Source organism: Luteimonas sp. 9C (genome assembly GCF_902506295.1).
Classification (GTDB): Bacteria; Pseudomonadota; Gammaproteobacteria; order Xanthomonadales; family Xanthomonadaceae; genus Luteimonas.
The window spans coordinates 944,845-1,000,815 of the sequence record NZ_LR733312.1 but is presented as its reverse complement, the minus strand read 5'-3'; the positions used below and the strand labels follow the sequence as shown (position 1 = coordinate 1,000,815).

At 69.6% G+C, this 55,971-nt stretch carries 53 protein-coding genes (2 of these 53 cut by a window edge); 13 read left to right on the top strand and 40 right to left on the bottom strand.

Annotation, left to right across the window (positions count from 1 at the left end):
* From btuB to CURTO8I2_RS04290, 7 genes are all read left to right on the top strand, one after another.
* A protein-coding gene (gene btuB / locus CURTO8I2_RS04320) for a TonB-dependent vitamin B12 receptor (protein WP_159678964.1) crosses the window boundary here: on the top strand, positions 1-225 show its 3' portion. Its footprint begins 1,647 nt before the window's first position; 225 of the gene's 1,872 nt are visible here — the last part of the coding sequence; its start codon lies beyond the left edge, outside the window; it ends in the stop codon at positions 223-225.
* Between the two features lie 186 nt (positions 226-411).
* On the top strand, positions 412-1,119 hold the full coding sequence (locus CURTO8I2_RS04315) for a TorF family putative porin (protein ID WP_159678962.1): 708 nt from the start codon (positions 412-414) through the stop codon (positions 1,117-1,119).
* 41 nt (positions 1,120-1,160) lie between these two features.
* Entirely contained in the window at positions 1,161-2,870 is a 1,710-nt protein-coding gene (kdpA, locus tag CURTO8I2_RS04310; protein ID WP_159678960.1) for a potassium-transporting ATPase subunit KdpA, read from the top strand.
* Between the two features lie 5 nt (positions 2,871-2,875).
* Entirely contained in the window at positions 2,876-4,942 is a 2,067-nt protein-coding gene (gene kdpB / locus CURTO8I2_RS04305) for a potassium-transporting ATPase subunit KdpB (protein ID WP_159678958.1), read from the top strand.
* 10 nt (positions 4,943-4,952) lie between these two features.
* Positions 4,953-5,570: a potassium-transporting ATPase subunit KdpC gene (gene kdpC, locus CURTO8I2_RS04300; protein ID WP_159678957.1), complete on the top strand. Its 618-nt coding sequence runs from the start codon at positions 4,953-4,955 to the stop codon at positions 5,568-5,570.
* A gap of 4 nt (positions 5,571-5,574) precedes the next feature.
* A complete protein-coding gene (locus CURTO8I2_RS04295) occupies positions 5,575-8,256 on the top strand; it encodes a sensor histidine kinase KdpD (protein WP_159678955.1) in 2,682 nt (893 codons plus the stop codon).
* Entirely contained in the window at positions 8,249-8,965 is a 717-nt protein-coding gene (locus CURTO8I2_RS04290) for a response regulator transcription factor (protein WP_159678953.1), read from the top strand. Before CURTO8I2_RS04295 ends, CURTO8I2_RS04290 begins: the two co-directional genes overlap by 8 nt.
* 52 nt (positions 8,966-9,017) lie before the next feature.
* Here the strand turns inward: CURTO8I2_RS04290 and CURTO8I2_RS04285 are convergent, their stop codons facing one another.
* The 7 genes from CURTO8I2_RS04285 to CURTO8I2_RS04255 form a co-directional block, all read right to left on the bottom strand.
* Entirely contained in the window at positions 9,018-9,779 is a 762-nt protein-coding gene (locus CURTO8I2_RS04285) for an S-methyl-5'-thioinosine phosphorylase (RefSeq protein ID WP_201295528.1), read from the bottom strand.
* Positions 9,780-9,976: 197 nt separating this feature from the next.
* On the bottom strand, positions 9,977-10,537 hold the full coding sequence (locus CURTO8I2_RS04280) for a hypoxanthine-guanine phosphoribosyltransferase (protein WP_159678950.1): 561 nt from the start codon (positions 10,535-10,537) through the stop codon (positions 9,977-9,979).
* Positions 10,534-11,520 (bottom strand): beta-N-acetylhexosaminidase, encoded by a 987-nt coding sequence (gene nagZ / locus CURTO8I2_RS04275; RefSeq protein ID WP_159681546.1) that lies wholly within the window; start codon positions 11,518-11,520, stop codon positions 10,534-10,536. The genes CURTO8I2_RS04280 and nagZ overlap by 4 nt, the downstream gene beginning before the upstream one ends.
* Before the next feature lie 190 nt (positions 11,521-11,710).
* Positions 11,711-12,214, bottom strand: a complete 504-nt coding sequence (locus tag CURTO8I2_RS04270) for a CYTH domain-containing protein (protein ID WP_159678948.1) — start codon at positions 12,212-12,214, stop codon at positions 11,711-11,713.
* 7 nt (positions 12,215-12,221) lie between these two features.
* Positions 12,222-13,559: a 23S rRNA (uracil(1939)-C(5))-methyltransferase RlmD gene (gene rlmD, locus CURTO8I2_RS04265; protein ID WP_236550997.1), complete on the bottom strand. Its 1,338-nt coding sequence runs from the start codon at positions 13,557-13,559 to the stop codon at positions 12,222-12,224.
* A gap of 117 nt (positions 13,560-13,676) precedes the next feature.
* Positions 13,677-14,276: a YdbL family protein gene (locus CURTO8I2_RS04260; protein WP_159678945.1), complete on the bottom strand. Its 600-nt coding sequence runs from the start codon at positions 14,274-14,276 to the stop codon at positions 13,677-13,679.
* Positions 14,277-14,309: 33 nt separating this feature from the next.
* Complete coding sequence (locus tag CURTO8I2_RS04255; RefSeq protein WP_159678944.1) at positions 14,310-16,337, bottom strand: hypothetical protein; 2,028 nt, start codon at positions 16,335-16,337, stop codon at positions 14,310-14,312.
* Positions 16,338-16,369: 32 nt separating this feature from the next.
* On the opposite strand from CURTO8I2_RS04255, the gene CURTO8I2_RS04250 reads away from it, so the two are divergent.
* Positions 16,370-17,107, top strand: coding sequence for a response regulator (locus CURTO8I2_RS04250; RefSeq protein WP_159678942.1), 738 nt, complete (start codon positions 16,370-16,372; stop codon positions 17,105-17,107).
* Between the two features lie 3 nt (positions 17,108-17,110).
* On the opposite strand, the gene recO is transcribed toward CURTO8I2_RS04250, so the two are convergent.
* From recO to rpoE, 10 genes are all read right to left on the bottom strand, one after another.
* The gene (recO, locus tag CURTO8I2_RS04245; RefSeq protein ID WP_159678941.1) at positions 17,111-17,827 is read right to left on the bottom strand and encodes a DNA repair protein RecO; all 717 of its coding nucleotides are present in this window, start codon (positions 17,825-17,827) and stop codon (positions 17,111-17,113) included.
* A gap of 15 nt (positions 17,828-17,842) precedes the next feature.
* Positions 17,843-18,280 carry a GFA family protein gene (locus CURTO8I2_RS04240; RefSeq protein ID WP_159678939.1) on the bottom strand — a complete coding sequence of 146 codons (438 nt, stop codon included), beginning with the start codon at positions 18,278-18,280 and terminating at the stop codon, positions 17,843-17,845.
* Positions 18,281-18,292: 12 nt separating this feature from the next.
* Positions 18,293-19,198 (bottom strand): GTPase Era, encoded by a 906-nt coding sequence (gene era / locus CURTO8I2_RS04235; RefSeq protein WP_159678938.1) that lies wholly within the window; start codon positions 19,196-19,198, stop codon positions 18,293-18,295.
* A gap of 66 nt (positions 19,199-19,264) precedes the next feature.
* Entirely contained in the window at positions 19,265-19,948 is a 684-nt protein-coding gene (gene rnc / locus CURTO8I2_RS04230; protein WP_159678937.1) for a ribonuclease III, read from the bottom strand.
* Complete coding sequence (locus CURTO8I2_RS04225) at positions 19,932-20,312, bottom strand: DUF4845 domain-containing protein (RefSeq protein WP_159678936.1); 381 nt, start codon at positions 20,310-20,312, stop codon at positions 19,932-19,934. Before CURTO8I2_RS04225 ends, rnc begins: the two co-directional genes overlap by 17 nt.
* 28 nt (positions 20,313-20,340) lie before the next feature.
* On the bottom strand, positions 20,341-21,135 hold the full coding sequence (gene lepB / locus CURTO8I2_RS04220; protein ID WP_159678934.1) for a signal peptidase I: 795 nt from the start codon (positions 21,133-21,135) through the stop codon (positions 20,341-20,343).
* A 61-nt stretch (positions 21,136-21,196) separates the two neighbouring features.
* The gene (gene lepA, locus CURTO8I2_RS04215) at positions 21,197-22,993 is read right to left on the bottom strand and encodes a translation elongation factor 4 (RefSeq protein ID WP_201295527.1); all 1,797 of its coding nucleotides are present in this window, start codon (positions 22,991-22,993) and stop codon (positions 21,197-21,199) included.
* A 191-nt stretch (positions 22,994-23,184) separates the two neighbouring features.
* A complete protein-coding gene (locus CURTO8I2_RS04210) occupies positions 23,185-24,738 on the bottom strand; it encodes a Do family serine endopeptidase (RefSeq protein ID WP_343161349.1) in 1,554 nt (517 codons plus the stop codon).
* 87 nt (positions 24,739-24,825) lie between these two features.
* Positions 24,826-25,779 carry a sigma-E factor negative regulatory protein gene (locus tag CURTO8I2_RS04205; RefSeq protein ID WP_159678930.1) on the bottom strand — a complete coding sequence of 318 codons (954 nt, stop codon included), beginning with the start codon at positions 25,777-25,779 and terminating at the stop codon, positions 24,826-24,828.
* The gene (gene rpoE / locus CURTO8I2_RS04200) at positions 25,776-26,402 is read right to left on the bottom strand and encodes an RNA polymerase sigma factor RpoE (protein ID WP_159678929.1); all 627 of its coding nucleotides are present in this window, start codon (positions 26,400-26,402) and stop codon (positions 25,776-25,778) included. The genes CURTO8I2_RS04205 and rpoE overlap by 4 nt, the downstream gene beginning before the upstream one ends.
* Positions 26,403-26,678: 276 nt before the next feature.
* On the opposite strand from rpoE, the gene CURTO8I2_RS04195 reads away from it, so the two are divergent.
* On the top strand, positions 26,679-28,760 hold the full coding sequence (locus CURTO8I2_RS04195) for a 3-hydroxyacyl-CoA dehydrogenase NAD-binding domain-containing protein (protein ID WP_159678927.1): 2,082 nt from the start codon (positions 26,679-26,681) through the stop codon (positions 28,758-28,760).
* A 42-nt stretch (positions 28,761-28,802) separates the two neighbouring features.
* On the opposite strand, the gene CURTO8I2_RS04190 is transcribed toward CURTO8I2_RS04195, so the two are convergent.
* The gene (locus CURTO8I2_RS04190) at positions 28,803-29,384 is read right to left on the bottom strand and encodes a TetR/AcrR family transcriptional regulator (RefSeq protein WP_159678926.1); all 582 of its coding nucleotides are present in this window, start codon (positions 29,382-29,384) and stop codon (positions 28,803-28,805) included.
* A 77-nt stretch (positions 29,385-29,461) separates the two neighbouring features.
* Between CURTO8I2_RS04190 and CURTO8I2_RS04185 the strand changes: the two genes are divergently transcribed.
* Positions 29,462-29,725, top strand: coding sequence for a hypothetical protein (locus CURTO8I2_RS04185; protein ID WP_159678924.1), 264 nt, complete (start codon positions 29,462-29,464; stop codon positions 29,723-29,725).
* A gap of 45 nt (positions 29,726-29,770) precedes the next feature.
* Here CURTO8I2_RS04185 and CURTO8I2_RS04180 read toward each other — a convergent pair whose 3' ends face one another.
* The 4 genes from CURTO8I2_RS04180 to mltG are packed head-to-tail and all read right to left on the bottom strand — an operon-like array spanning position 29,771 to position 32,898.
* Positions 29,771-30,130: a PilZ domain-containing protein gene (locus tag CURTO8I2_RS04180; RefSeq protein WP_159678923.1), complete on the bottom strand. Its 360-nt coding sequence runs from the start codon at positions 30,128-30,130 to the stop codon at positions 29,771-29,773.
* A 22-nt stretch (positions 30,131-30,152) separates the two neighbouring features.
* Positions 30,153-31,085 carry a DNA polymerase III subunit delta' gene (locus CURTO8I2_RS04175; RefSeq protein WP_159678921.1) on the bottom strand — a complete coding sequence of 311 codons (933 nt, stop codon included), beginning with the start codon at positions 31,083-31,085 and terminating at the stop codon, positions 30,153-30,155.
* Positions 31,082-31,723 (bottom strand): dTMP kinase, encoded by a 642-nt coding sequence (gene tmk / locus CURTO8I2_RS04170; RefSeq protein WP_159678919.1) that lies wholly within the window; start codon positions 31,721-31,723, stop codon positions 31,082-31,084. The genes CURTO8I2_RS04175 and tmk overlap by 4 nt, the downstream gene beginning before the upstream one ends.
* Positions 31,720-32,898, bottom strand: coding sequence for an endolytic transglycosylase MltG (gene mltG, locus CURTO8I2_RS04165; RefSeq protein WP_159678917.1), 1,179 nt, complete (start codon positions 32,896-32,898; stop codon positions 31,720-31,722). The genes tmk and mltG overlap by 4 nt, the downstream gene beginning before the upstream one ends.
* Before the next feature lie 131 nt (positions 32,899-33,029).
* Here mltG and CURTO8I2_RS04160 point away from each other — a divergent pair, with 131 nt between their 5' ends.
* Complete coding sequence (locus CURTO8I2_RS04160) at positions 33,030-33,365, top strand: hypothetical protein (RefSeq protein ID WP_159678915.1); 336 nt, start codon at positions 33,030-33,032, stop codon at positions 33,363-33,365.
* A 15-nt stretch (positions 33,366-33,380) separates the two neighbouring features.
* Here the strand turns inward: CURTO8I2_RS04160 and CURTO8I2_RS04155 are convergent, their stop codons facing one another.
* The 4 genes from CURTO8I2_RS04155 to CURTO8I2_RS04140 form a co-directional block, all read right to left on the bottom strand.
* On the bottom strand, positions 33,381-34,730 hold the full coding sequence (locus tag CURTO8I2_RS04155) for an aminodeoxychorismate synthase component I (RefSeq protein ID WP_159678913.1): 1,350 nt from the start codon (positions 34,728-34,730) through the stop codon (positions 33,381-33,383).
* 39 nt (positions 34,731-34,769) lie between these two features.
* Complete coding sequence (locus CURTO8I2_RS04150; protein WP_159678912.1) at positions 34,770-36,656, bottom strand: ATP-binding cassette domain-containing protein; 1,887 nt, start codon at positions 36,654-36,656, stop codon at positions 34,770-34,772.
* 234 nt (positions 36,657-36,890) lie between these two features.
* Positions 36,891-38,483 carry a YdiU family protein gene (locus tag CURTO8I2_RS04145; RefSeq protein ID WP_159678910.1) on the bottom strand — a complete coding sequence of 531 codons (1,593 nt, stop codon included), beginning with the start codon at positions 38,481-38,483 and terminating at the stop codon, positions 36,891-36,893.
* A complete protein-coding gene (locus CURTO8I2_RS04140) occupies positions 38,480-39,154 on the bottom strand; it encodes a glutathione S-transferase (protein WP_159678908.1) in 675 nt (224 codons plus the stop codon). The genes CURTO8I2_RS04145 and CURTO8I2_RS04140 overlap by 4 nt, the downstream gene beginning before the upstream one ends.
* A 209-nt stretch (positions 39,155-39,363) precedes the next feature.
* Between CURTO8I2_RS04140 and CURTO8I2_RS04135 the strand changes: the two genes are divergently transcribed.
* Positions 39,364-41,208, top strand: coding sequence for a DEAD/DEAH box helicase (locus CURTO8I2_RS04135; protein WP_159678906.1), 1,845 nt, complete (start codon positions 39,364-39,366; stop codon positions 41,206-41,208).
* Positions 41,209-41,517: 309 nt separating this feature from the next.
* On the top strand, positions 41,518-42,273 hold the full coding sequence (locus CURTO8I2_RS04130; RefSeq protein ID WP_159678904.1) for a glutamine amidotransferase: 756 nt from the start codon (positions 41,518-41,520) through the stop codon (positions 42,271-42,273).
* 15 nt (positions 42,274-42,288) lie between these two features.
* Here the strand turns inward: CURTO8I2_RS04130 and CURTO8I2_RS04125 are convergent, their stop codons facing one another.
* The 14 genes from CURTO8I2_RS04125 to CURTO8I2_RS04060 all read right to left on the bottom strand — a co-directional run.
* Positions 42,289-42,510 carry a hypothetical protein gene (locus CURTO8I2_RS04125; protein ID WP_159678902.1) on the bottom strand — a complete coding sequence of 74 codons (222 nt, stop codon included), beginning with the start codon at positions 42,508-42,510 and terminating at the stop codon, positions 42,289-42,291.
* On the bottom strand, positions 42,507-43,256 hold the full coding sequence (locus tag CURTO8I2_RS04120; protein ID WP_159678900.1) for a sulfurtransferase: 750 nt from the start codon (positions 43,254-43,256) through the stop codon (positions 42,507-42,509). The genes CURTO8I2_RS04125 and CURTO8I2_RS04120 overlap by 4 nt, the downstream gene beginning before the upstream one ends.
* A gap of 212 nt (positions 43,257-43,468) precedes the next feature.
* Positions 43,469-45,043 carry a leucyl aminopeptidase gene (locus tag CURTO8I2_RS04115; RefSeq protein WP_159678898.1) on the bottom strand — a complete coding sequence of 525 codons (1,575 nt, stop codon included), beginning with the start codon at positions 45,041-45,043 and terminating at the stop codon, positions 43,469-43,471.
* 241 nt (positions 45,044-45,284) lie between these two features.
* A complete protein-coding gene (locus CURTO8I2_RS04110; protein ID WP_159678896.1) occupies positions 45,285-45,500 on the bottom strand; it encodes a hypothetical protein in 216 nt (71 codons plus the stop codon).
* Positions 45,501-45,626: 126 nt separating this feature from the next.
* The gene (locus CURTO8I2_RS04105; protein WP_159678894.1) at positions 45,627-45,992 is read right to left on the bottom strand and encodes a DUF6164 family protein; all 366 of its coding nucleotides are present in this window, start codon (positions 45,990-45,992) and stop codon (positions 45,627-45,629) included.
* An 86-nt stretch (positions 45,993-46,078) separates the two neighbouring features.
* Complete coding sequence (locus CURTO8I2_RS04100; protein WP_159678892.1) at positions 46,079-46,708, bottom strand: hypothetical protein; 630 nt, start codon at positions 46,706-46,708, stop codon at positions 46,079-46,081.
* Between the two features lie 3 nt (positions 46,709-46,711).
* Entirely contained in the window at positions 46,712-47,173 is a 462-nt protein-coding gene (locus CURTO8I2_RS04095; protein WP_159678890.1) for a DMT family transporter, read from the bottom strand.
* 30 nt (positions 47,174-47,203) lie between these two features.
* A complete protein-coding gene (locus CURTO8I2_RS04090; RefSeq protein WP_159678888.1) occupies positions 47,204-48,499 on the bottom strand; it encodes an MFS transporter in 1,296 nt (431 codons plus the stop codon).
* A 221-nt stretch (positions 48,500-48,720) separates the two neighbouring features.
* Entirely contained in the window at positions 48,721-49,170 is a 450-nt protein-coding gene (locus tag CURTO8I2_RS04085) for a PA2169 family four-helix-bundle protein (protein WP_159678886.1), read from the bottom strand.
* A 327-nt stretch (positions 49,171-49,497) separates the two neighbouring features.
* Positions 49,498-51,546, bottom strand: a complete 2,049-nt coding sequence (locus CURTO8I2_RS04080; RefSeq protein ID WP_159678884.1) for a S9 family peptidase — start codon at positions 51,544-51,546, stop codon at positions 49,498-49,500.
* A gap of 91 nt (positions 51,547-51,637) precedes the next feature.
* A complete protein-coding gene (locus CURTO8I2_RS04075; protein ID WP_159678882.1) occupies positions 51,638-52,435 on the bottom strand; it encodes a transferase in 798 nt (265 codons plus the stop codon).
* A 5-nt stretch (positions 52,436-52,440) separates the two neighbouring features.
* A complete protein-coding gene (locus CURTO8I2_RS04070; protein ID WP_159678880.1) occupies positions 52,441-53,346 on the bottom strand; it encodes a 5'-nucleotidase in 906 nt (301 codons plus the stop codon).
* A 106-nt stretch (positions 53,347-53,452) separates the two neighbouring features.
* Entirely contained in the window at positions 53,453-54,241 is a 789-nt protein-coding gene (locus CURTO8I2_RS04065; protein WP_159678878.1) for an NAD kinase, read from the bottom strand.
* 208 nt (positions 54,242-54,449) lie between these two features.
* A protein-coding gene (locus tag CURTO8I2_RS04060; protein ID WP_159678876.1) for an NAD-glutamate dehydrogenase domain-containing protein crosses the window boundary here: on the bottom strand, positions 54,450-55,971 show its end. Its footprint extends 3,494 nt past the window's final position; 1,522 of the gene's 5,016 nt are visible here — the last part of the coding sequence; its start codon lies off the right edge, out of view; it ends in the stop codon at positions 54,450-54,452.

Sequence of the window (55,971 nt, the reverse complement as noted above, 5' to 3'; positions counted from 1 at the left end):
ACACTGCGCGCCAGCAGCAGCCGTTTCGACAACGCCACCAATACGGTGCGCGTCGCCGGCCACGGCACGCTGGACCTGCGTGCGGCGTGGGCATTCAACCCGGACTGGACGCTGGAAGCCCGCGCGACCAACGTGCTCGACAAGGATTACGAGACCATCGCGTGGTACTACCAGCCCGGCCGCGAGTACGGCCTCGCGCTGCGCTGGTCGCCGACCGCGCGCTGACACAGGCGCGACGCACGCCGCATTCCAGGTGATTCCACACGGCCGTCGCATGACGGCCGTGTGCGTTTACGGCCGCAGGTTTTACGGCGAATTTATGCCGCAAGCCGGCGCGCCGCATGGAGACTTTATGCGGCGCGGGCGGACCATGCGCGGCATCGGCGGAACGGTTCCGCCCGGGATACCCGCATGTCCACCCGTTCGTCCCTGCGAGACGCCTCCGGCCTCGCCCTCTTTGCGCTGGTGCTGTCGACTGCCCCACTCGTGCAGGCCAACGACTTCAGCGGCACTGCCGCCCTCACCAGCGATTACGTCTGGCGCGGCACGTCGCAGAGCAACGAAGATCCCGCCGTCCAGGCAGGCTTCAAGGTCGCCGGCGCTTCGGGCGTCTATGCCCAGGTCTGGGGATCCAGCGTCGAGTTCGCGCCGGAGACCCGCGCGTCGACCGAGTTCGATCTCGTCGCCGGCTGGTCGGGCGCGCTGTCCGATGCCTGGGCACTCGACGTCAATCTGACCCACTACGTCTATCCATCGGCGACCGTCGATCTCGACTGGACCGAAGCCAACGCGACGGTGACCCTGCACGAACGCTACTGGCTGCAGGTCGGGCATTCGCGCGACGCACTCGCCAGCGACACGGCCGGCACCTACGCCCAGCTCGGCGCGCGCTGGCCGCTGACGGACGCACTCCGCATCGAGGCCGCAGCGGGGCACTACCGGCTGGCGCGCGACAGTGGCTACGACGACTACACGCACGCGCAGCTGGGCGCGGTGTGGACGTTCGCGTCGCCGGTCGAACTGCGCGTCACCCTGCACGACACCGGTTCGAGTGCCGAGCGCGCGTTTCCCGGTCTCGCCGGCACGCGCGTCGAAGCCGCGCTGCAGGCGTCGTTCTGAGCGCCGCGGCGCTTCTTCCTTCCCGCTGACGGATCACCGCCATGATCGAATTCTTCACCGTCCTCGGCCTTGCGCTCGCGCTCGGCTGGCCGCTGGGCCGCTATCTCGCCGCCGTGATGCGTGGCGGCCCGCTGCCGGGCGACCGCGTCTTCGGCCTGGTCGAACGCCCGATCTACCGCCTGCTGGGCATCGACCCGTCGCGCGGCATGGACTGGAAGCACTACGCGCTGGCGTTCCTCGCCAGCAACGCGGTGCTCGGCGTACTGGTCTGGGTCCTGCTGATAACCCAGGCCTGGCTGCCGCTGAATCCCAACGCGGCGCCCAACATGTCGTGGGACCTCGCGCTGCACACCGCGGTGTCGTTCCTGACCAACACCAACCAGCAGCATTACTCGGGCCAGGCGCAACTGTCCTACCTCGCGCACATGGCCGGCATCGTCGGTCTGCAGGTGGTCACGCCGATGATGGGCCTCGCGCTGGTCGCAGCGACGCTGCGTGCGTTCTTCGGCGGCCGCGACGCGGACGATGCCGGCGTCGCACGGGGCGGTGTTGCCGATGTGGGCAACTACTGGGCCGATGTCGTGCGGCCCTCCGTACGCGTGCTGCTGCCGCTGGCCGTGCTGTGGAGCGTGCTGCTGACCGGCCAGGGCGTGCCGGCGACGCTGTCGGGCGGACCCGAGGCGACGCCGCTCGATGCGAGCGCCGGCATGGAAACGCAGAAGATTCCGTTGGGTCCGGTCGCGGCGATGGTCGCGGTCAAGCAGCTCGGTACCAACGGCGGCGGCTGGTACGGCCCCAACAGCAGCGTGCCGCTGGAGAACCCGACGCCGTTCTCCAACTGGCTGGAAACGCTGGCGCTGATCCTGCTGCCGGTGGCCGTAGCCTGCTTCATCGGTCCGTTCACCCGCCGCCGCAAACTGACGCCGCTGGTGCTCGGCACGATGCTGGCGATGTCGCTGGCGTCCGCAGGCTTGGCGGTGTGGTCGGAGTCGGCATCGCCGACGTCGACCGACGTCGCACTGATGGAAGGCAAGGAGGTCCGCACCGGCGCCGTGCCTTCCGCGCTGTGGGCGGCGCTGACCACGCAGACCTCGAACGGCTCGGTCAACGCGATGCACGACTCGCTGGCGCCGCTGACCGGCCTCGTCACCCTGTCGAACATGCTGATCAACGCGATCTGGGGCGGCATCGGCTGCGGACTGCAGCAGTTCCTGGTCTATCTGCTGCTCGCGGTCTTCGTGGCGGGATTGATGACCGGACGCACGCCGGAACTGTTCGGTCGCAAGATCGAGGCGCCCGAGGTGCGGCTGCTCGCCGCGCTGGTGCTGCTGCAGCCGGTGGTGCTGCTGGGACTCACCGCGCTGACGCTGGCGGTGCCGGCGTGGACCGGCAACAGCAACCCCGGCTTCCACGGCATCAGCCAGGTGTTCTACGAATACGTGTCGGCGTTCGCCAACAACGGCTCGGGCTTCGAGGGCCTGGGCGACGCGACCCGGTGGTGGAACCTGTCGACGAGCGTCGTCCTCGCACTCGGACGCTATCCCGCGCTGCTGGTACCGCTGGCGATCGCCGCGATGCTCGGCGCCAAACGCGCCGCGCCGGAAGGCGCCGGCAGCCTGCGGATCGAGACGCCGACCTTCGCGCTGACCCTGATCGCCCTCGTCGTGATCCTCACCCTCCTCCAGTTCATGCCGGTCCTGGTGCTCGGCCCCGTCGCCGACCACCTCGCCCTGGCGACTCTCGCCGGATGATGCCGATGCCTCCTGTCGCTGACACCGCCGCGCCGACGCGCGGCACCAATCCCCGCCTGTTCGAACCGGCGATCCTGCGCGCCGCCGCGCGCGACGCGTTCCGCAAGCTGTCGCCGCGCCACGCGCTCGGCAATCCGGTGATGGCCGTGGTCTGGCTCGGCACCGCGCTCACCGGCGCGCTGACCGTCTTCGGCCGTGCGACACCCGCGCTGGGCGGCAGCATCACCGCGGTGCTCGCGCTGACGGTGCTGTTCGCGAACTTCGCCGAAGCGATGGCCGAGGCCCGCGGCCGCGGCCAGGCGGCGTCGCTGCGGCGGGCACGCCAGGACCTCGTCGCACGCCGTCTGGCCGGCGAAGCGGACGACGCTGCCGAAACCCGGGTGCCTGCCGCGGAGCTGAAGCCCGGCGATCTGGTCGCTGTCTCCGCGGGCGAACTCATTCCCGCCGACGGCGAGATCCTGCGCGGGCTGGCGACGATCAACGAAGCCGCGGTCACCGGCGAATCCGCGCCGGTGCTGCGCGAGGCCGGCACCGACCGTTCGGGCGTGATCGGTGGCACCAAGGTGCTGTCGGACGCGATCGTCGTGCGCGTGACCGTCGAGCCCGGCCACAGCTTCCTCGACCGCATGATCGCGCTGGTCGAGGGCGCCAACCGCCAGAAGACCCCGAACGAGATCGCGCTCGGCCTGCTGCTGACGACGATGACGCTGACCTTTCTCGTCGTGGTGCTCACCTTGCCGGCGATCGCGGGCTTCGTCGGCGTGCGGCTGGACCCGGTGCTGCTGGTCGCGCTGCTGGTCTGCCTGATTCCGACGACGATCGGCGCGCTGCTCCCGGCGATCGGCATCGCCGGCATGAACCGTGCGCTCTCGGCGAACGTGCTGGCGAAATCCGGCAAGGCCGTCGAACTGGCCGGCGACGTCGACGTGCTGCTGCTCGACAAGACCGGCACCATCACCTATGGCGACCGCCAGGCGACCGCGTTCCATGCGCTGGCCGGCATCGATCCCGACGCACTGCGCGAGGCCGCGCTGCTGTCGTCGCTGGCCGATCCGACGCCGGAGGGCAAATCGATCGTCACGCTCGCTCGCCGGCCCGGCGAGGCGATCGAGGCGCCCGCCGATGCACGCTTCGTCGCGTTCACCGCGCAGACGCGCATGTCGGGCGTCGACCTCGGCGATACAGCCACGCCGCGACGCATCCGCAAGGGCGCGCTCGACGCGATCCTCGCGCATGTGCAGTCGCTCGGTGGCCAGCCGTCGCACGAACTGCGCGCACGCGTCGAACAGGTCGCGCGCGGCGGCGCCACACCGCTGGTCGTCGCCGATGGCGCGCACGTGCTCGGCGTGGTGGAACTTTCGGACGTGGTCAAGACCGGCATCCGCGAGAAGTTCGCGCAGCTGCGGTCGATGGGCATCCGCACGGTGATGATCACCGGCGACAACCCGCTCACCGCCGCGGCCATCGCCGCGGAGGCCGGCGTCGACGACTACATCGCCGAGGCACGGCCCGAGGACAAGCTCGCCCGCATCCGCAGCGAGCAGGCAGCCGGGCGCCTGGTGGCGATGGTCGGCGACGGCACCAACGATGCGCCGGCGCTCGCGCAGGCCGATGTCGGCCTGGCCATGAACTCCGGCACTCAGGCGGCGAAGGAAGCCGGCAACATGGTCGACCTCGACTCCGACCCGGCCAAGCTGCTGCGCGTCGTCGAGGTCGGCAAGCAGCAGCTGATCACCCGCGGCGCGCTGACGACGTTCTCGCTGGCCAACGACGTGTCGAAGTATTTCGCCATCCTGCCGGCGCTGTTCGCCGCGGCGATCCCGCAGATGGCCGCGCTGGATGTGATGCGCCTGTCCAGTCCGTCGAACGCGGTACTTGCGGCCCTGGTCTTCAATGCGCTGGTGATCCCGATGCTCATTCCCCTCGCCCTGCGCGGCGTGCGCTTCCGCGCCGGCAGCGCCACCGCCCTGCTGCGCCGGAACATGCTGGTCTTCGGCCTCGGCGGCGTGCTGCTGCCGTTCGCCGCGATCAAGCTCATCGACCTGGCGCTCGCCGCCGTCTTCGGTTCCTGAGGAGCCCGTCATGTCCACCCCGTCTTCTTCCCGCTCCCTGTCGACGCCGCGCGGCCTGCTCCGCGCCGCCTCCGGGCTCGCCGCGGTCGCCCTGCTCGGCTTCGGCCTGCTGTATTCGCTGGCTGCCACCGCGCTCGGCGGTGCGCTGTTTCCCGCGCAGTCGCGCGGCAGTCTGGTCGAACGCGAGGGCCGCATCGTCGGCTCGGCGCTGGTCGCGCAGCCCTTCGTCGATGCCCGCTATTTCAGGTCGCGGCCGTCCGCCGCCGGCTACGATCCGATGGCGCTGGCCGGCAGCAACCAGGCGCGCAGCAACCCTGCGCTGCGCGCGACCATCGCCGCGGACATCGATGCGTGCGCCGCCCGCGAGGGCATCGAGGCGCGCGACGTGCCCGGCGATCTCGTGACCCGCTCGGGCAGCGGCATCGATCCGCACATCAGTCCGGACGCCGCGCGCGTGCAGATCGCGCGCATCGCGCGGACCCGCGGTCTCGCGATCGCCGACGTCGAACGCCTGGTCGAGGCGCACACCGCCGCGCCCCAGTTCGGTCTGCTGGGTGCCCCGCGTGTCGACGTGCTGGCCCTGAACCTCGCACTCGACGCGCAGGCCGGCGGCCGCGGCGCAGAATAGGGCGATGGTCGACAACCGCGACGCCCGCGCCGATGCCCTGCTGGCCGACACCCGACGCCGCGAGGCGAGCGGCCGGCTGACCGTCTTCCTCGGCGCCGCGCCCGGCGTCGGCAAGACCTACGCGATGCTCGCCCGCGCCCGCGAACTGCAGGCGGCAGGTCTGGACGTCGTCATCGGCCTGGTGGAAACCCACGGGCGCGCCGAGACCGCCGCGCTGCTCGACGGTCTCGAGCAGCTGCCGCGGCGCCAGACCGGCTACCAGGGCCGCACACTCGATGATCTGGATGTCGACGCGGTGCTCGCCCGTCGTCCGGCGCTGGTGCTGGTCGACGAACTCGCGCATCGCAACGTGCCCGGCAGCCGCCACGAGCGCCGCTGGCAGGATGTCGTCGACCTGCTCGACGCCGGCATCGATGTCTGCACGACGGTCAACATCCAGCATCTCGAAAGTCTCAACGATGTCGTCCACCGCATCACCGGTGTGCGCGTCACCGAAACCGTGCCGGATGCGCTGTTCGACCGGCTGCGCGACATCCGCCTGGTCGACCTGCCGCCGGCGGACCTGATCGAGCGGCTCAAGGCCGGCAAGGTCTACCTGCCCGACCAGGCGACGCGCGCCCTGCAGGCGTTCTTCTCGCCGTCCAACCTCGCCGCGCTGCGCGAACTCGCGATGCAGGCCGCGGCCGATCATGTCGATGCCGAGCTGCGCGGCACCCAGGCCGCGCGCGGTCTGCCGGGTTTCGCCCTGCGGCGCACGGTACTGGTCGCCGTCGATGGCCTGGGGACTTCGGAGTACCTGGTACGCGCCGGGCGCCGCATCGCCGAACGTCGCGATGCGCCCTGGCGCGTGGTCACCGTCGATGCCGGCGGGCGCAGCGACGTGCAGCGCCAACAGGAACTGGACCAGGCATTCGCACTCGCCCGCAGCCTCGGCGCCGGGACCGACGTGCTGCACGGCAGCCGCATCGCCGATGCGCTGCTCGAACATGCCGAGCGGATCGGTGCCTCGACGATCGTCGTCGGCCGCACCCGCGAGCGGCCGTTCGCGCGCATGGTCAACCGCACGCTGACCCAGCGCCTGCTGCAGCAGGGCGCGCGCCACGAGCTGGTGATCATCGGTACGCCGGACGCGCGCGCCCGGGCGCGGCGCAGGCGACGCGCCGATGCCGCGCCCGGACCGCGCGACGTCGTCCTGCCGGTCGTCGCCACCGCGCTGGCCATCGTTCTGGGCTGGCTGGCGCAGCGCCTCGCCGGTCTCGACGACCTGTCGATGGTGTTCATCGTCGCGGTGGTCGTCGTCGCCGCGCAGGCGCGCATGGCCGCGGCGATGACCACGGCCGTGCTGTGCTTCGTCGCCTACAACTTCTTCTTCATCGAGCCGCGCTTCACCCTGCAGATCAGCGCCCACCGCGGCGTGGTGACCGTGCTGCTGTTCCTCGCCGCCGCCCTGGTGGCCGGGCGTCTCGCCGCGCGACTGCGCGAGCAGGTGCTGGCCCTGCGCGCGGCCAATACGCACGCCAACGGCCTGCAGGCGCTGGGGCGGCAACTCGCGGGCGCCGCCGATCTCGGCGAGGTGGTGGCGGCCGGACGCAATGCGCTCGCCCGCGCGCTCGACGCGGACGCATGGCTGCGCATCGGCGACGCCGACGGTGCGGCCGGATGGCCGGACGGCCTCGATCCCGCGGCAGTGGACTGGACACTGCGGCATGGTCAGGCCGCCGGCCGGTTCACCGACACCCTGTCCGCCTCGCCCTGGTGGCTGCTGCCGCTGCGCGCGGGTCACGAGACGCTCGGCGTCGCCGCACTGCGGTTCGCGGAATCGCGCTCCCGGCTCGGCCTCGAACAGCACCGGCTGGCGCAGGCGATGGCCGACGACATCGCGCAGGCGGCGCTGCGCACGCGACTGGTCGCCGACCTCGAAGGGGCGCGCGTGTCCAACGAGACCGAACGCCTGCGTTCGGCGCTGCTCTCGTCGGTGTCGCACGATCTGCGCTCGCCGCTAGCGTCGATGATCGGCTCGGCCAGCAGCCTCGTGGCGTTCGGCGAAGCCATGGATACCGGCGACCGCCGCGCCCTGCTCGACACCATCGTGCTGGAAGGCGAACGGCTCGACCGCTACATCCAGAACCTGCTCGACATGACCCGCCTCGGCCACGAGGGCCTGACGCTCAACCGCGACTGGATCGGCGTCGACGAGCTCGTTGGCGCTGCCATCGGCCGCCTGCGTCGTTACCAGCCCGACATCGTGGTGCAGAGCGATGTCCCCGCGCGCCTCGCGCCGCTGTGGGTGCATCCGGCGCTGCTCGAGCAGGCCCTGTTCAACGTGCTGGAGAACGCGGCGAAGTTCTCGCCGCCCGGCGCGCCGGTGCGGATCGAGGCACGTCGCATCGCAGCGCCGGAACCGGGCGATGCCCGCGGCTGGCTGCGCATCGACGTCGTCGACGCGGGGCCGGGCATTCCCGAAGACGAGCGCAGCCGGATCTTCGACATGTTCTACAGCGTCGAACGCGGCGATCGCGGCCGCAAGGGCACGGGCCTGGGCCTGACGATCTGCCAGGGCATGGTGGGCGCCCACGGCGGCGCGGTCTCGGCGCTGCGCGGCCCCGGCGGCGCGGGTACGCTGATCCGCATCGAGCTGCCGATGCAGCACCCGGACGGACTGGAGCGCGACGACACCGATGACTGACCCGACGCCTGCCAGCGCCGCGCGCATTCTCGTCGTCGACGACGAGCCACAGATCCGCCGCTTCCTCGACATCAGCCTGCGCGCGCAGGGGTGGCACGTCGCGCTGGCCGAGACCGGCGCGCAGGCGCTCGAGACGCTGGCACGCGACGGCGCGGACCTCGTGGTGCTCGACATCGGCCTGCCCGACCTGGACGGCCATGCCGTGCTGCGCTCGATCCGCGAGTGGTCGCAGGTGCCGGTCGTGATGCTGTCGGTGCGCAGCGACGAAGGCGGCAAGGTCGCCGCACTCGATGCCGGCGCCAACGACTACGTGACCAAGCCCTTCGGCACCCAGGAGCTGATGGCCCGGCTGCGCGCGTTGTTGCGGCTGCAGGCGCACGCCCCCGACGCGTCACCGGTCTTCGACGATGGTCATCTGCGGATCGATCTCGCGCGCCGCGAGGTCGCGCTCGACGGCGTGCCGCTCGTGCTCGCACGCAAGGAGTTCGCCCTGCTGTCGATGCTGCTGCGCAACGGCGGGCGCGTGGTGACGCAGCCGCAGCTGCTGCGCGAGATCTGGGGACCGACCCATACCGGCGACGTGCACTACGTGCGCATCCTGGTCGGCAAGCTGCGGCAGAAGCTGGGCGACGACGCCGCGCAGCCGCGTTACATCGCCACCGAGCCCGGTGTGGGCCTGCGCTTCATCGACGCCGAACGGCGGCCATGAAAAAGCCCCGCTCGCGCGGGGCTGCTCCGATGAAGCGTGCAGACCGGCGGGTTCAGCCCGCGAGCATCGCGCGCAGCAACGGCGGAATGCCGGACGAAGCCGCTGCGACGTTGTCGAGCACATCCTCGAACGTGATCACCTCGTCCACCTGCGGGCCCGCGCCGGCCGCCCAGTTGGCGACGATCGCCAGACACGCATAGTCGAGGCCGAGTTCACGCGCGAGACCGGCCTCCGGCATGCCGGTCATGCCGACCAGATCGCAGCCGTCGCGACGCATGCGCGCGATCTCGGCGCGCGTTTCCAGTCGCGGGCCCTGGGTCGCGCCGTAACACCCACCGTCGACCAGCGTCACACCGGCCGACGCTGCCGCATCGAGCACGCGCCTGCGCAGCACCGGCGTATACGGATCGCCGAAATCGACGTGCAGCACCTCGGTGCCCTCTTCCTCGCAATAGGTCGACACCCGGCCGCAGGTGTAGTCGACCAACTGGTCCGGACACGCCAGCACGCGGGGGCCGAAGCGCTCGGTGATGCCGCCCACGGTATTGAGCGCCAGCACCCGCGTCGCGCCCAGCGCCTGCAACGCCGACAGGTTGGCCCGGTAGTTCACCCGGTGCGGCGGCACCGAGTGCCCCTCCCCGTGCCGCGCCAGGAACGCCACGCGCTTGCCGTCGAGCGTGCCCACCCGCACCGGCCCCGACAACGCGCCGTAGCGCGTGACCGGCTGATGCGGCTCCACGTCCTGCAGGTCGGCCAACTGGTAGAGCCCGGTGCCGCCGATGACGGCCAGATCGATGTCGAGGTGCATGGAGATTCTCTGGTGGATGACAGGCGCGCGATGGCCCGATCACAGGGTCTACAACGGCGACGGTCGCGTCCGGGCGGACACACCCGGCGTGCGCTGGTGGCTGGGCGCATGGCGACCCCACCCGGCGAGGTCGCACCGAACGGCGCCCAGGACACCGGCCCCGGCACGTCTGCGCGACAACAGCCGAGCGCTGCGCCGGCGCGTCACTCCGCCAGCGCGTAGATCCCCGGCAGGTTGCGTCCCTGCTCGTGGAAATCCATGCCGTAGCCGAACACATAGCGGTCGGGCACTTCGACGCCGACGTAATCGGCTTCCACGCCGTCCACGCCGCGGTCGTGCACCTTGACCGCGAGCACGGCGACGCGGACGTCGGTCGCGCCCTGGTCTTCGACCCACTGGCGCACGGCCTTGAGGGTGTGCCCTTCGTCGAGGATGTCGTCGACCAGCAGCACGCGCCGGCCCTGCAGCGGCGTCGCGGGACGATGCAGCCAGGCGAGGCCCGAACCTGTGGTGTTGCCGCGGTAACGCGTGGCATGCAGATAGTCGAATTCGAGGTCGACCTCGTTCTCGCCGATCGCGAACGCGAGCTGCGCGGCGAACGGCATGCCGCCGTGCATGATCGTGATGTAGACCGGCGGCACGTCGTCGTCGCCGTACTCGTCGGCGATCTCCTCGGCCATCGCTTCGATGGCGTCTTCGAGCGCATCGCGGTCGAACAGCAGGTCGGCGGTGTCGATCACGTCGTCGAGGCGTGGAATGTTCATGCGAGATCTCCCGTACGGGGGGCGGCTGCGTCACCGGCGAGCGCGCCGTCCCAGCCGAGCGGACCGCGTCCGATCAGGCCGGTCAGCGCCATGGTGTTGAGGGTGCGGCCTTCGACCGCGGCCAGCGATTCGGCGACGAGTTCCGGATGGCAGACGAGGACGACGTCACAGCCGGCGTCGAGGTGCGCGTCGACGCGCGACTGGATGCCGCCGGCGGAGAACGCCGCGGCCATGCCGATGTCGTCGGAAAACACGACGCCGCGAAAGCCCATCTGTTCGCGCAGGATCGTGTTGATCCACAGCGGCGAATAGCCGGCCGGTTCCGGCGCGACCTGCGGGTAGACCACGTGCGCGAGCATCACTGCATCGGCGCCGGCATCGATGCCGGCCACGAACGGCACCAGATCGTGCGCGCGGATCGCATCGAGACTCCGGTTGTCGACGGCGTCGTGGAAATGCGTGTCCTCGCGCACCGAGCCGTGGCCGGGAAAGTGCTTGAGCGTGGCGGCCATGCCGGCCTCGTGCATGCCTTCGACGTAGGCGCGCGTGAGCGCGGCGACGATTCGGGGATCTTCGGAAAACGACCGGTCGCCGATCGCGAGATTGCCGTGGCCGACGTCGACCACCGGCGCGAAGCTCAGGTCCACGCCGCTGGCGCGCACTTCCTGCGCCATCAGGCGCGCATGCGCGCGTGAGGCATCCATCGCGGCACCGGGATCGGCCAGGTATTGCGCGCCGAATCCGGCCAGCGACGGCAGTTCGGAATAGCCGTCCTGGAAGCGCTGGACGCGCCCGCCCTCCTGGTCCACGCAGACCAGCTGCGGACGCGGCGCGGCGTCGCGGATCGCGGCCGACAGTTCGGCGATCTGCGCGCGCGAGGCGAAGTTGCGCTTGAACAGGATCACGCCGGCGCACGCGTCATGCTGCAGCCAGTCGCGCTCCTGCGCGGTGAGTTCGGTGCCGGCGACGCCGATCACGAGCATTGCGGACTTCTCCATCGAACACGCCCCATGGCGCGGACGGGCATTGTCGCAGATGCGGACGCGCGTGCCGCCGGGACTGGCAACGTGTTCAGTCGCAGTCAGCGCGCCGGGAAGGGAGACACGTCGCGGGCAACGCAACGCCCGTCGTGCCCGTCCTGCCGCGTCCGCGGCCGCTGCGCCACGGACGCGTTCAGTCGCGCTCTGCCGCGTCCCAGCGCGAGAACGGACGTGCGGCCAGCGCGAGGTTGAAATAGCGCGGATGCGCGGTGACCTCGGCGCCGAGCCAGTCCGGACGATCGAAGGCTTCATCGGCATCGTCGAGTTCGATCTCCGCCACGACGAGACCGGCGTTGTCGCCGAGGAATTCGTCGACTTCCCACAGGTGCGCCCCGTGGCGGACCAGGTGCCGGCACTTCTCCACCAGCCCGCCGACGCACAGCTTCAGCAGCGCGTGCGCGTCGTCGACCGGCAGCGGCAGTTCGAACTCCTGCCGAGTGGTGCCGGCCTCGCGCGACTTGATGTTGAGGAAGGCGACATCGCCCTCGATGCGCACCCGCACCGAGGCATGCTGCGCGCCGCTGGTGATCGACGCGGCGTCGTTGAGATAGCCCTGCGCCATCGGCACCACCGCATGCGCGGCCGCGCGCCAGGCGTCGGACGCGACGCGGAACTTGCGTTCGATCTCGATGCCCATGCGGTGCTCAGCGCTTCTCGAACAGGGCGATGGATTCGACGTGCGCGGTCTGCGGAAACATGTCCATGACCCCGGCATCGGCCAGCGTCCAACCGCGTTCGTTGACCAGATAGCCGGCGTCGCGCGCCAGCGATGCCGGGTGGCAGCTGACATAGACGATGCGCTTGAAGCGCTCCAGCGGCAGCTGGCGCAACACGTCGATCGCGCCCGAGCGCGGCGGATCGAGCAGCAGTTTGTCGAAGCCCTGACGCATCCACGAGGCGCTGCGCTGGTCCTGGGTCAGATCGGCGGCGTGGAACTGGGCGTTGCCCAGTCCGTTGTGCGCGGCGTTTTCCTTCGCCCGCGCCACCAGCCCGGCCTCGCCTTCCACGCCGACCACCTCGCGCACGCGACGCGCCAGCGGCAGGGTGAAATTGCCCAGACCGCAGAACAGATCGAGCACGCGGTCCTCGGGCTGAACATCGAGCAGCTCGAGCGTGCGCGCGATCATCGTGCGGTTGAGGCCGGCGTTGACCTGGATGAAATCCAGCGGCCGGAACTTCAGTTCAATGTCCCAGTCCTCGAGCCGGAACGACAGCGCCGGCGCTTCGGGCCACAGCGCATGCACGCTGTCGTTGCCGCCGGGCTGCAGGAAGATCGCCATGCGGTGCTGCTCGCCGAACGCGCGCAGCGCCGCCACATCGGATTCGACCAGCGGCTGCAGATGGCGGAACACCAGCGCGATGCCGTCGAACTCGGGGCGCGGATCGCCGGCGATGAATTCGATCTGCGGCAGGGTGCTGCGCGCGTCCATGCCGTCGATCAGCTGTGCCAGCGCGGGGATGATCGCGGCGATCGGCGCGATCACCGTGTGGCATTCCTGCAACTCGGCCACGAAGCGTGGATCGCGCTCGCGGAAGCCCACCAGCGTCTTGTCCTTCTTCTCCACCCGCTTCACCGAGAACCGGCCCTTGCGGCGGTAGCCCCAGGCGTGATCGACCAGCGGCGCCATCCAGCGCTTCGGCGTGACGTGGCCGATGCGCTCGAAGTTCTCGCGCAGCACGCGGTCCTTGGCGATGATCTGCTGCTCGGCATCGAGGTGCTGCAGCACGCAGCCCCCGCAGGTGCCGAAATGCGGGCAGCGCGGGGTGATGCGGTGTTCGGAGGCGCGCAACACCTCGAGCGTCACCGCCTCGTCGAAGCTGCGCGAACGCGCGAAACGCTGGGCGACGACACGCTCATCCGGCAGCGCGCCGGTGACGAACAGCGCCTTGCCATCGGGCAGGCGCGCAACGCCGCGGCCGTCGTGGGTGAGGTTGAGGACATCGACCTCGAAAGGGGTCTGATCGAGACGTTTGCGGGCCACGTGGCGAAGGCTGCGGGCAGAAGGGCCGCGTATTGTCGCAGAAGCGGCGCGCGGGCTGCCCGGCCGGAACGCAGAAGGCCGCCCGCAGGCGGCCTTCGTACGCATCGCTGGTGCGCCCTACTTCTGCGTCCAGCGCCCACCCTGCTGGTACCACCAGCCGGGACGCGCACTCGCGATCCACTGCCGTGCGAACACGTCGCGGATCTGCGACTCCCACTCGGGATGGCCGTTGGCGACCGCGATCTCGCGGTAGACCGCCTGCCGGTCTCTGTTGTCGTCGGCGACGGCCGAGTTCACCGCAACGCGGTCCTTGATCGGCAGCTGCGAGGCGTCGCGCACCACGATCGTGCCGTTGCCGCCAAAACCCAGCGCACCGGAGTCGAAATGCGCACGCAGCGTGCCGTTGAAGCGCTGCTCCATGCGGGCCTGGATCGCCTGGATGGCCGGCGTGCGGATACTGATGTCGGGCGTCTGCGCCTGGGCGCTGCCGATGCCGATCAGCATCCAGGGGTCGAACCGCGTCGAGGTGTGCGCCATGCCGCCACCGGGCACGGTCGCAGGTGGCGTTTCGGTGGCGGGCGCTTGGTCGCCGATCACGTTCTCGACGAACTCGCGCGCCGCTTCCTTGGCTTCTGCAGCCGGGAAATAGACATTGATCGTCACGCAGGCGGTCAACGCCAGTGCGGCCACGACCGGTAACCCCATCCAACGCGCCATCGACACTCTCCTGTCAGAAATTCGTAGACACGGTCATTCGATGACCGGTGCGACGTCGCCGCCCGCGGCGGCTGCGAGACGCTCGACCAGCGTAGGCCAGTCGACGTCGCGGTTGAAACCCACGACGTCCAGCCGTGGCAGTCCTGCACCCTGGACGATAGTAAAGGCGTTGCCCTCTGAACGCAGGCCGCCCATCCGGCAGACGGCGTTGCGCAGACGGCACGAAATACCGATGCCGCGGTAGCCGAAGTCGTCGAACAGTGCGATCGCCCTGCCCTGCAGCGTGGTGACGAACGACGCGTCGCCGACGCTGGAGATGTCCTGCACGGCCCGCTGGCTGATGCGCTGGCGCACGCCCGGCACGCGCTCGGTGTGCAGCTCGGCGTCGAACGCGGTCGCATTCCAGTCGACCAGACGCAGCTCGTCGATGCGCCCGTGCAGGCGCCCCTCGATGCTGCCGAAACCGAACACGCCGGTCAGCGCCTGCAGGTCGAGCGCCGACAGCGCGAGATCTCCGGTGACCGTCGGCAACACCCCGAACGGCCGTTCGATCGCCAGCGACGCCACGTCGACGCGACCGTCGAACAGCGTCATCGACAGGCCATCGCCGAAATCGATGCGGTTGTCGGCGTAGCGCACGGTCGGAATCTCGCCGCCCAGCGTGCCTTCGAATGCAGGCCAGTCGAGGGACCGCGCGAGCACGCCGATGTCGAGTGCATCGAGTCGCAGCGCGGTCTGCAGGCGCAGACCCGCATCGTCGGCGGGCGGCTGCAGTTGCAGCGATTCGAAGCCGATCTCTCCGCCCAGGAACGAGAACGCGACCGGCTCGCGCAGCCGCAGCATTCCACCACCGCTTTCCAGGCTCCAGGCCGCTGCGTCGAACGGCATGCCGTAGAGCGCGCCACCACGCCAGGCGAACGCGCTGCGCACGGGCGATGCGGCCGAATACCGGACCGCGCCGTCGAGCCTGTCGAGCTGGAACCGGCCATCCGCGTCGGCGATGTCGAGCCGGTGGAAGGCCACTTCGCCACTGCGCAGGGTCGCTGCCTCGATCACCAGTCCGGCGCGGAACCCGCCGGCCAGCGACAACCCCGCGACGCCGGCGGGCCCGAGCCAGCCGGCGAGATACCGGCCCGGCATTGCCGTCGCATCGTCGCTGGACACCGTGAGCGCGAGTGCGGAAATTCCGAACGCGGGGGTCAGGCGTGCCTCACCATCGGCGCGCAGCGTGTCGCCGTCGCGCCATTCCAGACGCGACAGGTGCCAGTCGCCCTCGCCTGCGCGCGCCACGTCGAGACCGATGCCCACCGGCGCATCCGGCAAGTCGACATACGCGTTGCCGGCGAGCAGTTCGCCACCGTGCAGTTGTCCATCGATACGCGCATCGAGGGCATCGTCGGGCAGCAGCAGGCGCACGCCGACTTCCGCGTCGACATCGCCGGCCGCGATGCTGCCGTCCTCGGTTTCCAGGGCGAGTCCCGCGATCTCGAGATCCGCGTCCACGCGCAGCGGGCTGGCGGCCGGCGTGTGGATCCGGACGGTGCCGTCCAGCGTGCCGCCGGTCAGGCGCGCCGTCGTCCAGCCTGCGCGGACCAGCGCATCGACCCACGCGGCCGGCACGCGCCGCAGATCGATCCGGGTGGCGTCGGGCGTCGCGGCGTTGCGTGACAGGCCGACCCGCGCCCCGCCGCCCGACAACGCCGCCGTGGTGGTCGCCGCGTCCAGCGACAGCGCCAGATGCAACGGCGCCCCCCGGCCGGTACGCAGTGGTCCGTCGCAGCGCCACCGGGCATCGTCGCCGGTGGTCTCGCGCCGCAACGGGCACCGCCAGTCCAGATCGCGGAAATGCCAGCCCAGCCCGCCCGCGTCGAGTTCGCCGGCCTGCAGGCGCAGCCGGCCTTCGGGCGCATCGGCCGGCCAGTCCAGCGCCAGGCGCACATCCCGCAACTGCGTGCCGGCCACATCGACCCGGGCGATCCGCATCTGCATCGACTGCGCCTGCACCGCGAGCGGCACACAGGCGAGAAACAGCGTTAGGATCGTCACAACGGGGCGCGGCATGGCCGCAGGATACCCGCCACATCGAGGACGCGATGAATCGATTGCTGCTGGTCGAGGACGACCCTACAAGCCGCAGTTTCCTGCAAGCCGCCAGTGCCGCACTGCCCGCCGACGTCGATGTCGCCGATTCGGTCGAGGCCGCCTACGCACTGGCGAGCGTGAACGCCTACGACGCCTGGCTGATCGATGCCAACCTGCCCGACGGCACCGGCGGTGGTCTGCTGGCGCGCCTGCGCGCCGACGGCCGCGCGACGCCTGCGATCGCCCACACCGCGGCACGTGAGCGTCGTGAACTCGACGCGCTGCGGGCCGCAGGGTTCGCCCTCGCGATCAGCAAACCCGTGGCGCCTGATGCCTGGCTCGACGCGATCCGCGGCGTGCTGGTGCAGCGCCCGCACGCGCGGTCGCCCTCCCAGGCTGCGCCGCTCCCCGACGCGCGTCGCAGCGGCGTCGCGCCGCTGTGGAACGGCGACACCGCGCTGGCGGCGGTCGGCGGCGACGGTCGCAACGTGCGCGGATTGCGCGAACTCTTCCTCGGCGAGCTCGATGGCACCCGCTCGCGGATCACCGCCGCGGCCACGGCGGGGGATGCGAGTGCCATCCGGGGCGACCTGCACCGCCTGCGCGCAGGCTGCGGCTTCGTCGGCGCCGAACGTCTCGGGCTCGCGGCGCGTGTCCTGCACGTCGATCCCACGTCGACGAGCGCGCTGCAGGCGTTCCTGGAGACGCTCGACGCCACCCGCACGAGCGCACACGCACCGCCCGCCTGACGCTCAGCGTCGCGGGAGGGTCGCGGCCAGCTCCCACGATTTCAGCCCGCGCGGTCCCAGGTGATGCGACAGCACCGCGCGCAGGGCGCGCCGCAGGCTGGCCATGTCGGCCACGTCCGGCGCGGTGTCGGCCGCCAGCGCCAGCAACGCATGGCCCGTCGCCGCAGCGCTGCGGTCGGCAGCCTCGCCGTCCCGCTGCAGGCGACGTGGGCCATGCTCGGGATCCAGCCGGTAGCGCGCGGCCGGTTCGATCGCGTTCCCGTCGCCGTCGGTGTCCAGGGCGAACCCGAGGCCGATCGCCTCGAGCAGATCGCGCTCGAACCGGCGCAGCGTCCAGGCCAGTCCATCGCCCGTCAACCGTTGCCGTACGGTCGCGAGTGCCTCGAAGAGTTCCGGCGCGGGGTCCTGTCGCGGCGCGAGGCGCAGCACCAGCTCGTTGATGTAGAACCCGGCCAGCATCGCATCGCCGAAGAGACGCGGCGCCGCGTCGAGCGCTTCGGCCGACTGCAGCTGGGCGAGCTCGCCGCGCAGTACTGCGGTCAGGCGGATGTACTGCAGTGGCTGCAGCGCAGCGCGCAGCACGTGCTTCTTCGGGCCCTGCACACCGCGCGCGACCAGCCCCAGCCGGCCGTGGTCCAGCGTCAGCACCTCGACGAGCAGGCTGGTCTCGCGCCACGGGCGCGCATGCAGCACGAACGCCGGCTGGTCCTCGATGCGCATGGCCCGCGGTTCGCGTCAGCCGGCGCCGATGCGGGCCAGGAACGCCTCGCCCGTCAGGTGCTCGGCGGCGCCTTCGAGCGCGTACCAGTCGGGCTTGGCCTCGATGAAGATTTCGCTCTCGAACCGCGCACCGGCAATCGCATCGAACAGGCCGGCGGACAGATAGTGCTGGCCGTCGCCGGTACTGTGGAAGAACAGGCTGCTGCCGCAGGCGCCGCAGAACGCGCGCTCGGCCCATTGCGAGGACGCGAACCGGCGGACGAGCGTGTCGCCGGTCTCGATGCGCAGGTCGTCAACGGCCTGCAGGACCAGCGCAGGGCCCCCGTGCCAACGTCGGCATGCGCCGCAGTGGCAGGCGTGGATCGCGTGCGCACCGGCCGGCACGCTGAGGGTGATCCCGCCGCACAGGCAGCGGCCGCGCAGGCGCTCGTCGCTGTCTGCAATGCCGCTCATGCGTGCGGGGCCTCAGTCACCGTAGCCCAGCGCCTTGAGCGCGGCCTCGTCGTCCGACCAGCCCTCGCGCACGCGGACCCAGGTTTCCAGGAAGACCTTGGCATCGAACAATCGTTCCATGCCCATGCGCGCTTTCGTGCTGATGTCCTTAAGCCGGGTGCCGGCCTTGCCGATGACGATCGCCTTCTGGCCCTCGCGCTCGACCCAGATCACCGCGCCGATCCGCAGCATCGCGCCATCGAGGGAGAAGCTCTCGATCTCGACGGTGGTCGCATACGGAAGCTCGTTGCCCAGCTGACGCATCAGCTGCTCGCGCACCAGTTCGCCGGCCAGGAAGCGCTGGCTCTTGTCGGTGATCTCGTCCTCGCCGAAGAGCGCGTCCTGCGCCGGCACCAGCGGCAGCACGGTCGATTTGAGCTGTTCCAGGCCCTTGCGCTTGAGCGCGGACAACGGCACGACGCCTGCGAAATCGCGGCCTTCGGTGACCTTCTGCAGATACGGCAGCAGCGTCGTCTTGTCCTTGATCCGGTCGACCTGGTTGACCACCAGCACCACCGGCACGCCGGCCTCGTGCAGAGCGTCGAACGCGAGGCTGTCCTCGTCGTCCCAGCGCCCGGCCACGACGACCAGCATCGCCGCATCGACGCCTTCCAGCGCACCGCGCGCCGCGCGGTTCATGATCCGGTTCATGGCGCGCTTCTGTTCGCGATGGATGCCGGGCGTATCGACCAGCAGCAGCTGGCCCTCCGGGAACGTCGCGATGCCGAGCAGGCGGTGGCGCGTGGTCTGCGGCCGGTTGGAGACGATGCTCACCTTGGCGCCGACGAGCGCGTTGACCAGGGTGGACTTGCCGACATTGGGTCGGCCGATGACGGCGACGTAGCCGGCGTGGTGGGACGGGGTGTGGGGTTCGGTCATGCCGGCATTCTACGGAAATGCCGGAGGCGCGACGCGACCGGGGTTCGCCGCGGGCAGTGCCGGAGGTCAGCGCGGGGTTTCGAGCAGCCCCATCACCGCTTCTGCCGCCTGCTGCTCGGCCGCGCGCCGGGAACTGCCCTGGCCCTCCGCCGCGACGCCCGCATCATTGAGCGCGCACCGCACCAGGAACGTCTTGGCGTGTTCCTCGCCGCTTTCCGACAGCAGTTCGTACACCGGCAGCGCCTTCTGCCGCCCCTGCAGCCATTCCTGCAACCGCGTCTTGGCGTCCTTGGCGACGCGTCCGCTGGCGAGCGCGACCATGGTCTTCTCGAACAGCGGCAACACGGTTACCCGGCACACCTCCAGGCCGGCGTCGAGGTAGATCGCGGCGATCACGGCCTCGAGCGCATCGGACAGGATCGAGTCGCGGCGATGGCCGCCCGACTTCAGTTCTCCCGGGCCCAGCACCAGGCGCGCGCCGAGATCGAGCTCGCGCGCGACCGCGGCCAGCGACGATTCGCGGACCAGTTCCGCGCGCGCGCGGGTCAGCGTGCCTTCGTCGGCGCCCGGCCAGCGGGTATAGAGCGACTCGGCGACCAGTGCACCGAGCACGGCATCGCCGAGAAACTCCAGACGTTCGTTGTGCGGCGCGCCGGCGCTGCGATGCGTCAGCGCCTGGGTCAGCAGATCCGGATCACGGAAGACGTGCCCGGCGAACCGGCCCTGCTGACGGTCAAACTCCGTCGCCACCGCGGACCAGTGTCTGGGTCGCGTGGAACTTGCCCACGACGTCGAGATTGAAGATCAGCGGCCGACGGACCTCGTACTGCACGTCCATCTGCCAGCCGTTGTCGGCGCGGCGGATCTTCACGTTTTCGGGCTTCACGTTCTCCGAGTAGCTGATGTACAGCCGACGGAAGAACAGGTCCTGGATGCGCGCAGGATCCGACGCGGCGGTGCCGGGCTCGCTGGCCAGCCCCTTGAGCGCGGCCTTGACGCTGTAGTACTCCGAATACATCGGAAACAGCTTCATGCCGACATAGGCGAAGAAGCCGACGACTGCCAGGACGATGATGAATCCCAGCAGGGTAATGCCGCGTTGCGTGCGTTTCATGGACGTCCCCTCAAGCCGATGCCATTGGTCATTTGATGCTCTGACCGATCCTTCCCCAGTCGACCCAGCCCGGCGCAGCGGTATCGACGTTCATCCAGATCAGGAACGCCTTGCCACGCAGCTGGGTCTCGGGAAGCGTACCCCAGAAGCGGCCGTCATCGCTGCGGTCGCGGTTGTCGCCCATGACGAAATAATGCCCCTGCGGCACGTGGAACGTGCCCTCGCCCAGATGGAACGGCGCGGCCTGGTCGATCTGCAGCACCTGATGGCTGCGGCCGGGCATCTGCTCGGTGTAGAGCGAGGCGCCGGTCATCTCCGCGCCACGGCCCGCACCCTCGTAGGTGCCCACGCGCGTGTAGTCGAAGGGCGTGCCGTTGACGAACACGGTGTTGTCGCGGAACTCCACGGTGTCGCCGGGCAGCCCGATCACGCGCTTGATCCAGTCCTGGTCGGGATGCTGCGGCGGGCGGAACACCACCACGTCACCACGCGCCGGCTCGCCGATGTCGATGATCTTCTTGTTGGTGATCGGCAGGCGGATGCCGTAACTGAACTTGTTGACGAGGATGAAGTCACCGATCAGAAGGGTGGGCATCATCGAACTGGACGGAATGCGGAACGGCTCCGACACGAAGCTGCGCAGGATCAGCACCACGAACAGGACCGGGAAGAAGGCCTTCGCGTAATCGACGACGATCGGTTCCTTTTCCTCGATCAGTCCGGCGCGACGCGCACGTGCCTTGGCCAGCACCAGCTTGTCGAGCAGCCAGATGACGCCGGTCAGCAGCGTCAGCACGACCAGGGCGGTCTCAAACCATTTCATGCAGCATCCTCGAAACACGGGGCCGGACGGCCGCGCTGGGCCGCCACTATGAAAACACGATTCAGGAGTCGCGCGACGTGCTCAGGACCGCCAGGAAGGCTTCCTGCGGAATCTCCACGCGGCCGACCTGCTTCATGCGCTTCTTGCCTTCCTTCTGCTTTTCCAGAAGCTTCTTCTTGCGCGAGATGTCGCCGCCGTAACACTTGGCCAGCACGTTCTTGCGCAGTGCCTTGACGGTCGTACGGGCGATGACCTGCGCGCCGATCGCGGCCTGGATCGCCACGTCGAACTGCTGGCGCGGAATGAGTTCCTTCATCTTCTCGGTCAACTCCCGGCCGCGGCGATCGGCGTGGCTGCGATGCACGATCAGCGACAGCGCATCCACCTTGTCGCCGTTGATCAGCGTATCCACGCGCACGAACGGGCCGGCGTCGAACCGCACGAAGTGGTAGTCCAGCGATGCGTAACCGCGACTGGCGGACTTCAGCTTGTCGAAGAAATCGAGCACCACCTCGGCCATCGGCAGCTCGTAGCTGATCTGGACCTGGCTGGCCAGGTACTGGATGCCGATCTGCATGCCGCGCTTGTCTTCGCAGAGCTTGATGATCGCGCCGATGTAGGCCTCGGGCGTGAGGATGTTGGCGCGGATGATGGGCTCGCGTACTTCCTCGATCAGGTTCGCCTGCGGCAGCTTGGCCGGGTTGTCGAGCGGCATCACTTCGCCGTCGGTCTTGAGCACCTCGTAGATCACCGTCGGCGCGGTGCTGATCAGATCGAGGTCGTACTCGCGCTCCAGCCGTTCCTGCACGATTTCCATGTGCAGCATGCCGAGGAAGCCGCAGCGGAACCCGAACCCCATCGCCTCGGAACTCTCGGGCTCGAAACGCAGCGCGGCGTCGTTGAGGCGCAGCTTGTCGAGCGCTTCGCGCAGATCCGGGAAGTCCTCGGCGTTGACCGGGAACAGCCCCGCGAACACGCGCGGCTGCATTTCCTGGAAACCGGGCAGCGCCTTCTCGGCCGGCTTGGCGGCCAGGGTCAGCGTGTCGCCGACCGGCGCGCCATGGACGTCCTTGATCGACGCGGTGATCCAGCCCACCTCGCCTGCGCGCAGCGCCGGCAGTTCCTTGCGCTTGGGCGTGAACACGCCGACCTTGTCGACGTCGTGGGTGCGCCCGGTCGACATCACCAGGATCTTGCTCTTGGGCGTGATCTCGCCCTGCATTACACGCACCAGCGACACCACACCCAGATAGTTGTCGAACCAGGAGTCGATGATCAGCGCCTGCAGGCGATCGGTGTCGCGCGGCTTGGGCGGCGGAATGCGGTGCACGATCGCTTCGAGCACTTCCTCCACGTTGAGGCCGGTCTTGGCGCTCACCGCGACCGCGTCTTCGGCGTCGATGCCGATCACCGCCTCGATCTCGGCCTTGGCCTTCTCGATGTCGGCGGTCGGCAGGTCGATCTTGTTGAGCACCGGAATCACTTCCAGCCCCTGTTCGACCGCCGTGTAGCAGTTGGCGACCGACTGCGCCTCGACGCCCTGGGCGGCATCGACCACCAGCAGCGCGCCTTCGCACGCCGCCAGCGACCGGCTGACCTCGTAGGAGAAGTCGACGTGGCCGGGGGTGTCGATGAAATTCAGATGATAGATCTGCCCGTCGCGCGCCTTGTACGGCAGCGAGACCGACTGCGCCTTGATCGTGATGCCGCGCTCGCGTTCGATCGGATTCGAGTCGAGCACCTGCGCCTCCATCTCGCGCGCCTGGAGGCCGCCGCAGAGCTGGATGATGCGATCGGCGAGCGTCGACTTGCCGTGGTCGACGTGGGCGATGATGGAAAAGTTGCGGATGTTCCGCATCGGATCGTGGGTCATTGGGCGGCGGCCGGGCCGTCGTCGAAAAGGTAACGGGCGATTATCGCACAGCGCCCGGGTCGCACGCGGGCGGCGGATCGGGCCCGGCGCGCAGTTCACCAACAAGCGCCGCGCGCATGCGAAAACGGCCCGCGCGGAATGCGCGGGCCGTCGAAGTCGAGCAGGAACGCGTGCGATCAGCGCTCGGCGGTTTCCGGGAGCGTCACCGCACGGTACTGGGTCGCGCCACCCCGTCCGCGCACCAGCAGCATCACCGTGTCGCCCGGCTGGACGCTCTGCAGCGCCCGGTCGAGCGCGGCCGCGCTGCCTACCGGCGTGCGGCCGACACGCAGGATCACGTCACCCTGCGCGATGCCGGCATTCGCCGCCGCGCCACGGCCGGCGCTGGCGACGAGGACGCCCTCGTCACCGGCAAGCCCGAACTGGCGACGCTGGGCGGCGTCGAGATCGCGCCCGGTCAGGCCGAGCGCATTGCCGCTCGCCGCTGAAGCCGGCGACGGTGACTGCGCATCACGGCTGTTCGCCGACGCGGCGCCCGACTCGAGCGCGGTCAGGGTGACATCGAAGTCGCGGGTCCGGCCCTCGCGCAGGACCTGCATCCGCACCTTCGTACCCGGCGTCTTGCCACCCACCAGAGGCGGCAGTTCGCTCGACGCGATGATCTCGGTCCCGTCGACGGCGCGGATCACGTCACCCGGTTCGATGCCGGCCCGCTGCGCCGGACTGCCTGGCAGCACTTCCTGCACCAGCGCACCCCGGGTGTCGGGCAGCTTGAACCCGGCAGCGGCCTCGGGGGTCACGTTGGATACCTGCACACCGAGCGAACCACGCTGCACGCTGCCGGTCTTCTTGATCTGCTCGGCCACGTTCGCCGCCAGATCGATTGGAATCGCGAAACTCACGCCCATGTAGCCGCCGGAGTTGCTGAAGATCTGCGAGTTGATGCCGATCACCTCGCCCGACACGTTCAGCAGCGGACCACCGGAATTGCCCTGGTTGATCGGCACGTCGGTCTGGATGAAGGGCACGTAGCGCTGGTCGGCGTACTGGTTGGATCGGGCCACGGCGCTGACGATGCCGGCGGTCACCGACTGCTCGAAGCCGAACGGCGAGCCGATCGCGACGGCCCACTGGCCGGGCTTGACGCTCGCGCCGTTGCCGAAGCGCAGCGTCGGCAGGCCGGTCGCGTCGATCTTGAGCACCGCGACGTCGGACTCGGCGTCGCTGCCGACGACCTTGGCGGTGAACTCGCGGCGGTCCGACAGCCGCACCTTGACCTCTTCCGCACCGTCGACGACGTGGTGGTTGGTCAGCAGATAGCCATCGGCCGAGATGAGAAAGCCCGTCCCCATCGAGGTACCGCGCGGCGCGCTGCCACCCCGCCCCGGACCGCCCGGACCACCCGGCATTTCGAAGCCGGGGCCGAAGAAACGGCGGAAGATTTCGGGAATCTGCGCGTCGTCCGGCATCTGCTGGCCGCGCGTCTGGCGCGCACCGATCGTCGACTCGATGCTGACCACGGCCGGCGCCACGCGCTCGACCAGGCGGGTGAAATCGGGCAGGCCCGAGACCAGCGGCGCCTCGGGCGTCGACGAGACGCTGGCGGCGGCATCGGCCGGCGTCTGCGCACCGGACTGCGCGGTGGCGTCAGGCAGGAGGAAGGCAGTGGTGCCGGCGGAGAGCGCGGCCACCAGCGAGATCGCGAGCAGGGACTTCTTCATCGAGGACATGGCGGACTCTGAGGGGGAAATACGGTGCGGCGCGCTGCAACAGCCACGCGTGACCGCGAAGGGCGTCGGAAAACGGCGCGGTACTGCTCAGGGCAGCGGGCGCGCCTGCGGCCGCGCGGCGTCGGCGGGATCGACCGGGAAGCTCGGCAGCACATTGCTGCTGCCCGACGCCTGCGGCGCATCCCACGACGGCGCCGCGAACGCATCGCCATAGCGCACCGAGAAGCTGCTGTTCGCCGACAGCGAAGAGGCCCTCGGCCACGGACGCGACACGGCAGGCGCTTCCGGCAGACCGGTCGCAATCGCCGATGTGGACGCCAGCACACGCCCCGCGGCGCTCTCGTTCTGCACCGCAGGCCGCGGCGGCGTCGCAGACGCGACCATGCGTGACTGCGATGCCTGGCGCGTCTGCTGGTTGCGCAATGCGGCGCGCTGCGACTGGCCGCGCGAGGCGCGATCGCCGTTACCGCGACGCGGCACTTCAGCCACTGCCAGCGCAGCAGCACCCGCCACCGCTGCGGTGGCTTCGACCGGCGACGCGGCCACGAGCGCGGAGGCATCGGCGGTTGCGTCCTGGACAGGCGCGGGCACTGCTCCGACGGGCGCAGCTTCGGCCGCCATCGGCAGCATTTCGTCTGCATCGCCGAACGACGCGCCCGGACGGCCGACGAACAGCGCAACCAGCGCGACCGATGCGGCCAGCGCGGCGCCGCCGCCCCAACGCAGCAGACGGGGGCGCTTCGCAGACGCGACCGGTGCGATCAACACCTCACCCGCGGCGATGCCACGCGTAATGCGGTCGGCGAAATCGGGCGGCAACAGCGAGACCTGGCGGCCGCGCAGCACGTCGCCGCAGACCTGCCAGCGCTCGAAGCAGCCGGCGAGTTCGGCATCGTGTTCGAGGCGACGGCGCAGGAACCGCGCCTGGTCCTGCGACAGCTCGCCATCGAGCATCGCCGACAGTTGCTGGCGATGGAACCGCTCGAGCTTGTCGGGGTCGGGGCCGATCTGCAGGGTATCGATGTCGTCGGCAGTGTTCATCGGGTCACGCGCTCCACTTGTGTTTCGGTGTCCATCAAAGGTCGCAGTTCGCGATCGATCGCTTCGCGCGCCCTGAAGATCCGGGAGCGCACCGTGCCGATCGGGCACCCCATGCGCTCGGCGATCTCGTCGTAGCTCAGACCGTCGACCTCGCGCAGGTTGATCGCGACCCGAAGTTCCTCGGGCAGTGCTTCGACCGCGCGCATCACCCTTTGTTCCAGCTGCTGACGCATCAATTCGCGCTCGGGCGTGTCGCTGTCGCGCAGGCGGATGCCGCTGTCGAAATGCTCGGCGTCCTCGATGTCGATGTCGTCGGTCGGCGGCCGGCGGTTATGCGCCACCAGATGGTTCTTCGCGGTGTTGACCGCGATCCGGTGCAGCCAGGTATAGAACTGCGCGTCGCCGCGGAAGTTCCCCATCGCGCGATACGCGCGGATGAAGGTTTCCTGGGCCACGTCCTGCACCTCGCTCCAGTCGGACACGTAACGCCCGATCAGCGCCGCGATCCGGTGCTGGTACTTGCGCACCAGCAGATCGAATGCCGAGGCATCGCCTGCCTGTACCCGTCTGACCAGTTCCTCGTCCAGTTGAATCCGCTCCTGGCTGTGGTGTGCGTCGACCATCGGGGCCGGATCTCCTTGGGGCACCCGGCCTGGCTCGGGTAGTTAGGACAGGGCGCTGCGCGAAAAGTTCCGTCACAGGCGGTGTGGCATCGTCGCCGCGTCACCGTGCTGCATGTTCTTGGGGCGGCGTCCGCGCCCCGCAAGTCATGAAAGCGCTTCCCACCGACGCGTTGCGCGACGATCGACTCAAACGCTGCTTTCAAGCGCCGATTTGACGGCGCTCGCGCAACCTCGGGATCATAGACCGATCCCCCATACCGACAAGAATGGTGCCGTATGTTCGCAGGCCTCGACGGGCTTCGCTTCAGTCATTGGCAAGCCGAGCCGCGCGAAGACGGCGTGCTCGTGCTGTCCTTCGACCGGGCCGACGAATCGGTCAACACGTTCGCGCAGGACGTGCTGATCGAGCTCGACGCCCTGCTCGAACGCCTGGCCCTCGATCCGCCGAAGGCGCTGGTGATCCGGTCGGCCAAGGCGAAGGGCTTCATCGCGGGCGCCGACATCCGCGAATTCCAGGCGTTCGATGCCAAGGGCACGATCGGCGATTCGATCCGCCGCGGCCAGATGGCGTTCCAGCGCCTGGCCGAACTGCCCTGCCCCACGGTCGCCGCGATCCACGGCTTCTGCATGGGCGGTGGCACGGAAATCGCGCTGGCCTGCGACTACCGCGTCGCCAGCGACGATCCGTCGACCAAGATCGGCCTGCCTGAGGTCAAGCTCGGCATCTATCCGGGTTGGGGCGGCAGCGTACGCCTGCCGCGACTGGTCGGGGCACCGGCCGCGTTCGACATGATGCTGACCGGTCGCGCCCTGTCGGCGAAGGCCGCGCGCGGGATCGGTCTGGTCGACAAGGTCGTCGAGCCGGCGCTGATCGTCGATGCGGCAATCGCGCTCGCGCGCAAGGGCGCGACGCGTCCGTTCAAGCAACGCTTCATGGGCTGGGCCACGAACATCTGGCCAGCGCGCCAGGCGCTCGCGCCGGTGCTGGTGAAGCAGGTCGCGCGCAAGGCGAAGAAACAGCACTATCCGGCGCCCTACGCGATGATCGAGACCTGGCGCCGCGCCTCGGGCGACACGCGCAGCCTGCTGGATGCCGAGCGCAAGTCGGTCGTCAAGCTCGCCGGCACCCCGACCGCGCGCAACCTCACGCGCGTGTTCTTCCTGATGGAACGTCTCAAAGGCCTGGGCGGCAAAGTGGCCAGCGGTCAACAGCCGATCCGGCGCGTGCACGTCATCGGCGCCGGTGTCATGGGCGGCGACATCGCTGCGTGGTCGGCCTACAAGGGCTTCGACGTCACCCTGCAGGACCGCGAGCAGCCATTCATCGACAAAGCGCAGGCCCGCGCCGCGACGTTGTTCGAGAAGAAGGTAAAGGATCCCGCCAAGCGCCCCGAAGTGGCCGCACGGCTGCGCTCCGATCTCGCCGGCGACGGCATCGCCGATGCCGATCTGGTGATCGAGGCGATCGTCGAGAACGCCGATGCCAAGCGCGGGCTCTATGCCGACGTCGAACCGCGTCTGCCGGCGGACGCACTGCTGACGACGAACACCTCATCGATTCCGCTCGACGAACTGCGCAGCGGAGTGCAGCGTCCGGGCCAGTTCGCGGGCCTGCACTACTTCAATCCCGTCGCGTCGATGCCGCTGGTCGAGATCGTCCACCACGATGCGGTCCACGAGGTCACCGCGCAGCGGCTGGCGGCGTTCTGCAAGGCGATCGACAAGCTGCCCGTGCCGGTTGCCGGCACCCCGGGTTTCCTGGTCAACCGCCTGCTGTTTCCGTACATGCTCGAAGCGGCAAGCGCCTACGCCGAAGGTATTCCGGGCAAGGCGATCGACAGGGCCGCGGTCGATTTCGGCATGCCGATGGGGCCGATCGAACTGATCGATACCGTGGGCCTCGACGTCGCTTCGGGCGTCGGCCAGGAGCTTGCACCGTTCCTCGGCCTGCGCATTCCCGCGTCGCTGGCCACGCCCCCCGAGCCCGGTCAGCGCGGCAAGAAGGACGGCCAGGGTCTCTACACCTGGGTCGACGGCAAGGCGCAGAAGCCGGAGCTGCCGAAGGATTTCAAGGCGCCGGAGGATCTGCAGGACCGGCTGATCCTGCCGCTGCTCAACGAGGCCGTGGCCGCACTGCACGACGGCGTGGTCGCCGACGCCGATCTGCTCGATGCGGGCGTGATCTTCGGTACCGGCTTCGCGCCGTTCCGCGGCGGCCCGATCCAGTACATCCGCGAGACCGGCGCCGACGTCATCGTGGAGCGACTGCGCACATTGCAGGCGCGTCACGGCGACCGGTTCGCGCCGCGTCCGGGCTGGGACAGCCCGGCCCTGCAGCCGGTTCCACGCCCGGCATGAGTCGACCGCCGGCTGCGTCGCCCGACGCAGCCGTGCGCAGCATCAGTCCGGGCGTCGGCTCGCCAGTGCCGCGGCGCGCGATTCGAGGGCTGCGATCAACGCCGCGCGCTCCGACGCCGTCAGATCCAGCATCTCGAACGCATCACCGAAGAACAGCCCGTCGAACGCGAGCGTCACCAGCAGCGCCTCGATGAAATCGGGGCCCAGCTCGCGCAGCCGCCGGCCATGGGCGGCGGCATACTGCCGGGGCGAGTCCATCAGGTCCGGCGTGTTGACCGCCGCAGCGATGAAGGATTGCGTCGCCTTCGGACCGTGCAGCCGCTTGGCTTCCAGTCCGTGACGTTGGGCGTGCACGAACGCCTGCAGGTAGCCGGCGGGCGTATCCGGGAACATGGTCTGCGCCAGCTCGAGATCCCGCTGGTGCTGGTCCATGTGGTGTTCCACGACGCCTTTGAGCAGGAGCTCCTTGCTCGCGAAGTGATACAGCAGGCCACCCTTGCTGACGCCCGCCTCGGCCGCCACCGCGTCGAGTGTCAGGTGCGCCGCACCCACGCGATCGGACACGGCCAGCGCCGCATCGAGGATGCGCGCGCGAGCGTCACTGCGGGGCTTTCGGCTGGTCATGCGCTCACGTCTTGACGGAAGAATCCGGATTCTAGACTATACCGTCCAGTCGGTTTAGTGATCCTGAAGGACAGTCCATGCACGCCCTGCCGAACCCGTCGAGACAGCCGCCGCGCCGCCTGCAGCCGGCCGCGTCCGACGCCTATGCGGCGATCGGATGGATGGAAGAATTCACCGAACTCGCGCGTCTGGCGATCGAAGAGGTCGACGACGAGACCCTGCGACGCCGCTACGAGGACGAGTTGCTGCGCCGCGCGGTGTACCTGCGCGCAGCGGGCCTGTTCGAGGTCATGGAGATCCGGCATCCCGCGTTGCGCGCGATGCTCGACGACGCACGCTGAGCGGCGCCGCCGCGCGCGTCTGCCCGCGCCAGGCGGGGCGCGACATCACATCGTGTGGGTCGACTTCTCGGACTGCAGCGTACCGGCGAGCAGTGTCTCGATGCGGTTCTTGACCGCATCGCCTTCCGGCGTATCGGCGAACTGCACGCCCACGCCGGCCGTGCGATTGCCCTGTGCGCCGGCGGGCGTCACCCACACGACCTTGCCCGCCGTCGGCAGACGGTCGCTGGATTCGGGCAGCGTCAGCAGCAGGAACACTTCGTCACCGAGGAAGTAGCGCTTCGGCGTCGGCACGAAGATGCCACCGTGCTTGAGATACGACATGTACGCGTTGTACAGCGCGGCCTTGTCCTTGACGGCGAGCGACAGGATGCCCTGTCGTGCCCCAGCAGCGGTTGCGCTCATGGTCGGTTTCCAGCGAAAGAAGTCAGTGTCGGGCGACGGCGCCGCGCCAGGCGAGCAGCAGCTCGGTGATCGCGAGATCGGCGCGCACTGTGGTCCTGAGCAGATCACGCGTGCGGTTGGCGGCGTCGAACCACGCGGCCAGCTTCCCGATTCCCGCGACATCGGTCAAGCCGGACGCCCGCGCGAGCGCGAGATCGGCGGCATGCGACACGCGTTCCGCGGCATCGTCGCCATTCGCCCAGCGCTGCGCGGTCGCCACCACGGGCAGATCGCCTTTCGCCACGCCCGCCAGATCCTTGGCGACCTCGCGACGCAATGCCATGCCGCCGCCATCGAGCCATTCGGCGGCGAGCCCCGGATGGCCGCGCGCGGCGTCCAGCGCCTCGGCTGCGTCGGCGTCACGATGGCCGCGCCCCGCAAGCCACCCCAGCGCTTCCTCGCTCGGCGGCAGGCGGAACTCGATGCGCTGGCAGCGGCTGCGGATCGTCGCGGGCAGGCGCAGCGGATTGGCCGCGACCAGCCACAGGTGTCGCCCGGGTTGCGGTTCTTCCAGCGTCTTCAGCAGCGCGTTGCAGGCGGACGTATTGACCGCGTCCGCCGGATCCACGATCGCCACCTGCGCGCTGCCGTACTGCGGCGTCAACGACAGCTTGGTCGACAGCTCGCGGATCTGGTCGATGACGATCTCGGTCCGCAGCTTGGTGCCGTCCTTGGTCGGCACGAACGACACACTGTGGAAATCCGGATGCGTACCGGCCGCGAGCAATTGCGCACTGCGCACCTCGCGGTCGAGACCGAGCACATGCCCGGCGAGCGCGTCGGCGACCGCGCGTTTCCCGAGGCGCGCCGGCCCGCAGAAGAGCAAGGCATGACCGAGCCGGCCGCTGTCGAGTGCGCTGCGGACCTGGTCGTGGATGCGCGCCTGCCAGGGCGCGAACACAGGATGCGCGCTCATGCGGCCACCCGCGCCGCATGCAGGGCCTGCACCGCCTCGGCGGCGACCACATCGGCCGCGCGGGTCGCGTCGATCACGCGGATGCGCTGCGGCTCGGCCTGCGCCCGTGCGAGGAACGCGCTGCGCACGCGTTCGAAGAACGCGTCCTGCTCGGCCTCGATGCGATCGGGTCGCGCGTCGCGCGCGCGCGCGCGTTCGCGGCCCTGGGCCACGCCCAGATCGAGCAGCAGCGTGATCGCCGGCGCGATGCCGACGTGGGCGGCTTCGAGGGCGGCGATGCGCGCCGGATCGATGCCACGCCCCCCGCCCTGGTAGGCGTAGCTGGAATCGGTGAACCGGTCGCTGATCACCCAGGCGCCGCGTTCCAGTGCGGGCAGGATGGTCTCGCGCACGTGCTGGCTGCGCGCGGCGAACATCAGCAGCAGTTCGGTGTCCGGGCGCGCGGGTTCATGGCCGGGATCGAGCAGCAGGCCGCGGATCAGCTCCGCCAGCGGCGTGCCGCCAGGCTCGCGCGTGCACACCACTTCGCTGCCATCGACCGCCAGCGCGTCGCGCAGGGCGCGCAGCACCGTGGTCTTGCCGGCGCCCTCGCCGCCCTCCACCGTCACGAAGCGCGGATACGTCTGCAGCGCGCTCACCCGTCCGATTCCGCTGCGCCGGTGGCCGCTTCCACTTCAATCGCATTCGGCGGCGCGGCGTCGCCGCCGGCGGCTGCTTCGCCCGCATTGCCACTGCTCGCATCGCCCTGCCCGAACTTCGAGCGGTAGCGGCGCACGTACTCGCGCACCGCGACGTTGTGCGCGGCATAGGTCGGCGAGAACACGTGCCGGCCACTGCCGTCACCGACGGCGACGAAGTACAGCGCGTCGCCATCGGCCGGATGCGTGGCGGCGTGGATCGCGGCGGCACCGGCCATCGCGATCGGGGTCGGCGGCAGGCCGTCGCGGGTGTAGGTGTTGTAGGGCGTGTCGGTCTGCAGGTCGCTGCGACGGATGTTGCCGTCGTAGGCGGTCCCCATGCCGTAGATCACGGTGGGATCGGTCTGCAGCCGCATACCGATCTTCAGACGCCGATTGAACACACCGGAGATCGCCGGACGTTCTTCGGCGATGCCGGTCTCCTTCTCGATGACCGACGCCAGCACCAGCGCCTGCTCGCGATTCTGCAGTTCGAGACCTTCGGCGCGCGAGTCCCACGCGCGGTCGAGGGCGGTCTCCAGCGCGGCATTCGCGCGGCGCAGCAGGTCCACGTCACTGTCGCCGGTCGTGTAGAGATACGTCTCGGGCAGGAAACGGCCTTCCGGATGCACGCCGGCCCTGCCGAGTGCGTCCATCAGCGCGGCATCGTCGATGTCCTGCAGCGTCTGCACCAGCGGGGTCGCACGACCGAGCGCGGCACGCAGTTCGCGGATGTTCCAGCCTTCGACGATCGTGAAACGGTGGTGGATGACCTTGCCGTCGCGCATGCGCACCAGCAGGTCGCGTGGCGTCGTCGTCGGATCGAGCGGGTACTCGCCGACCTGGAGACGCGCATCGGCCCCCAGCTCTCGCGCCAGCACCCGCCACTCGAGTTCGTGGCCTTCCACCGCGCCCGCCTCGCGCAGGCGACCGAGCACACGCTGGAACGAATCGCCACGTGCGACCACCAGCGTGCCGTCGGTCGCCAAGCCGGCCAGCGGCGCGTCCGCGAAGCGGGTGTAGCGCGCATGCAGGAACCAGGCGGACAGGCCGGCCAGCAGCGCGACGATCACGAGCCCGCCGAGCAGGCTCTTGCCGATGCGGCGGCGGGTGCGTGGCGGTACGGAGTCGGTCATGGGCGGCGTGGGCCGTCGATGCGGAAAGGGGGTGCAGGATACCGTGGCCGGCGAACGGCCATGCAAGGCATGGCCGCTGGGCGCGGCTTCCGCCGTCTGTGACGGAGACGGACTTCCCCGCGGAGCGTGCCATGCAGCAGACCCGGATCACCCGCTACCAGGTGATGTATTCGGCCAACCGCTTCCCGCCGCGCATCTGGTTGCACGGCGACAGCGGCTCGATCGGCCAGCTGGTCTTCCATGCCAACGGCGAAACGCTGCCCGAGGACGCCATCCAGGGGGTGGCGCCCTCGCTGCATTACCACCTCGATGATTTCCACAATGCACTCGACGTGTTGCGCAACGAGAGCCCGGTGTGGCTGCTGTACTCGGGCAGCGGCGGCGGCTACGAAAATGGCCTGCGGACGGACATGGAAGGGGTGGGCGAAGGCGAACCGCGGCTGCGCGCGATGGCGCGGATCGACTGACGCGCGTCTCTAGGATCAGTCGGCGACGCCGAGCGCCCGCAGCGTGCCCCGGGCCTTGGCCCGTGTTTCATCCAGTTCGCGGTCCGGATCGGAGTCCGCCACGATGCCGGCGCCGGTGCGGAAGCGCGCGGTGTCGCCCTCGACTTCCGCGCTTCGGATCAGGATGTTCAGATCCAGGTCGCCATCGCGATTGAGCCAGCCCATCGCGCCCGTGTAGGCGCCGCGGCCCTGCCCTTCGAGCTCGGCGATGATCTGCATGCAGCGCACCTTAGGACAGCCGGTGATCGTCCCGCCGGGGAACACCGCGGCGATCGTGCGGCCCGGCGTGGCGTCAGCGCGCAGGCGGCCGCGGACGTTGCTGACGATGTGGTGCACGTGCGCGTAGCTCTCCACGCACATCAGTTCGTCGACTTCCACACTGCCCGGCACGCAGACGCGCCCCAGGTCATTGCGTTCGAGATCGACCAGCATCACGTGCTCGGCGCGTTCCTTCGGATGCCCGACGAGCTCCTGCACGCGCGCGACATCGTCGTCGCCGTCAAAGCGTGCGCGGGTGCCGGCGATCGGGCGCGTTTCGACCAGATCGCCGCGCACGGACACCAGCCGTTCCGGCGAGGCACTCGCCACCGCCCAGCCTTCGCCCTGCAGCAGGCCGGCGAACGGCGCGGGATTGTGTTCGCGCAGGCGTGCGTACAACGCCGACGGATCGAGCGGACCGTCGAAATGCGCCTGCCAGCCGCGTGACAGGTTCGCCTGGAACACGTCGCCGGCCGCGAGGTAGTCGAGCACCCGGCGCACGCCGTCGGTGAAACGCGCAGGCGCGTCTTCATCGAGCGCTTCCGGCGGATGCCACGACGGCGGGGACGCGACGGTGGCGCCTGCAGCCGCGACGAGCTCGGCGAGCAACGCATCGGCGCCGGCCTCGGCAACGGCGATGCATTCGCCGGTCGCGTGATCCCGCAATACCGCAGCCGGGCAACGCCAGGCCACTGCGACCGGCAAGCTACCGACCGCGGCCGGCAGATCCAGCACCGGCTCGACCTGCCCCGCCAGTTCGTAACCCAGATACAGCGCCCAGCCGCCTCGGAATGGCCAGCGCGGTTCTTCGCGGGGCGTGCGCAGGCCGGACCACGCGGCATCCAGCGCAGCGAGAAAATCGCCATCGACGCTGGTGCCCGCCGAATCCCGGGTGACGCCATCGACATCCAGCTGCAGGCGCGTGCCATCCGTCCCCAGCAGCAGATCCCAGCGCGCATGCGCAGTGCCGTGCGCCACCGATTGCAGCAGTAGCGGGTGACGCGCGGGCGCCGCGCGTTGCAGCGCCAGCAGGTCGGTCTCGGCAGGCAGCGGACAGGTGATCAGCACGGCGACGTTTCCAGTGGGCCGCGGATGCGGCGGCAGCGATCAGGCGTCGAGTTCGGTCCAGCGCAGGTAGGCCGCATCGAGTGCGGTCTGCGTGTCCTGCAGCTGCTGCCCGTGCGCGGCGATGGCCTCGGCGTCGCGCTGGTAGAAGGCAGGCGTGTGCATCTCGTCGGTCATGCGCGCGATATCGCCTTCCAGCTGCTCGATGCGCAGCGGCAGCTGTTCGAGTTCGCGCTGATCCTTGTAGCTGAGCTTGCGCTTGGCGACCGGGGCCGGCGTCGACGGCGCAGCCGTTGCCGCGGCGGTGACGGCGGCCTTCGGCGCGAGCGTCGTGCCAGGCAGTGCGGCGCCCGGCTGCGGACGCTGGCGCAGCCAGTCCTCATAGCCACCGATGTACTCGCCGACGCGGCCCTCGCCTTCCATCACCAGCGTCGAGGTCACCACGTTGTCGAGGAAGTCGCGGTCATGACTGACCAGCAGCAGCGTGCCGGGATAGTCGCCCAGCAACTCTTCGAGCAGTTCAAGCGTCTCGACGTCGAGATCGTTGGTCGGTTCGTCCATCACCAGCAGGTTCGACGGCTGCGCGAACAGCTTCGCCAGCAGTAGACGGTTGCGCTCGCCGCCCGACAGACGGGTGATCGGTGCGCGCGCGCGTTCGGGCGTGAACAGGAAATCCTGTAGATAGCCGATCACGTGCTTGCGTGTGCCATTGATCTCGACGAAATCCTGGCCTTCGGCGACGTTCTCCAGCGCGTTCCAGTCTTCGCGCAATGTCGCGCGGTACTGGTCGAAGTAGGCGATCTGCAGCTGGGTGCCGGTCTTGACCTCGCCCGCCTGCGGCTGCAGTTCGCCGAGCAGCAGTTTCAGCAGCGTGGTCTTGCCGGTGCCGTTGGCGCCGATCAGGCCGATGCGGTCGCCGCGGAAGATCGTCGTCGAGAAGTTTTCGATGAGCGTGCGCTCGCCGAACGAGAACGAGACGTCCTGCATCTCGACGACCTTCTTGCCCGACGCATTCGCCGACGCGGCGGCCATGCGGACGTTGCCCGTCAGGTCACGACGCTGACTCCGCTCCAGGCGCATCGCCTTGAGCCGCCGCACGCGACCTTCGTCGCGGACACGGCGCGCCTTGATGCCCTGACGGATCCAGACTTCCTCCTGCGCCAGCATCTTGTCGAAGCGCTGTTGCTCCTGGGCTTCGGCGTGCAGGCGCTCCTCGCGACGACGCACGTAGTTGTCCCAGTCGCCGGGCCAACTGGTCAGCCCACCGCGCTCGATCTCGACGATCCGCGTGGCGAGTGCGCGCAGGAAGCGCCGGTCATGGGTCACGAACACCAGCGCACCGGGCCACTGCTTGAGGAAGCCTTCGAGCCAGTCGATCGCGGCGATGTCGAGGTGGTTGGTCGGCTCGTCGAGCAGCAGGATGTCGGGCGCCGACACGACCGCGCGCGCCAGCAGCACGCGACGTTTCATGCCGCCCGAGAGCTTGGTGAACGCCGCATCGCCGTCGAGTTGCAGACGCTCCAGCACCTCGGTCACGCGCTGGTCGATCCTCCAACCATCGAGCGCCTCGACCTGGGCCTGCACATCGGCGAGCGCGTCGTAATCCTCGGCGTGCAGCAGACGGTGGTATTCGGCCAGCGCCGCGCCGGCATCGCCGAGTCCGCCGGCGACCACGTCGTACACGCTGCCGTCCGCGCCCGCAGGCACTTCCTGCTCCAGCCGGGTCACGCGCACGCCCTGCTCGCGGCGGATTTCGCCGTCGTCGGGTTTGAGCTCGCCGTCGATCAGGCGCATCAGCGTGGATTTGCCGGCGCCGTTGCGGCCGATCAGCGCAATCCGCTCGCCGCGTTCGATCGAAAGCTCGACACCGTCCAGCAGCAAGGGTCCGCCGACGCTGTAGTCGACGTCATTCAAGGTCATCAAAGGCATGCGCGGATTCTACCGGTTCGCAGACGCAGCCATGCGAACCGCAGGATGGGGAGAGCGCAGCGGAATCCATCATCGCCACGCTCGAACTCGCGTTTCCGGCAGGCAACGCAGGCCTTCATGCCCCGGGAGGGCTGTCGAGCGACGTCCGCAAAACGGGCACGCCGTCGGTCCGATCCAGACAGGTCGCGATGGGTTTCGCTGCGCTCCACACACCCTACGGAGAGGCGGCCTGCTTCAAGAACTACAGGACAGCATCGAGCATCCCGCCTTCGTCCGCGCCCAGTCCGGGCGCTTGCCGGCGAACGCTTCGCGGCCGGGTTGTTCGTCATACGGCCGACGCATGACATCCAGCAGCTCGACGATGCCGGACGGATCGCCGGCTTCCGCGCGGTCGATCGCCTGCTGCGCGAGATAGTTGCGCATCACGAAGCGCGGATTCGCCGCGTGCATGCGGGTGCGCCGGGCATCGCCGGGCTCGCCCGTGTCCCGCAGGCGCGCCGCGTAGTCGGCGAGCCAGGCGTCGAACTCGCCCTGCACCCGGGCACGCTTCGCGTCGTCGTAGAACGCATCCGCCATCCCCTCCAGCGACGGCGCCGCCGGATCGAGATCCGCCAGTCCGCGGAAGAACAGCGTCATGTCGACCTCGCCCGCCTGCAGCAGGCCATGCAGCCGCTGCATGCGTTCGACATCATCGTCGCGGCACTCGGGCAGGCCGAGTTTCGCCGCGATGGTCTCGCGATCGAGCCGCGCATACGTCGCCGCATAGGCATCGAGCCCGGCCTGCAACGGCGCGACATCGCCGAACAGCGGCGCCAGCGCCTGCGCCAGCCGCCCGAGATTCCAGTGCGCGACCCGCGGTTGCCAGCCGAACCGGTAGCGACGGCCCTGGGCGTCGGTGGTGTTGGGCGTCCAGTCCGGATCAAAGTCGTCGACCCAGCCGTAGGGGCCGTAGTCGATCGTCAAACCCAGAATCGACATGTTGTCGGTGTTCATCACGCCGTGCACGAATCCCACTCGCATCCAGCCGGCGACCATGGCCGCGGTCCGCGTGCAGACCTCGGCGAACCAGTCGCCGTACAACGCCTCACCCTCGCCTGTCAGATGCGGGAAATCACGGGCGATCGTGAAATCGACCAATTGCCGCAACAGTGCGGCATCACCCCGCGCGGACGGCAGTTCGAAATGGCCGAAGCGGATGAACGACGGCGCGACCCGGCACACGATCGCGCCCGGTTCGGGCGCCGCGTTGCCGTCATAGAACATGTCCCGGACCACGGCATCGCCGGTGCCGACCAGCGACAGCGCCCGCGTCGTCGGCACGCCCAGATGGTGCATGGCCTCGCTGCACAGGAATTCGCGCACCGACGAGCGCAGCACCGCGCGGCCATCGGCCGTCCGCGAGTACGGGGTCGGGCCGGCGCCCTTGAGCTGCAGCTCCCAGCGTCGTCCGTCCGCGGCCACGCCTTCGCCGAGCGTGATCGCGCGCCCGTCGCCGAGCTGTCCGGCCCAGTGGCCGAACTGGTGGCCGCCGTAGTTCGAGGCGTACGGCCTCATGCCGGGCGTCAGCGCATTGCCGCCGAAGACGGCGGCGAACTCCGGAGATGCAACGGTGTCGGCATCGAAGCCGAGGGCCTCGGCCATCTCCGTCGAGACGGCTAGCACGCGGGGCGCCGCGACCGGCGTCGGCAGCACCGGCGACCACAACGCGCCCTCGACCTGCCGCCGGCGCCCGCCGGCTTCGGCATCCCCCGGCAGCGTGCCCACGAAGCGGTTGTCGTACCGCAGCGCATGCGCGAGCGGCACCGACGCGGGCACCGCGTCGCTCATCGACCCAGCTCGAACGGCCCGCCCGTCTCCAGCGCCCGCTGATACGCAGGCCGCGCGTGGATCCGCTCGACGAAACGCCGGATGTTCGGGCCCACCCAATCAGACGCGCGGACGACTGCCGCCTCCAGCGGAAAACTCATCTGGATGTCGGCGGCGGTGAAGCGGTCGCTGGCGAACCACTGGTAGGCGCCGAGTTCCCGCTCCACGTACTCCAGATGCGTCTGCAGCTGCGGACCCACGAAGCGCTGCATCGCCTTGTCGGCGATGCCGCGGGCGATGGGCTTCGCGAAGAACGGCATCGGCGCGCCGCGCAGGTGCGCGAAGACGAGCGAGAGCAGCAACGGCGGCATCGCGGAGCCTTCGGCGTAGTGCACCCACTGGCGGTAGCGCAGGCGCTCGTCCTCGTCGTCGGGTACTGGCGACAGCGCATGGTCCGGGTCGAAGCGCTCGACCAGCGTCTCGAGGATCGCGCCGGACTCGACCAGCCGGCGCCCGTCCATCTCCAGCACCGGCGACTTGCCCAGCGGATGCACGTCGCGCAGCGCCTGCGGCGCCAGCATGGTCTTGGGATCGCGGGCGTAGCGCACCACCTCATAGGGCTGACCGAGTTCTTCGAGCAGCCAGAGCACGCGCTGCGAGCGCGAATTGTTCAAGTGATGGACGCGGATCATGGGCGGACTCGAGGCGGAATGCGCCCATGATGGGGGCGGCACGGCCCGCAGCGAAGCCCGGGTGCGCGCGGTCTTCCGCTGGCGTTCCCGCAGGTGAACGCCAGCCATCGGCGCCGTGGATTCGGCCGCGCCGCGACTGCGGCGTCGCGGGCCGCCCGCTACACTATGCGGTTCCCCGACCGGCTGTGCCGGCGCTAAGAGACCGAACCATGAGCGCCGAGTCGCCCATCACGCCTGCCGAGACCCCCAAGTTCACCGATCTCGCACTGCCCGAGACCCTGCTGCGCGCCCTGACCGCGGTGGGCTACGAATCGCCGTCGCCCATCCAGGCCGCGACCATCCCGCCGCTGCTCGAAGGCCGCGACCTGCTGGGCCAGGCCCAGACCGGTACCGGCAAGACCGCGGCGTTTGCGCTGCCGGTGCTGGCACGCATCGATCCCACCCAGCGCAAGCCGCAGGCGCTGGTGCTCGCGCCGACCCGTGAGCTGGCGATCCAGGTCGCCGAAGCCTTCCAGAAGTATGCGGCGTTCATGCCCGGCTTCCAGGTGCTGCCGATCTACGGCGGCCAGGGGTATGCCCAGCAGCTGAGCGCGCTCAAGCGCGGCGTGCAGGTGATCGTCGGCACGCCGGGCCGGGTGATCGACCATCTGGAGCGCGGGTCGCTGGACCTGTCCGAACTGCGCGCCCTGGTGCTCGACGAAGCCGACGAAATGCTGCGCATGGGCTTCATCGACGATGTCGAAGCCGTGCTGAAGAAGACGCCGGACTCGCGTCAGGTGGCCCTGTTCTCCGCGACGATGCCGAGCCAGATCAAGCGCATCGCCCAGACCTACCTCAAGAATCCGGTCGAGATCGCGATCAAGGCAACCACGACGACGGCCGCCAACATCCGCCAGCGCTACTGGATGGTCAGCGGCGTCAACAAGCTCGATGCGCTGACCCGCATTCTCGAGGCCGAGCCCTTCGACGCGATGATCATCTTCGCGCGCACCAAGCTGGCGACCGAGGAGTTGGCGCAGAAGCTGTCGGCGCGTGGCCTGTCGGCCGCCGCGATCAATGGCGATCTCGACCAGAAGCAGCGCGAGCGTGCGATCCAGAACCTCAAGGACGGCCGTCTCGACGTGCTGGTGGCGACCGACGTCGCCGCGCGCGGCCTGGACGTCGACCGCATCAGCCACGTGCTGAATTACGACATCCCCTACGACACCGAAAGCTACGTGCATCGCATCGGCCGCACCGGCCGCGCCGGCCGCAGCGGCGAGGCGATCCTGTTCGTCGCCCCGCGCGAGCGCGGCATGCTCGGCGCGATCGAACGTGCGACGCGGCAGAAGATCGAGCAGATGCAGCTGCCGAGCGTCGACATCGTCAACGAAGCGCGTGTGGCGAAGTTCCTCGAGAAGATCACCACCGCGCTCGGCAGCAGCGAGCTGGGCATGTTCCGCGAGCTGATCGAACGCTACGAGCGCGAGCACAACGTGCCGGCGGCCGAAATCGCCGCCGCGCTGGCCAAGGTGGTCCAGGGCAGCACGCCGCTGTTGCTGGAGCCGCCGCGCAAGCCGGAAAAGCCCGCGTTCGAACGCGAGTTCGTCGAGCGTCCGGGTGGCCGTGAGGCGTCGCGATCCGCGCGCGAGCCGCGTGAGCCCCGCGAACCGCGTGCGCCGCGTCCGGACACCGGCCCGCGCGATCCGGACGTCGGCATGGAAACCTTCCGCATCGAAGTCGGCTACGTGCACGGCGTGCAGCCGGGCAACATCGTCGGCGCGATCGCCAACGAGGCCGACCTCGAGAGCAAGTTCATCGGCCGCATCGACATCCGCGACGACTACAGCCTGGTCGACCTGCCCGAAGGCATGCCGCGCGAGCTGCTGGAGCACCTGAAGAAGGTCCGTGTCGGCGGCCAGGCGATCCGCATCCGCCGCGCCGAGGACGCCGACATGACCGCGGCCCCGCCACGCGCCAAGCGTCCGTTCGGCGCGAAGCCGCCGGGTCACAAGCCCGGTGGTTTCAAGCCGGGTGGCCCGCGCAAGGGTCCGCCGCGTCGCGATCCGCGCTGAGCGGCACCCGTCGCCGGGAGTGCGCGACCACAATCAATGCGGATCACGCCGGAGTCCGGCGTAATCCGGCGGTGCCGGGACGTCCAGGGCCCCGAGTCCCGGCACGCGCCGGGGTGACGACGCACGACATCTGCGCGTTGCCCCAGCGCACGTTGGGCTCCATTCCGGTGTTCGCCATCGGCCGGACGGTCCGCACGGACGATCGGCCTTCCGGCGTCGCGTCCAGTGCTCGCTGGGACCATGGAGTGGGTGCGCACCGCCGAGGCTGCGGTCGCCGCTCCGGCTGATGCAGGACACTAGAATCGGACCATGTCCCGCATTCTCGTCTTCCAGCATGTCGCCGCCGAACCCCTAGGCACGCTCGATCCGCTGATCCGCCGCCGCGGACACCGCATCCGCTTCGTCAACTTCGAACGCGAGCCCGACGCGCAGCCCAGCGTGGAGCGTTACCGGGGGCTCGTGGTGCTCGGCGGGCCGATGAATGTCGAGGAGCGCGCGTCCCGGCCGCATCTGCTGACCGAGCTCCGCGCGATCGAACGCATGCTGGCACTCGGTCGTCCGGTACTGGGCATCTGCCTGGGCGCGCAGCTGCTGGCGCATGTGCTCGGCGCGCCGGTGCGGCGCATCGAGCGGCCGGAAATCGGCTGGTATCCCCTGCTGACGACCGAAGCCGGCCAGGCGGACCCCGTGCTCGCGCCGCTCGGCGCCGCGTCGCCGGTGTTCCAGTGGCATGGCCGGCATTTCGAAGTACCGTCGACGGCCGTGCATCTCGCGCGCACCGACAGCTGCGAACAGCAGGCCTTCCGTTACGGCGACAACGCATACGGCTTCCAGTTCCATCTCGAAATGGACCCGCCGCTGATCGAGCGCTGGCTGGCGACGCCGGCCTATCGCGACGAACTGGCGTCCGCCGGACTGCCACACGACGACGCCGCGATCCGCGCCCTCACCCGGACCCACATCGCACCGATGCAGGCGCAGGCGGACGCGGTGTTCAACAATTTCCTCGATCTCGTCGGCCGGCCCGAACGGCGCTTCGTGCTGCCGTCGCGCGAATTCGTCTGAGGCGACGGCTGACCTCTAAGGACGCTTGAGTTCCGGCATCGGCACGTCCGGCAGACGCACGTCCGGCCCCAGCACGTGGAACAGCTCGCCCAGCGTCGGCCAGCCGAAGATGGGCGCGAGCCACCAGTAGGCGGCGATGACGATCAGCACCGTGACGATCAGCCGCAGCACCACGCCGGCCACCTTGAAGGCCAGCCAGATTCCCAGGATCACGAGGACGAAGCCGAGCCAGGTCATGCGGCGACACCGGCCTGCAAGGGGCGCAGCTGCGGATCGAGCGCCACGCGATCGTCGAAGACGAAACAGCGTCCGTCGTAGCCGAAGCCGCCCACCCGTTCGAAGTAGCCGAGGATGCCACCGTCGAGCTGCAGCACGTTGTCCATGCCATCGGCGCGCATCCACAGCGCGGCCTTTTCGCAGCGGATGCCGCCCGTGCAGAAACTCACCACGGTCGCATCGCGCAACGTGTCGCGGTGCGGCGCGAGTGCGTCCGGCAGCTCAGTGAAGTTGTCGATCGGCAGCGTCAACGCATCCTTGAACGTGCCGAATCCGAACTCCTCGCGGTTGCGCGTGTCGAGCAGCACGAGACGCTTGCCGGCGTCGTCATGGCCCTGCGCGATCCAACGCGCCAGTGTGTCGGGCGCCACATCCGGTGCGCGCGCCGGCGCAGCCAGCGGCATTGCCTCCTGCTTGCGGAAGCTGATGATCTCCGGCTTGACCTTGACCTTGAGCCGCGCGAACGGCACCCCGTCGCTGCGGCTGCGCTTGACCTGCAGCGTGGCGAAGCGCGCATCGCCGCGCACGGTCCCGATCAGCGTGTCGATCGCGTCGATCTCCCCGGCCAGGAACAGGTTGATGCCCTCGGGCGCGACCAGCACCGTGCCGCGCAGCCCGCCCGCTTCGGCCAACCCGCGCAGCCAGGCGGCGACGGCGTCGGGATCGTCGATGGCGACGAAGTGGTAGGCGGCGAGGTTGTCGATCATGGGCGAATTGTAGCGGGGGTTGCGGTAACCCCCGTCGCTGACCCGCATCCGCGGACGCGGCCTGTCCGGCGCCGACCGGCTGATCGGCGCGCGCAACCGGGCTTCGGGGACGTGCGCGGGCTACCCGCGCCTCGCTGTCCATGCGCGAAGCGCCGCGTCCCGCATCCCATCGCCGGCCACCAAGCGCGCACGCAAGGTGCGCAAGCAGGTGATCACTGCTCGTAGTTGTCCCGCACGAACCGGTCGAACAGCCGCACGCCGTAGGCGGACGCGCCTGAAGGCGTGGTCGACATCTCCTCGCCATCGCGCCAGGCCATGCCGGCGATGTCGAGGTGCGCCCATGCACGCCCCGCATCCACCCATTCGCCGATGAAATGCGCCGCCGTGCCGGAGCCCGGACGCCCGCCCCCGTTGCGCATGTCGGCGATCGGCGACTCCAGCATCTTGCCGTAGCCCGGGTGCAGCGGCATGCGCCATACCGGCTCGCCGGCTGCATCACCAGCCGCCGTCAACTGCGCGGCAAGTGCGTCGTCGCGGGTGAACAGGCCGGCATAGTCGTTGCCCAGCGCGGTGACGATGGCGCCGGTCAGCGTTGCGATGTCGACGATCACGCGCGGGTTGTCCTGACGCTGCACGTACCAGAGCGCATCGACGAGCACCATGCGGCCCTCGGCGTCGGTGCTGATCACCTCGTAGGTCTTGCCGGCGGCGGTGCGGATCACGTCGCCGGGGCGCGTGGCGGTGCCCGAAGGCATGTTCTCGGCGAGCGCGACTGCCGCGATCGCATTGACTGCCGCGCCGCGTCCCGCCAACGCGAGCACCGCGCCGGTCGCGCTGGCGGCGCCGGTCATGTCGTATTTCATGCGCCACATGTTCTCGCCGGGCTTGATCGAAATACCACCGGTGTCGAACGTGATGCCCTTGCCGACGAACGCGACCGGCGCCTCGCCGCGCGCGCCCCCGCTGTAGCGCACCACCATCATGCGGGGCGGCCGCGCACTGCCCTGCCCCACGGCGAGGATGCTGCCCATGCCCAGGCGTTCCATGGCCGGCACGTCGAGCACTTCGATACTCACGTTCGGCTTGCCCGCGAACGCGGCGCGGGTGCGCTCGACGAACGTCTCGGGATAGATCGCATTGGCCGGCTCGGTCACCAGGTCCCGCGCGAACGCCACGCCTTCGGCCACCGCTTTCAGATCACCGTCCCAGGCCTGCGCAGCGGCGGCCCCATCGGTACTGCGCACGACCAGCGTGCCATCGCCGGCGCGCGACGTGTCCACGTCCTGTGTGGTGCGGTACTTGTCGAACCGGTACTGGCCCAGCGCGGCACCGAATGCCAGACGGGCCGCGGCGCCGGTCTCGCTGCCTTCCCACACCACGTCGATCCGGGGCGCCGTGCTGCGGGCGGCGAAGCGGCCGATGCGTCCGCCCACATCCTCGATCCGCCGGGCGTCGGGCGTGCCGCTGCCGGTGCCCACCAGCAGCACGCGATCGAAGCCGGCGATGCCCGGCAGGTCCAGCTGGGTGTCGGCCTTGCCGCTGAACCCGGCCGCCGCGATCGCGCGCGTCAGGGCCCCCTGGCTGCCCGCATCGATGCGGGCGAACGCACCCGCCCGGGCGCTGCCCTGCGTCACTTCCGGCACCGGCAGCACCAGGGTCCCGGTCTCCGGCGCCCCGGCGGCTTCGAACCGGATGTCGCGCTGCGCCTCGGCAGGCAGGGCGAAGGCGGCGATCAGGGCGATCGGGGCGGTGAGCAACAGGTGCGAGGACGCGCGGCGTGAACGCATGGAATCTCCGGGGCGATGGCGGGATGGCCGCGCAGCCGCGCGGACAACCGTCGACCTTAGCAAGCCCGGGACGGCGCCGGTCCGTGCCGATGGTCACGCGCGGTGCGCGCAAGGCGGGCGCATCCCGCCTCACGCCGGGTCCGCTCCAACCGCACCGCGTCACTCTGTCGGGCCGCCAGTCCACTGATCACGACGCGTGCATGGAGTCGCGGCGCCGCACGGGCCGCCGCGCAGCGCGAGGTCACGCCTTCGGCGTGCCGTCCGCGGCGATGTGCTTGCTGGCCCACATGTTGTCGACGAGATTCGGATAGCGGCGACCGGCTTCGTCGGCGCGCTGGCGGGCGCGGTCCTTCTGGGCGTCGGTCAGCGTGCCGCGTGCCGCCCGCGGCTTCGGGTTCGGACGGGTCCAGGGCTTGGTCTTCGGCTTGGGGTGCGATCGGTCGGGGGGCGTCGTCATGGGTTCGATCCTGGTGATCCGTCCCGCCGGAAGACGCGACGCCGGCGCCGGTGCGGCGGACAGGTCACCAGTCTTGCGTCACGCGCGTGGGCCGCGGGTGACGCGGCCGCAGCCAGCCGCGGTCTCTCAACGGGACAGCAGGTATCCGGGCACCGCCATCAGCCCGATCAGGCACACGATTGCGATGACGATCAGCACCACCCGCTTGGGATCCGCGCGCACGATGTCGGCGAAGGTCTCCGCGGTGCCGTCGCGCTCCGCCTGCGCCTGCGCGGCCCGCGCCCGGACCTGACGCGTCGCCTGATACTCGGCCATCAGCGCCTTCGCGCGTGGCAGGTCGTCGTTCTCGCGCAGCCAGATGCCACCCAGCGAGATGCCGAACGGACTCGGCCGGGTCTGGTACCAGGGAATGCCGGCCTCGTCGAGAAACGCGCGCACGTCGGCGGCCTCGTCGTCGGGCACGTAACGCAGGTTGAGCAGCAGTTTCGCCATGCGGCCCATGATACCGACATGGGCCGCAGCGGGCGTGCGGCCCGGTGCGGGTCGCCAGTGGTGCACGTGCCTGGCGGCGACGGCTCTCAGCGTTTGGTCGTCACCGCGCGACGCAGGTTGTGCCGCGCGCGCGCGTCCAGACGCTGGTGGAACCCGTCATCGAGATAGATGCGCGGCCGGGCCAGCAGGGATTTCAGGAACCGCCGCCGGTTCACCGCGTACAGCCAGCGCGGCACGTGCCGGTATTCGGCGGCGATGCCGCGGTCGTAGGCCTCGAACGTCGCATCGTCCGCGGCCAGGATCGCCATGTCGCAGTCGAGAAAGCGGCGCGCGTCATCGGCATGCGGATCGTCGGCGAAGTCCGCCGGCGTCAGCTGTCCATGACGGGCGGTCAACCGGATCAGATGCGCGACCCGCACTGTGTCGACACCGGCGTCAGGAAGCCAGCGTGCGATCGAAACGGCCGCCAGATCCGCCGAACGCGCCTCGTTGTCGCCGGCGCGGGCGTCGTAGATCGCGTCGTGGTACAGGATCGCCAGGCGTACCTCGAGCGGTTGCGCCCAACCCTCGCGCGCCGTCACGGCCTCGAACTGTTCCAGCAGGGTCTCGACGTGTCCGAAGTTGTGGTACGCCCGCGGCGGCGTGGCGTAGGCGGCTTCGAGCGCGGCCTGCATTCCGGCCGGCAGCGGCACGCGCGTGGTCCCGACGTCCGACATCGCTCAGCCGGCCTGCCACGGACGCACGACCAGCAGCGCGCCGATGCCGACCAGCGCCGCCCCGGCCAGGCGCATCGCATCGACGGGGCGCGGCTGCGACAGCACGCCGTAGTGGTCGAGCAGCAGCGAGCCCACCAGCTGGCCGGCGACGATCAGGCAGATCATGCCGGCCGCGCCGAGTCGGGGTACCAGCAAGGTGCCGCAGAACACGAAGACCGCGCCGATCAGGCCCCCGCACCACAACCACGGCGGCAGCGTGGTCAGCGTGCGCATCGGCGGCAGCGGCGTACGCGTGACCAGCAGCATCGCGGCGAGCGCGAGCGTGCCCACCGCGAACGACAGGAACGATGCGAACAGCGCACCGCCGGCGACTGCGCCGACGCGGGCGTTGAGCAGCGCCTGCAACGGCAGCAGCATGCCCACCAGCACGGCGACAGTGATGCTCAACAGCAGCCAGTGGTGCATGCGCGACTCCGCGGGCGATGGCGCCCCAGTCTAGCGCCCGGGCGCTGCCGCGCCCGGTGCGACATCACGCGGCAACGTCCACAGTGCGATGAAACTCAGCACCGCGGCGCCCGCGAGATACCCGCCCACCGAGGCTAAGCCGTGGCGTTCGCCCAGCCAGGTGGCGATGTACGGCGCGAGCGAGGCGCCGAAGATGCCCGCCAGGTTGAATGCCAGCGACGCACCGGTGTAGCGCACCGCGGTCGGAAACTGCTCGGCCAGCAGCGTGCCGACGGGCCCGTAGGTCAGACCCATGAGACCCAGACCGATCATCAGGAACGCCAGCGTGGCGCCGGCGTTCCCGGCCACGAACAGCGGCGCGAAGCACAGCCCGAACAGGGCGATGCCGGTGCTCGCGATCAGCATGGCGCGCCGACGGCCGAACCGGTCGGCATACAGCGCCGAGACCGGAATCGTCGCGGCGAAACACACCACGCCTGCGAGCTGCAGCATCAGGAAATGTTCGCGCGTGTAACCCAGCTGCGAGGTGCCCCAGCTGAGCGCGAAGACCGTCATCAGATAGAACAGCACGAAGGTCGCCAGTGCGAGCAGCGTGCCCGCGACGACACCGCGCCACTGGTTGACCAGCACCTCGCGCATCGGCAGTCGCACACGCGCGCCGTGGTCGAGCACCTTCTGGAAATCCGGGGTTTCGGTGATGCGCAGCCGGACCCACAGACCCACCAGCACCAGCACCGCACTGGCGAGAAACGGAATGCGCCAGCCCCAGGCGAAGAACGCCGTATCGCTCATCACCTCGGTCAGCACGAGGAAAATGCCCGTCGCCAGGAAGAAGCCGAGCGGTGCACCGAGCTGCGGGAACATGCCGTACCAGGCGCGCTTGCCGGGCGGCGCGTTCTCGGTGGCCAGCAGCACCGCCCCGCCCCATTCGCCGCCCAGGCCGAGGCCCTGGCCGAAACGGCACAGCGCGAGCAGCAGTGGCGCGGCGATGCCGATCTGCGCGTGGGTCGGCAACAGGCCGATGAGCACGGTCGAGATCCCCATCGTCAGCAACGCCGCCACCAGCGTCGCCTTGCGGCCGACGCGGTCGCCGTAATGACCGAACACGGCCGAGCCGATCGGCCGGGCGAAGAACGCCAGCGCGAACGTCGCCAGCGACTGCAGCGTGGCCGAGGCGGGATCGGCTGACGGAAAGAACAGCTTCGGGAAGACCAGCACCGCGGCCGTGGCGTAGATGTAGAAGTCGAAGAATTCGATCGTCGTGCCGATCAGGCTGGCGAACAGCACGCGGCCCTTGGCGGGCGCAGCGGTGGCGGGTGCGGTCATCGGCGTGCACGGAAACGGCGAGCCGGCGATTCTGCCAGCCGTGCTCGCGATTCTCGACCGTTGCGTGCGCAACCGCTGGTAACACAAGCCGGTGGGCAGCGCCGCAGAAACGGCCCAAGCACGTAGCCGCGCGCCCTCGCTGCTGCGGACGCCGCGTGCACATCATGAAAAAGGGCCGGTCATGGACCGGCCCTGGGTGTCACACGCGATGGTGAGCGCGATTACTTCGCGTTCTTCATCGCCAGCTTGCGGGTGCGCATCACGTCGTGACAGGCGCGCACTTCCGGCAGCAGACGCACGACGACGTCGCGGGCGGCCGGCGGTGTGTCGGCATCGCGCGAGGCCTCGTCGAACGCTTCGAGCAGACGGTCTTCCGACTCTTCGAGCTCGGCGACGTAGCCGTATTCCTTGTCACCCAGCGTCGCACGGACCTTGCCGTACATCTGCTGCATGCTGCCGACGACGGTACCGGAATCTTCCGGCTTGCCGCCCGCGGCCTGGACCGCGGCGCTGAGCTCGCTGACGATCTGCGACTTGGTGGTGGCGATACGCGCGAACAGGGTCTTCAGCTCGGCATCGTCGACCTTCTGTGCGGCTTCCTCGTAGAAGTCCTTGCCGTCGCGGGCGATGGCGATCAGATCGTTGAGGGTGTGCGCAGTCTTGTTGGACATCGGGTTCTCCAGATCGGGGGAAAATCAGGGGCGACGGCGTGGTGCCGGTCGCATCGTCCGTGCGCCGTCCGGACAGGTCCGGTATCGCGGTTCGCGAGCGGTGATGCCGCGGCGCGGATCGATGGGAGACACGGTATCGACGGGCCGGGCAACGACGCGTGATGCGCAGGAGACGGTGGCGTGAATGCGGCGACGCATCGACGCAGTCGCGCCCGTGACGCTGAATGCATGTCGATCGTGGTGGCGGAATCTGCCGGGCCGCATCGCGCACGAAAAAGCCGCGCTGGAAATCCCAGCGCAGCTGTGTGACCCCGCCCCACCCCGACTTCAGCGCTGGGCGCCCTGCTCCGGCAATGCGTAGTCGATCTCGTAGGCCGGCGGTTGGCCGCCCGGACCCTGCAGGTAATGCGTCATCCACTGCATCAGACGCAGCGAATAGTCGTAGCGCGACGCGCCGCGGCTGTTGCCGTGGCCTTCGCCCGGGTACAGCACCAGTCGCACGGGCGCCTGTCCGGCCAGCTGCAGGTAGCGGTACATCATGTAGGACTGCATGACGGGCACGCGCGGATCGGCTTCGCCGTGCAGGATCAGGGTCGGCGTGCGCGACTTCTGCGCATGCGTGATCGGGCTCGTCTGGCGGTACATCTCCGGGCTTTCCCACGGCCAGGTCTGCATGTGCACGTTGTACTGCTCGTACGGGATGTCGCCGGTGGTGACCAGACTCGCCTGGTCGGAGATGCCGACGAACATCACCGAGGCCGCGAAGCGTTCGCTGTAGTAGGTCGCGCCCCAAGCGCTGGCGTAGCCACCATAGGAGCCGCCGGTGATGCCGACCTTGTCGCGGTCCACCAGACCGGTCTCGACCAGATGATCGACGCCGTCGACGACATCATCGAACTCCTCCATGCCCGGACGGCCATGACCGAGCTTGGAGAACGCGACGCCGCGACCGGTGCTCGACCGGTAGTTCGGGAAGAACGACGCGAAGCCCTGCGCGGCCGCGACCTGCGCCGGCTGCGAATAGCCGTTGAGCCAAGCGTTGGAGAAGTGGGATTCCGGACCGCCGTGCACCACGAGAATCAACGGCACGCGCGCATTGCCGCGACGCGCCAGTGGATGCACCAGCAGTCCTTCGAGCTCGAGCCCATCGCGCGCCGTGTAGCGCACGACTTCCTGGCGCGCGAGACGCACATCCTTGAGCCACGGATTGCTGTCGGTGAGCCGACGCGCTTCGCCCGCGCCCGACGCCAGATGGAACACTTCCGACGGGTGCGTCGGATCGCTGCCGACCAGGGCGATGTCGCCGCGCGGCGATACGCTCAGGCCAGTGTGCACCGGGCCGCCCGCCGCCAGCACGGTGCGCGGGTTGCCGCCGTCGACCTGGATCTCGCCGATGCGGCTCTGCACGCCTTCGTGGCTGAGGAACACCAGCGTCGTCGCGTCGCGCCAGGCGACGCTGCGCACGTGGCCTTCGAGACGCGGCAGCAGATCGCGCTGCGCACCGCCGTCGCGGCCGACCACGGTCAGACGACCTTCGCTGGGATCGTTCTTGTCTTCGGCGGAGATGATCGCCAGATGCGCGCCGTCCGGGCTCCAGGCCATGTCGCCGAGCTTGCCGGGATTGTCGACGCGGCCGAGCTCGCGGCCTTCGACCGAATAGATGAGCACGCGCGCCTCGACCATGGTGTCATCGGTCAGCTGGCGCGGCGCGACGACGACGGCGAGGCGGTCGCCGGCCGGACTCCACTTCACCGCCTGCACGCTGCCTTCGATGGCGAGGCGGCGCGGCGCGGCGTCGCTGCCGAGTTCCGCGATCCACAACTCGACCGGGCGCCAGTCCTCCTCGTACACCTTCTGCGAGAAGCCCTTGTCGCGCAGCGCCTTGCGCGCGTCGCTCTCGCGCTGCGCCGACAGCACCGCGGCGCGGCTGCCATCTGGGGACAGGTCGTAGCTGGAAATGTCACCGGCGAGCTTCACCACGCGGGACGATTCGCCGCCGCGCAACGGAATCGTGTACAGCCCGCGGGTCTCGTCGCCCTCGCGCTTGGACAGGTACGCCACACCCTGGCCGTTAGGCAACCAGCGCGGTGATGCCACGTCGACCTTGCCCGTGATGAAGCCGCGACTGTTGCCGCTGCGGTCGACGACGTGCAGCTCGGTCCGCGCCGGACCATCGGGATCGACGCCGAGCGTGCGTGGCACCGACAGGATGTACGCGACCTCCAGGCCGTCCGGGCTGATCTGCGCCTGGCTGACGGTGCGCGTGTGCGCGACCTGTTCGAGCGTCATTCCGCCCGCCTGGGTGGCCGCGCCCGCGAGCGGCGCGGCGATGCCCAGCGCGAACGCGCAGGCGAGTGTCCGGATCCATCGTTGCATTCGGTAATCCCCGTGAACGGTTGCAGTCGACGGGCGACTGTGCAGCGGAACGCGCGGAGGCGCAATGTCGCGCCCCGCGTCCCGCCGGGGCTCAGCGGCCCGTCACCGTGCGATGCCGGACGATCCGCACCGCGATCCGTGGAAACACCTCCGGCAGCAACGCGCGCACGGACAGTGGCACGCGCGCGGCCAGCGTCTCGGCATCGAGCGCCGGTAGCGCGCCGCGCCAGGCGAACGCGACCCGGTTGCTCATCTTCGGCTCGTCGAAGACCAGCACATGGTCGGCCCCGAATGCGGCGCGCAGTTTCGCCACATGCGTTTCGGGATCGCGCACGTAGAGGTTGCAGGCCAGCACGCCGGCTGCGGTGAGTGCGTCGCGGCAGGCGTCGTAGAACCCCTGCGTGGAGAGTTCGGCAGGAATGCCGTGCGCGTCGTAGCCGTCGACCAGCAGCACGTCGAACCGACCGGGACGCCCGGCGACGAAACGCACGCCGTCATCGACGACGACCGACAGCCGCGCGTCGTCGTCCGGCACGCCGAATGCGCCGCGCAGCGCCACCACGTGCGGATTGTTCTCGACCACTTCGATGCGCGTGTCCGGCAGCTGGCGGTAGGCGAACTTCGCCTGCGAGCCGCCCCCAAGGCCGATCATCCCGAGCACCGCGGGTGCCGGCTGCCACAGCAGCGTGGCGAACATGGTGCGGGTGTAGTCGATCAGCAGACGGTCCGGATCGTCGCCGACCATGCGGCTCTGGGTCTGCCGGCGCACGAACTGCAGCGACACGAAGCCCTCGTGCTGGCGCACATAGGGCTTGCGCGGACCCGCGTCGCCGCCGCGCAGACGGTCGATCCAGCGGCCCAGCACGCCACGTCGGCGGTCGCCTGCCATCGTGCTCAGCGGTTCGACCAGCCGTGCGGCACGTGGCCGGCGGCGACGTGCGGACGCGCGGAGTCGATGTTGTGCTGCGAATCGTCGAAGAAGATGTCCGCGCCGAACGCATCGAGGAACGGGCCCTTCGGCCGTCCGCCCAGAAACAGGGCTTCGTCCAGCCGTACGCCCCAGGCGCGGAGCGTGCGGATCACCCGTTCGTGCGCAGGCGCGGAGCGCGCGGTGACCAAGGCGGTGCGGATGGGCGCGTCCTTGCCGGCCGGATACGCGGCCTGCAGGTCGTGCAACGCGGCGAGGAAGCCGCGGAACGGACCGCCGGTCATCTCCTCGCGTGCGCGCTCGCGCTCGTGCTTGTGGAAGGCGTCGAGGCCGCCCTCCTGCGAAAGACGCTCGCCCTCGTCGCCGAAGATCACCGCGTCGCCGTCGAAAGCGATCCGCAACTGGTCGTTGCGATGCGCGGGCGCGCGCGCGGGAATGATCGTCGCGGCGGCGATGCCGTTCTCCAGTGCGCGACGCACGGAATCCGGGTTCGCCGACAGGAACAGCTGCGTGCCGAACGGCTTGATGTACGGCCAGGTCGGCTCGCCGGAAGTGAACGTCGCGCGGGTGATGCCCAGGTTGTGGTGCTGGATCGAGTTGAAGATCCGCAGCCCGCTGTCGGCCGAGTTGCGCGACAGCAGGATGACCTCGACGTGCGGCGCGTCGGGAGACGCGTCGATGTTCAGGGCCAGCAGCTTGCGCACCAGCGGAAACGCGATGCCCGGCTCGAGGACGTCGTCCTCGTGGGCGCGCTGGTGCTCGGCGTAGGCCTCGATGCCCTGCGACTCGAACACGGCATGGCTGTCCTCGAGATCGAACAGGGCGCGCGTGGTGATCGCGACGGTGAGCGTGGGAACGGACAGATCGGGCATGGCGGATCGACGAAGCGAAGGGAGCGCGCGGACGTGGGCAACCCGGACAGGGCCGGCTGCGTGCCGGACGCGGTAGCGGAATTATGCGCGATCCATGCGCCGGCGCTCAGACCACGAACTGTTCGCTGAGGATGCGTTCTTCGAGGTTGTGCTCGGCATCGAACAGCAGGGTCACCGTGCGCTCGCGGGACTCGCGGATCGTGACTTCCACGACGTCGCGCACTTCGTGCGAATCGGCGGTCACGCTGACCGGGCGCTTGTAGGGATCGAGCACGCGGAACCGCACTTCGGTATCCGCGCGCAGGATCGCGCCGCGCCAGCGCCGCGGCCGGAACGGCGCGATCGGCGTCAGCGCGACCACGCCTGCGCCCAGCGGCAGGATCGGACCGTGGGCGGAAAAGTTGTAGGCGGTGCTGCCCGCCGCGGTCGACAGGATCACGCCATCGGCGACGAGCTCCTCGAGCCGGGTGACGCCGTTGAGATCGATCTGCAGATGCGCGGCCTGGCGCGTCTGCCGGAGTAAGGCGACTTCGTTGTAGGCGAGCGACGTGACGTTCGCGCCGGACTCGGTCTCGGTGCGCATCTCCAGCGGTCGCAGGACAGCCGGCTCGGCGGCGGCGATGCGCGCCAGCAGATCGCTGCCCGAGGCAGGATCGTCGTGGCGGTAGTGGTTCATCAGGAACCCCACCGTGCCGAGCTTCATGCCGTAGACCGGTTTGCCCAGCTGACCATGGCGATGCAGCGTCTGCAGCATGAAACCGTCACCGCCGAGCGGCACCAGCACATCGGCGGCCTCCGGCTCGCACTGGCCGTGCAGACCGGTGAGCACCGTCAGGGCGCGTTGTGCTTCGTCGGCCTGGCTGGCCATGAAAGCGAGTCGTGGCGTTGCGGTCATCGGCGCGCCGGTGGGTGAACGTAGGCGCGCAGCGTAGCGCAGGCGCCGTCTCGGCACGTCGCCTGCACCTCGGGCCGCGTGCGACCCGCACTCCGGAACGCGGCGCGTGTCCGCGTGGCCGCGCGTGTCGTGCACCCGACGGCTCCGGCCCGCGCCGCGACAGGCGACGGACCGGAAGGCGCGACGGGTGGCACGACCCGGCGGCGGATCAGCTGCGCTGCACCAGCTGCGAGACGCGCTGCACGGCCACCGAAGCGGTGGGGTAGTCCAGCGATTTCTGCGCAGCGAGTTCAGCCAGCATCGCCAGCGTGAAGCGCAGCGCGGCGTCGTCGCGGTCCAGCCACGCCTGGACCTTCGCTTCCGGCGTGTTGCCCGGCATCGACAGCACCTGCGAGACGAGCGCGCGGTGCTGCTGGCCCAGTTCTTCGCGCAGCACGCCACGCGCGACCGCATGCCAGCGGCCGTCGACTTCCAGCGCGTCGATCTGCGTGGTGAGCCACGGCAGGTTCAGGGCCTCGCCGAGGCGGAAGTGCAGACGCGCCACGTCGACCGGCTTCTGCTTGCGCTCGCTGGCCACCTCGATGATGTCCCAGGCCGCTTCGAGATACGGCAATGCCGCCAGCTCGACCGCGAGCGACTTCGGCACGCCCTTCTCGATCCACGTCTGCAGGCTCGCATCGTGTTCGGCACGCTGGCCGTCGGCGATGATCTGCCGGCCATCGCGGATGGCGTGGAAGCCGTCGTGGTAGCGCTCGACCGCGCTGGTGATGTCCGGAATCGCGCCCGGACGCGCCAGCAGCCAGCGCGTGAACGCACGCTGCAGATTCCAGATCACCTGCAGTGCATCGACCTGCACCGACTCCGGCACCTGGCCGTCGAGCGCGTCGATCTGGCCCCACAGCGCACGCGCCTCGATCGTTTCGCGCGTGATCGTGAATGCCTTGGCGACTTCGCCCGGGCCGCGGCCGCTGTCTTCCTGCATGCGCAGCAGGAACGTCGCGCCCATGCGGTTGATCATGGTGTTGGTGACCGCGGTCGCGATGATCTCGCGCTTGAGGCGGTGGCCTTCCATCAGCTCGGCGTACTTCTTCTGCAGCGGCTGCGGGAAGTAGCGCTGCAGCTCGCGCGAGAGGTACGGATCTTCCGGAATGTCGGAATCGAGCATCTGGTCGAACGCGACGAGCTTGGAGTACGACAGCAGCACCGACAGCTCTGGGCGCGTCAGGCCCAGGCCCTTGGTCTTGCGCTCGGCGATCTCGACGTCGGACGGCAGGAACTCGATCTGGCGATCGAGCAGGCCCTGCGATTCCAGCGTCCGGATGAAGTGCTGCTTGGACCCCAGGCGCGAAACGCTCATGCGTTCCATCAGGCTCAGCGCCTGGTTCTGCCGGTAGTTGTCCCACAGCACCAGACCCGCGACCTCGTCGGTCATCGACGCCAGCAGCTTGTTGCGCGCCGGCAGTTTCATCCTGCCGTCCTGCACCAGTGCATTGAGCAGGATCTTGATGTTGACCTCGTGGTCGGACGTGTCCACGCCGGCCGAGTTGTCGATGAAGTCGGTGTTGAGCAGCACGCCGTGCAGCGCGGCCTCGATGCGGCCGAGCTGGGTCAGGCCCAGGTTGCCGCCCTCGCCCACCACCTTGCAGCGCAGGTCACGACCGTCGACACGCAACGCATTGTTGGCGCGGTCGCCGACGTCGGCATGCGTTTCGCTGGACGACTTCACATAG

What these genes read in the sequence shown, in the direction of transcription:
- CURTO8I2_RS04315 (WP_159678962.1), top strand. Translation starts at nt 412, where the DNA reads ATGTCCACCCGTTCGTCCCTGCGAGACGCCTCCGGCCTCGCCCTCTTT.
- kdpA (WP_159678960.1), top strand. Translation starts at nt 1,161, where the DNA reads ATGATCGAATTCTTCACCGTCCTCGGCCTTGCGCTCGCGCTCGGCTGG.
- kdpB (WP_159678958.1), top strand. Translation starts at nt 2,876, where the DNA reads ATGCCTCCTGTCGCTGACACCGCCGCGCCGACGCGCGGCACCAATCCC.
- kdpC (WP_159678957.1), top strand. Translation starts at nt 4,953, where the DNA reads ATGTCCACCCCGTCTTCTTCCCGCTCCCTGTCGACGCCGCGCGGCCTG.
- CURTO8I2_RS04295 (WP_159678955.1), top strand. Translation starts at nt 5,575, where the DNA reads ATGGTCGACAACCGCGACGCCCGCGCCGATGCCCTGCTGGCCGACACC.
- CURTO8I2_RS04290 (WP_159678953.1), top strand. Translation starts at nt 8,249, where the DNA reads ATGACTGACCCGACGCCTGCCAGCGCCGCGCGCATTCTCGTCGTCGAC.
- CURTO8I2_RS04280 (WP_159678950.1), bottom strand. Translation starts at nt 10,537, where the DNA reads ATGAACATTCCACGCCTCGACGACGTGATCGACACCGCCGACCTGCTG.
- nagZ (WP_159681546.1), bottom strand. Translation starts at nt 11,520, where the DNA reads ATGCTCGTGATCGGCGTCGCCGGCACCGAACTCACCGCGCAGGAGCGC.
- CURTO8I2_RS04270 (WP_159678948.1), bottom strand. Translation starts at nt 12,214, where the DNA reads ATGGGCATCGAGATCGAACGCAAGTTCCGCGTCGCGTCCGACGCCTGG.
- CURTO8I2_RS04260 (WP_159678945.1), bottom strand. Translation starts at nt 14,276, where the DNA reads ATGGCGCGTTGGATGGGGTTACCGGTCGTGGCCGCACTGGCGTTGACC.
- CURTO8I2_RS04255 (WP_159678944.1), bottom strand. Translation starts at nt 16,337, where the DNA reads ATGCCGCGCCCCGTTGTGACGATCCTAACGCTGTTTCTCGCCTGTGTG.
- CURTO8I2_RS04250 (WP_159678942.1), top strand. Translation starts at nt 16,370, where the DNA reads ATGAATCGATTGCTGCTGGTCGAGGACGACCCTACAAGCCGCAGTTTC.
- recO (WP_159678941.1), bottom strand. Translation starts at nt 17,827, where the DNA reads ATGCGCATCGAGGACCAGCCGGCGTTCGTGCTGCATGCGCGCCCGTGG.
- CURTO8I2_RS04240 (WP_159678939.1), bottom strand. Translation starts at nt 18,280, where the DNA reads ATGAGCGGCATTGCAGACAGCGACGAGCGCCTGCGCGGCCGCTGCCTG.
- era (WP_159678938.1), bottom strand. Translation starts at nt 19,198, where the DNA reads ATGACCGAACCCCACACCCCGTCCCACCACGCCGGCTACGTCGCCGTC.
- CURTO8I2_RS04225 (WP_159678936.1), bottom strand. Translation starts at nt 20,312, where the DNA reads ATGAAACGCACGCAACGCGGCATTACCCTGCTGGGATTCATCATCGTC.
- lepB (WP_159678934.1), bottom strand. Translation starts at nt 21,135, where the DNA reads ATGAAATGGTTTGAGACCGCCCTGGTCGTGCTGACGCTGCTGACCGGC.
- lepA (WP_201295527.1), bottom strand. Translation starts at nt 22,993, where the DNA reads ATGCGGAACATCCGCAACTTTTCCATCATCGCCCACGTCGACCACGGC.
- CURTO8I2_RS04210 (WP_343161349.1), bottom strand. Translation starts at nt 24,738, where the DNA reads ATGTCCTCGATGAAGAAGTCCCTGCTCGCGATCTCGCTGGTGGCCGCG.
- CURTO8I2_RS04205 (WP_159678930.1), bottom strand. Translation starts at nt 25,779, where the DNA reads ATGAACACTGCCGACGACATCGATACCCTGCAGATCGGCCCCGACCCC.
- rpoE (WP_159678929.1), bottom strand. Translation starts at nt 26,402, where the DNA reads ATGGTCGACGCACACCACAGCCAGGAGCGGATTCAACTGGACGAGGAA.
- CURTO8I2_RS04195 (WP_159678927.1), top strand. Translation starts at nt 26,679, where the DNA reads ATGTTCGCAGGCCTCGACGGGCTTCGCTTCAGTCATTGGCAAGCCGAG.
- CURTO8I2_RS04190 (WP_159678926.1), bottom strand. Translation starts at nt 29,384, where the DNA reads ATGACCAGCCGAAAGCCCCGCAGTGACGCTCGCGCGCGCATCCTCGAT.
- CURTO8I2_RS04185 (WP_159678924.1), top strand. Translation starts at nt 29,462, where the DNA reads ATGCACGCCCTGCCGAACCCGTCGAGACAGCCGCCGCGCCGCCTGCAG.
- CURTO8I2_RS04180 (WP_159678923.1), bottom strand. Translation starts at nt 30,130, where the DNA reads ATGAGCGCAACCGCTGCTGGGGCACGACAGGGCATCCTGTCGCTCGCC.
- CURTO8I2_RS04175 (WP_159678921.1), bottom strand. Translation starts at nt 31,085, where the DNA reads ATGAGCGCGCATCCTGTGTTCGCGCCCTGGCAGGCGCGCATCCACGAC.
- mltG (WP_159678917.1), bottom strand. Translation starts at nt 32,898, where the DNA reads ATGACCGACTCCGTACCGCCACGCACCCGCCGCCGCATCGGCAAGAGC.
- CURTO8I2_RS04160 (WP_159678915.1), top strand. Translation starts at nt 33,030, where the DNA reads ATGCAGCAGACCCGGATCACCCGCTACCAGGTGATGTATTCGGCCAAC.
- CURTO8I2_RS04150 (WP_159678912.1), bottom strand. Translation starts at nt 36,656, where the DNA reads ATGCCTTTGATGACCTTGAATGACGTCGACTACAGCGTCGGCGGACCC.
- CURTO8I2_RS04145 (WP_159678910.1), bottom strand. Translation starts at nt 38,483, where the DNA reads ATGAGCGACGCGGTGCCCGCGTCGGTGCCGCTCGCGCATGCGCTGCGG.
- CURTO8I2_RS04140 (WP_159678908.1), bottom strand. Translation starts at nt 39,154, where the DNA reads ATGATCCGCGTCCATCACTTGAACAATTCGCGCTCGCAGCGCGTGCTC.
- CURTO8I2_RS04135 (WP_159678906.1), top strand. Translation starts at nt 39,364, where the DNA reads ATGAGCGCCGAGTCGCCCATCACGCCTGCCGAGACCCCCAAGTTCACC.
- CURTO8I2_RS04130 (WP_159678904.1), top strand. Translation starts at nt 41,518, where the DNA reads ATGTCCCGCATTCTCGTCTTCCAGCATGTCGCCGCCGAACCCCTAGGC.
- CURTO8I2_RS04125 (WP_159678902.1), bottom strand. Translation starts at nt 42,510, where the DNA reads ATGACCTGGCTCGGCTTCGTCCTCGTGATCCTGGGAATCTGGCTGGCC.
- CURTO8I2_RS04120 (WP_159678900.1), bottom strand. Translation starts at nt 43,256, where the DNA reads ATGATCGACAACCTCGCCGCCTACCACTTCGTCGCCATCGACGATCCC.
- CURTO8I2_RS04115 (WP_159678898.1), bottom strand. Translation starts at nt 45,043, where the DNA reads ATGCGTTCACGCCGCGCGTCCTCGCACCTGTTGCTCACCGCCCCGATC.
- CURTO8I2_RS04110 (WP_159678896.1), bottom strand. Translation starts at nt 45,500, where the DNA reads ATGACGACGCCCCCCGACCGATCGCACCCCAAGCCGAAGACCAAGCCC.
- CURTO8I2_RS04105 (WP_159678894.1), bottom strand. Translation starts at nt 45,992, where the DNA reads ATGGCGAAACTGCTGCTCAACCTGCGTTACGTGCCCGACGACGAGGCC.
- CURTO8I2_RS04100 (WP_159678892.1), bottom strand. Translation starts at nt 46,708, where the DNA reads ATGTCGGACGTCGGGACCACGCGCGTGCCGCTGCCGGCCGGAATGCAG.
- CURTO8I2_RS04095 (WP_159678890.1), bottom strand. Translation starts at nt 47,173, where the DNA reads ATGCACCACTGGCTGCTGTTGAGCATCACTGTCGCCGTGCTGGTGGGC.
- CURTO8I2_RS04090 (WP_159678888.1), bottom strand. Translation starts at nt 48,499, where the DNA reads ATGACCGCACCCGCCACCGCTGCGCCCGCCAAGGGCCGCGTGCTGTTC.
- CURTO8I2_RS04085 (WP_159678886.1), bottom strand. Translation starts at nt 49,170, where the DNA reads ATGTCCAACAAGACTGCGCACACCCTCAACGATCTGATCGCCATCGCC.
- CURTO8I2_RS04080 (WP_159678884.1), bottom strand. Translation starts at nt 51,546, where the DNA reads ATGCAACGATGGATCCGGACACTCGCCTGCGCGTTCGCGCTGGGCATC.
- CURTO8I2_RS04075 (WP_159678882.1), bottom strand. Translation starts at nt 52,435, where the DNA reads ATGGCAGGCGACCGCCGACGTGGCGTGCTGGGCCGCTGGATCGACCGT.
- CURTO8I2_RS04070 (WP_159678880.1), bottom strand. Translation starts at nt 53,346, where the DNA reads ATGCCCGATCTGTCCGTTCCCACGCTCACCGTCGCGATCACCACGCGC.
- CURTO8I2_RS04065 (WP_159678878.1), bottom strand. Translation starts at nt 54,241, where the DNA reads ATGACCGCAACGCCACGACTCGCTTTCATGGCCAGCCAGGCCGACGAA.